General features: G+C 67.0%; 54 protein-coding genes and 1 riboswitch (1 of these 55 only partly in view). Of the genes, 38 read left to right on the top strand and 16 right to left on the bottom strand.

Translation table 11 applies throughout. The features are described from left to right. Both VXJ37_RS11995 and VXJ37_RS11990 read right to left on the bottom strand, forming a co-directional pair. Positions 1–123: the 5' end (the start) of a DUF1697 domain-containing protein gene (locus VXJ37_RS11995; protein WP_331323258.1), read on the bottom strand. 438 nt of this gene lie to the left of the window's left edge; 123 of the gene's 561 nt are visible here — the first part of the coding sequence; its start codon is at positions 121–123; the stop codon falls past the left edge of the window. Between the two features lie 75 nt (positions 124–198). After that, positions 199–918 carry an IclR family transcriptional regulator gene (locus tag VXJ37_RS11990; protein WP_066276894.1) on the bottom strand — a complete coding sequence of 240 codons (720 nt, stop codon included), beginning with the start codon at positions 916–918 and terminating at the stop codon, positions 199–201. Positions 919–1,031: 113 nt separating this feature from the next. Here VXJ37_RS11990 and leuC point away from each other — a divergent pair, with 113 nt between their 5' ends. The 6 genes from leuC to VXJ37_RS11960 all read left to right on the top strand — a co-directional run bounded on the left by leuC (position 1,032) and on the right by VXJ37_RS11960 (position 7,566). Then, positions 1,032–2,504 (top strand): 3-isopropylmalate dehydratase large subunit, encoded by a 1,473-nt coding sequence (gene leuC / locus VXJ37_RS11985; RefSeq protein ID WP_331323257.1) that lies wholly within the window; start codon positions 1,032–1,034, stop codon positions 2,502–2,504. Positions 2,505–2,513: 9 nt separating this feature from the next. Continuing rightward, positions 2,514–3,116 carry a 3-isopropylmalate dehydratase small subunit gene (gene leuD, locus VXJ37_RS11980; protein WP_331323256.1) on the top strand — a complete coding sequence of 201 codons (603 nt, stop codon included), beginning with the start codon at positions 2,514–2,516 and terminating at the stop codon, positions 3,114–3,116. A 147-nt stretch (positions 3,117–3,263) separates the two neighbouring features. Further along, a complete protein-coding gene (murA, locus tag VXJ37_RS11975; RefSeq protein ID WP_331323255.1) occupies positions 3,264–4,589 on the top strand; it encodes a UDP-N-acetylglucosamine 1-carboxyvinyltransferase in 1,326 nt (441 codons plus the stop codon). A gap of 9 nt (positions 4,590–4,598) precedes the next feature. Continuing rightward, positions 4,599–5,369 (top strand): lysophospholipid acyltransferase family protein, encoded by a 771-nt coding sequence (locus VXJ37_RS11970; RefSeq protein WP_331323254.1) that lies wholly within the window; start codon positions 4,599–4,601, stop codon positions 5,367–5,369. Beyond that, a complete protein-coding gene (locus VXJ37_RS11965) occupies positions 5,366–6,415 on the top strand; it encodes an NAD(P)H-dependent glycerol-3-phosphate dehydrogenase (RefSeq protein ID WP_331323253.1) in 1,050 nt (349 codons plus the stop codon). The genes VXJ37_RS11970 and VXJ37_RS11965 overlap by 4 nt, the downstream gene beginning before the upstream one ends. A 2-nt stretch (positions 6,416–6,417) precedes the next feature. Beyond that, on the top strand, positions 6,418–7,566 hold the full coding sequence (locus tag VXJ37_RS11960; protein ID WP_331323252.1) for a D-alanine--D-alanine ligase family protein: 1,149 nt from the start codon (positions 6,418–6,420) through the stop codon (positions 7,564–7,566). 52 nt (positions 7,567–7,618) lie between these two features. On the opposite strand, the gene VXJ37_RS11955 is transcribed toward VXJ37_RS11960, so the two are convergent. Further along, entirely contained in the window at positions 7,619–8,125 is a 507-nt protein-coding gene (locus tag VXJ37_RS11955) for a DUF3515 domain-containing protein (RefSeq protein WP_331323251.1), read from the bottom strand. A 69-nt stretch (positions 8,126–8,194) separates the two neighbouring features. Between VXJ37_RS11955 and thiL the strand changes: the two genes are divergently transcribed. The 4 genes from thiL to rsmD are packed head-to-tail and all read left to right on the top strand — an operon-like array spanning position 8,195 to position 13,200. After that, positions 8,195–9,241, top strand: a complete 1,047-nt coding sequence (gene thiL / locus VXJ37_RS11950; protein ID WP_331323250.1) for a thiamine-phosphate kinase — start codon at positions 8,195–8,197, stop codon at positions 9,239–9,241. A 22-nt stretch (positions 9,242–9,263) separates the two neighbouring features. Next, a complete protein-coding gene (locus VXJ37_RS11945; protein WP_331323391.1) occupies positions 9,264–10,250 on the top strand; it encodes a DAK2 domain-containing protein in 987 nt (328 codons plus the stop codon). Then, entirely contained in the window at positions 10,240–12,513 is a 2,274-nt protein-coding gene (locus VXJ37_RS11940) for an ATP-dependent DNA helicase RecG (protein WP_331323249.1), read from the top strand. The genes VXJ37_RS11945 and VXJ37_RS11940 overlap by 11 nt, the downstream gene beginning before the upstream one ends. Before the next feature lie 42 nt (positions 12,514–12,555). Next, positions 12,556–13,200 carry a 16S rRNA (guanine(966)-N(2))-methyltransferase RsmD gene (gene rsmD / locus VXJ37_RS11935; RefSeq protein WP_331323248.1) on the top strand — a complete coding sequence of 215 codons (645 nt, stop codon included), beginning with the start codon at positions 12,556–12,558 and terminating at the stop codon, positions 13,198–13,200. On the opposite strand, the gene VXJ37_RS11930 is transcribed toward rsmD, so the two are convergent. Next, positions 13,197–13,985 (bottom strand): spermidine synthase, encoded by a 789-nt coding sequence (locus tag VXJ37_RS11930; protein ID WP_331323390.1) that lies wholly within the window; start codon positions 13,983–13,985, stop codon positions 13,197–13,199. The two genes, rsmD and VXJ37_RS11930, sit on opposite strands and share 4 nt — an antisense overlap. After that, on the bottom strand, positions 13,985–15,214 hold the full coding sequence (locus VXJ37_RS11925) for an aminotransferase class I/II-fold pyridoxal phosphate-dependent enzyme (protein WP_331323247.1): 1,230 nt from the start codon (positions 15,212–15,214) through the stop codon (positions 13,985–13,987). The genes VXJ37_RS11930 and VXJ37_RS11925 overlap by 1 nt, the downstream gene beginning before the upstream one ends. Before the next feature lie 43 nt (positions 15,215–15,257). Between VXJ37_RS11925 and coaD the strand changes: the two genes are divergently transcribed. From coaD to mutM, 5 genes are all read left to right on the top strand, one after another. Continuing rightward, entirely contained in the window at positions 15,258–15,758 is a 501-nt protein-coding gene (gene coaD, locus VXJ37_RS11920) for a pantetheine-phosphate adenylyltransferase (protein ID WP_331323246.1), read from the top strand. A 164-nt stretch (positions 15,759–15,922) separates the two neighbouring features. Further along, the gene (locus tag VXJ37_RS11915) at positions 15,923–16,405 is read left to right on the top strand and encodes a YceD family protein (RefSeq protein ID WP_331323245.1); all 483 of its coding nucleotides are present in this window, start codon (positions 15,923–15,925) and stop codon (positions 16,403–16,405) included. Positions 16,406–16,441: 36 nt separating this feature from the next. Next, positions 16,442–16,645: a 50S ribosomal protein L32 gene (gene rpmF / locus VXJ37_RS11910; RefSeq protein WP_009356569.1), complete on the top strand. Its 204-nt coding sequence runs from the start codon at positions 16,442–16,444 to the stop codon at positions 16,643–16,645. 21 nt (positions 16,646–16,666) lie between these two features. After that, positions 16,667–17,395, top strand: a complete 729-nt coding sequence (rnc, locus tag VXJ37_RS11905; RefSeq protein WP_331323244.1) for a ribonuclease III — start codon at positions 16,667–16,669, stop codon at positions 17,393–17,395. A 6-nt stretch (positions 17,396–17,401) separates the two neighbouring features. Next, entirely contained in the window at positions 17,402–18,370 is a 969-nt protein-coding gene (gene mutM, locus VXJ37_RS11900; RefSeq protein ID WP_331323243.1) for a bifunctional DNA-formamidopyrimidine glycosylase/DNA-(apurinic or apyrimidinic site) lyase, read from the top strand. A 56-nt stretch (positions 18,371–18,426) separates the two neighbouring features. Here the strand turns inward: mutM and VXJ37_RS11895 are convergent, their stop codons facing one another. The 3 genes from VXJ37_RS11895 to VXJ37_RS11885 are packed head-to-tail and all read right to left on the bottom strand — an operon-like array spanning position 18,427 to position 23,083. Beyond that, positions 18,427–19,398, bottom strand: a complete 972-nt coding sequence (locus tag VXJ37_RS11895; protein WP_331323242.1) for an NAD-dependent epimerase/dehydratase family protein — start codon at positions 19,396–19,398, stop codon at positions 18,427–18,429. Continuing rightward, positions 19,395–22,067, bottom strand: a complete 2,673-nt coding sequence (locus VXJ37_RS11890) for an alpha/beta fold hydrolase (protein WP_331323241.1) — start codon at positions 22,065–22,067, stop codon at positions 19,395–19,397. Before VXJ37_RS11890 ends, VXJ37_RS11895 begins: the two co-directional genes overlap by 4 nt. Beyond that, entirely contained in the window at positions 22,061–23,083 is a 1,023-nt protein-coding gene (locus tag VXJ37_RS11885) for a 3-oxoacyl-ACP synthase III (RefSeq protein WP_331323240.1), read from the bottom strand. The genes VXJ37_RS11890 and VXJ37_RS11885 overlap by 7 nt, the downstream gene beginning before the upstream one ends. A 228-nt stretch (positions 23,084–23,311) precedes the next feature. Between VXJ37_RS11885 and smc the strand changes: the two genes are divergently transcribed. Beyond that, entirely contained in the window at positions 23,312–26,899 is a 3,588-nt protein-coding gene (gene smc / locus VXJ37_RS11880; RefSeq protein WP_331323239.1) for a chromosome segregation protein SMC, read from the top strand. 119 nt (positions 26,900–27,018) lie between these two features. Continuing rightward, entirely contained in the window at positions 27,019–28,221 is a 1,203-nt protein-coding gene (ftsY, locus tag VXJ37_RS11875; RefSeq protein ID WP_331323238.1) for a signal recognition particle-docking protein FtsY, read from the top strand. A 9-nt stretch (positions 28,222–28,230) separates the two neighbouring features. Here the strand turns inward: ftsY and VXJ37_RS11870 are convergent, their stop codons facing one another. Continuing rightward, positions 28,231–29,472 carry an MFS transporter gene (locus VXJ37_RS11870; RefSeq protein ID WP_331323237.1) on the bottom strand — a complete coding sequence of 414 codons (1,242 nt, stop codon included), beginning with the start codon at positions 29,470–29,472 and terminating at the stop codon, positions 28,231–28,233. A gap of 224 nt (positions 29,473–29,696) precedes the next feature. Between VXJ37_RS11870 and VXJ37_RS11865 the strand changes: the two genes are divergently transcribed. Next, the gene (locus VXJ37_RS11865) at positions 29,697–31,052 is read left to right on the top strand and encodes an ammonium transporter (protein WP_331323236.1); all 1,356 of its coding nucleotides are present in this window, start codon (positions 29,697–29,699) and stop codon (positions 31,050–31,052) included. After that, positions 31,049–31,387 (top strand): P-II family nitrogen regulator, encoded by a 339-nt coding sequence (locus tag VXJ37_RS11860; protein ID WP_331323235.1) that lies wholly within the window; start codon positions 31,049–31,051, stop codon positions 31,385–31,387. Before VXJ37_RS11865 ends, VXJ37_RS11860 begins: the two co-directional genes overlap by 4 nt. Before the next feature lie 169 nt (positions 31,388–31,556). On the opposite strand, the gene VXJ37_RS11855 is transcribed toward VXJ37_RS11860, so the two are convergent. Beyond that, entirely contained in the window at positions 31,557–32,960 is a 1,404-nt protein-coding gene (locus VXJ37_RS11855) for a glucose-6-phosphate dehydrogenase (protein ID WP_331323234.1), read from the bottom strand. Between the two features lie 84 nt (positions 32,961–33,044). Between VXJ37_RS11855 and ffh the strand changes: the two genes are divergently transcribed. Both ffh and VXJ37_RS11845 read left to right on the top strand, forming a co-directional pair. Next, positions 33,045–34,628, top strand: coding sequence for a signal recognition particle protein (ffh, locus tag VXJ37_RS11850; RefSeq protein ID WP_331323233.1), 1,584 nt, complete (start codon positions 33,045–33,047; stop codon positions 34,626–34,628). Positions 34,629–34,731: 103 nt separating this feature from the next. Continuing rightward, positions 34,732–35,466, top strand: a complete 735-nt coding sequence (locus VXJ37_RS11845; protein ID WP_331323232.1) for an alpha/beta hydrolase — start codon at positions 34,732–34,734, stop codon at positions 35,464–35,466. Here the strand turns inward: VXJ37_RS11845 and thiC are convergent. Further along, positions 35,463–37,289 carry a phosphomethylpyrimidine synthase ThiC gene (gene thiC, locus VXJ37_RS11840; protein ID WP_331323231.1) on the bottom strand — a complete coding sequence of 609 codons (1,827 nt, stop codon included), beginning with the start codon at positions 37,287–37,289 and terminating at the stop codon, positions 35,463–35,465. The genes VXJ37_RS11845 and thiC overlap by 4 nt on opposite strands. Next, a riboswitch (TPP riboswitch) is annotated at positions 37,285–37,392 on the bottom strand. (Overlaps the previous gene by 5 nt.) 77 nt (positions 37,393–37,469) lie before the next feature. Between thiC and VXJ37_RS11835 the strand changes: the two genes are divergently transcribed. From VXJ37_RS11835 to VXJ37_RS11755, 17 genes are all read left to right on the top strand, one after another. Then, positions 37,470–38,552: an amidohydrolase family protein gene (locus VXJ37_RS11835; protein WP_331323230.1), complete on the top strand. Its 1,083-nt coding sequence runs from the start codon at positions 37,470–37,472 to the stop codon at positions 38,550–38,552. Between the two features lie 149 nt (positions 38,553–38,701). Continuing rightward, positions 38,702–39,529, top strand: a complete 828-nt coding sequence (locus tag VXJ37_RS11830; RefSeq protein ID WP_440589804.1) for a VOC family protein — start codon at positions 38,702–38,704, stop codon at positions 39,527–39,529. A gap of 140 nt (positions 39,530–39,669) precedes the next feature. Continuing rightward, the gene (locus VXJ37_RS11825) at positions 39,670–40,122 is read left to right on the top strand and encodes a hypothetical protein (RefSeq protein ID WP_331323228.1); all 453 of its coding nucleotides are present in this window, start codon (positions 39,670–39,672) and stop codon (positions 40,120–40,122) included. A 182-nt stretch (positions 40,123–40,304) separates the two neighbouring features. After that, positions 40,305–40,727 (top strand): 30S ribosomal protein S16, encoded by a 423-nt coding sequence (rpsP, locus tag VXJ37_RS11820; protein ID WP_043453174.1) that lies wholly within the window; start codon positions 40,305–40,307, stop codon positions 40,725–40,727. A 1-nt stretch (position 40,728) separates the two neighbouring features. After that, entirely contained in the window at positions 40,729–40,971 is a 243-nt protein-coding gene (locus VXJ37_RS11815) for an RNA-binding protein (RefSeq protein ID WP_013601399.1), read from the top strand. A 118-nt stretch (positions 40,972–41,089) separates the two neighbouring features. After that, positions 41,090–41,635, top strand: coding sequence for a ribosome maturation factor RimM (gene rimM, locus VXJ37_RS11810; RefSeq protein ID WP_331323227.1), 546 nt, complete (start codon positions 41,090–41,092; stop codon positions 41,633–41,635). Beyond that, complete coding sequence (trmD, locus tag VXJ37_RS11805; RefSeq protein ID WP_331323226.1) at positions 41,636–42,448, top strand: tRNA (guanosine(37)-N1)-methyltransferase TrmD; 813 nt, start codon at positions 41,636–41,638, stop codon at positions 42,446–42,448. Between the two features lie 235 nt (positions 42,449–42,683). Continuing rightward, a complete protein-coding gene (gene rplS, locus VXJ37_RS11800; protein ID WP_018768283.1) occupies positions 42,684–43,043 on the top strand; it encodes a 50S ribosomal protein L19 in 360 nt (119 codons plus the stop codon). A gap of 84 nt (positions 43,044–43,127) precedes the next feature. Continuing rightward, a complete protein-coding gene (lepB, locus tag VXJ37_RS11795; protein WP_331323225.1) occupies positions 43,128–43,805 on the top strand; it encodes a signal peptidase I in 678 nt (225 codons plus the stop codon). Continuing rightward, positions 43,806–44,621, top strand: a complete 816-nt coding sequence (gene lepB, locus VXJ37_RS11790; RefSeq protein WP_331323224.1) for a signal peptidase I — start codon at positions 43,806–43,808, stop codon at positions 44,619–44,621. Between the two features lie 2 nt (positions 44,622–44,623). After that, entirely contained in the window at positions 44,624–45,409 is a 786-nt protein-coding gene (locus VXJ37_RS11785; RefSeq protein ID WP_331323223.1) for a ribonuclease HII, read from the top strand. 49 nt (positions 45,410–45,458) lie between these two features. Then, positions 45,459–45,785 carry a DUF2469 domain-containing protein gene (locus VXJ37_RS11780; protein ID WP_056335405.1) on the top strand — a complete coding sequence of 109 codons (327 nt, stop codon included), beginning with the start codon at positions 45,459–45,461 and terminating at the stop codon, positions 45,783–45,785. Between the two features lie 99 nt (positions 45,786–45,884). Then, positions 45,885–46,238, top strand: a complete 354-nt coding sequence (locus VXJ37_RS11775; RefSeq protein WP_331323222.1) for a YraN family protein — start codon at positions 45,885–45,887, stop codon at positions 46,236–46,238. Further along, positions 46,238–47,782, top strand: coding sequence for a YifB family Mg chelatase-like AAA ATPase (locus tag VXJ37_RS11770; protein WP_331323389.1), 1,545 nt, complete (start codon positions 46,238–46,240; stop codon positions 47,780–47,782). Before VXJ37_RS11775 ends, VXJ37_RS11770 begins: the two co-directional genes overlap by 1 nt. Positions 47,783–47,880: 98 nt before the next feature. Then, positions 47,881–49,017: a DNA-processing protein DprA gene (gene dprA, locus VXJ37_RS11765; protein WP_331323388.1), complete on the top strand. Its 1,137-nt coding sequence runs from the start codon at positions 47,881–47,883 to the stop codon at positions 49,015–49,017. Positions 49,018–49,063: 46 nt separating this feature from the next. After that, positions 49,064–49,990 (top strand): tyrosine recombinase XerC, encoded by a 927-nt coding sequence (locus tag VXJ37_RS11760; RefSeq protein WP_331323221.1) that lies wholly within the window; start codon positions 49,064–49,066, stop codon positions 49,988–49,990. 239 nt (positions 49,991–50,229) lie between these two features. Continuing rightward, positions 50,230–50,733, top strand: a complete 504-nt coding sequence (locus VXJ37_RS11755) for a DUF3145 domain-containing protein (protein ID WP_331323220.1) — start codon at positions 50,230–50,232, stop codon at positions 50,731–50,733. Between the two features lie 115 nt (positions 50,734–50,848). Here VXJ37_RS11755 and fabF read toward each other — a convergent pair whose 3' ends face one another. The 5 genes from fabF to VXJ37_RS11730 form a co-directional block, all read right to left on the bottom strand. Further along, the gene (fabF, locus tag VXJ37_RS11750; protein WP_331323219.1) at positions 50,849–52,084 is read right to left on the bottom strand and encodes a beta-ketoacyl-ACP synthase II; all 1,236 of its coding nucleotides are present in this window, start codon (positions 52,082–52,084) and stop codon (positions 50,849–50,851) included. 175 nt (positions 52,085–52,259) lie between these two features. Further along, a complete protein-coding gene (locus VXJ37_RS11745; RefSeq protein ID WP_009359314.1) occupies positions 52,260–52,505 on the bottom strand; it encodes an acyl carrier protein in 246 nt (81 codons plus the stop codon). Between the two features lie 78 nt (positions 52,506–52,583). Further along, positions 52,584–53,645 (bottom strand): beta-ketoacyl-ACP synthase III, encoded by a 1,062-nt coding sequence (locus VXJ37_RS11740; RefSeq protein ID WP_331323218.1) that lies wholly within the window; start codon positions 53,643–53,645, stop codon positions 52,584–52,586. After that, positions 53,642–54,571 carry an ACP S-malonyltransferase gene (locus VXJ37_RS11735; protein ID WP_331323217.1) on the bottom strand — a complete coding sequence of 310 codons (930 nt, stop codon included), beginning with the start codon at positions 54,569–54,571 and terminating at the stop codon, positions 53,642–53,644. The genes VXJ37_RS11740 and VXJ37_RS11735 overlap by 4 nt, the downstream gene beginning before the upstream one ends. 88 nt (positions 54,572–54,659) lie before the next feature. After that, positions 54,660–55,904 carry a PucR family transcriptional regulator gene (locus tag VXJ37_RS11730; RefSeq protein WP_331323216.1) on the bottom strand — a complete coding sequence of 415 codons (1,245 nt, stop codon included), beginning with the start codon at positions 55,902–55,904 and terminating at the stop codon, positions 54,660–54,662. Between the last annotated feature and the right edge of the window lie 346 nt (positions 55,905–56,250).

Genomic DNA, 56,250 nt, shown 5'->3' with positions numbered 1-56,250 from the left:
GCTGGCCAGCAGCGTGGCTGCGTCCGGGAAACCGGAGTCTTTCAACGCGTCCCTCAGGGCCGCCATCTTGATATTGATTCCGCCAACATTGATGCCGCGGAGGAATACCGCATAGCTGCCCATGGGCCCAGCCTAGCGCCCGGATGGCCCGGGGCGGACCGCCGTCGGCCGCGTTCATGTTCTGCCGGTGTCCGTGCGTCAGTCGTTGTTCTTACGCAGGGCCTCGGTAAGGAGGCGTCCGGCGTTGCAGACAACTTCCGCGTGCAGGCGGCCCGGCTGGCGGGTCAGGCGCTCAATGGGGCCGGAGATGGAGACCGCTGCAATCACCCTGCCCGACGGGCCCCGCACCGGCGCCGAGACAGAGGCGACCCCCGGCTCGCGTTCGCCAAGGCTCTGTCCCCAGCCCCGTCGTCGGACGCCCGCCAAAACGGTGGGCGTAAAGCGGGCCGACTGCAAGCCCTCGAGGAGCCGGTCGTGGTCTTCCCACGCAAGCAGGACCTGGGCGGCGGAACCGGCCTTCATGGACAATTGGGTGCCTACCGGGATGGTGTCGCGCAAGCCGATCGGGCGCTCTGCGGAGGCGACGCAGACGCGCCAGTCGCCCTGCCGCCGGAAGATCTGGGCGCTTTCACCCGTGGCATCGCGCAACTGCATCAGCACGGGGCCGGCGGAGGCGATCAGGCGGTCTTCGCCGGCGGCCGAGGCGAGCTCGACCAGCCGGCTGCCGAGGACGAACCGGCCCTGGATGTCGCGGCTGACCAGGCGGTGGTGGACAAGCGCCAATGCAAGGCGGTGCACGGTGGGCCGGGCCAGGCCGGTGGCCGCCACGAGCTGTGCCAGCGTGGTGGGGCCGGCCTCGAGTGCGTCGAGCACCTGGGCTGCTTTATCAATGACACCGACTCCACTAGAATTGTCCATGTAATGATATTGCCGTCTCAATATCTGAGATGCAAATCTTTCGGCTGGCGTATCGCGGAGCCGTCCTGATTCAGTTGGACTAATCAGCCAAACAGCAGTGAAGGGAGATGGCCATGGCAAAGACATTGGCCGAGAAAGTCTGGGATGCACATGTGGTGCGCAAAGGTGACGGCGAAGGTGCCAACGCCCAGCCCGACCTTCTCTACATCGACCTCCACCTGGTCCACGAAGTCACGTCCCCGCAGGCGTTCGAAGGCCTGCGCCTGGCTGGCCGCAAGCTGCGCCGGCCGGACCTGACCATTGCCACGGAGGACCACAACACCCCCACCCTGGACATCGACAAGCCTATTGCCGACCTCACCAGCCGCACCCAAATCCAGACCCTGCGCAACAACTGCGCCGAGTTCGGTGTCCGGCTGCACAGCCTGGGCGACGCCGAGCAGGGCATTGTCCATGTCGTTGGTCCGCAGCTGGGGCTCACCCAGCCGGGCATGACGGTTGTCTGCGGCGACTCGCACACCTCCACCCACGGCGCGTTCGGTGCCCTGGCCATGGGCATCGGCACCTCCGAGGTGGAGCACGTCATGGCCACCCAGACCCTGTCGCTCAAGCCGTTCAAGACCATGGCCATCAACGTCGAAGGAACCCTGCGCCCGGGCGTGACCGCCAAGGACATTATCCTCGCAGTAATTGCCAAGATCGGAACCGGCGGCGGCCAGGGCTACGTCCTGGAATACCGCGGCTCTGCCATCCGCGCGCTCTCCATGGACGCACGGATGACCATTTGCAACATGTCCATCGAGGCCGGTGCCCGTGCCGGCATGGTGGCCGCCGACGAAACCACGTACGCGTATATGAAGGGACGCCCCCACGCGCCTGAAGGCGCGGACTGGGACGCCGCCGTCGAGTACTGGAACACCCTGAAGACCGACGACGACGCCACGTTCGACGTCCAGGTGGACCTGGATGCCGGCACGCTGGAGCCGTTCGTCACCTGGGGCACCAACCCCGGGCAGGGCGTGTCCCTCTCCGAGGCCGTGCCAAATCCCTCAGACTTCGGCGACGAAAACGCCAAGGCCGCTGCCGAACGCGCACTGCAGTACATGGGGCTCGAGGCCGGTACACCCATGAAGGACATCCGGGTGGACACCGTCTTCCTGGGTTCGTGCACCAACTCGCGCATCGAGGACCTGCGGGCCGCTGCGGACATCATCCGCGGCCGCACCAAGGACCCGAACGTGCGGATGCTCGTGGTTCCCGGCTCGGCCCGCGTCCGGCTCGAAGCCGAAGCCGAGGGCCTGGACCGCGTGTTCAAGGACTTCGGGGCCGAATGGCGGTTCGCCGGCTGCTCCATGTGCCTGGGCATGAACCCGGACCAGCTGGAACCGGGGGAGCGCTGCGCCTCCACCTCCAACCGCAACTTCGAAGGCCGGCAGGGCAAGGGCGGCCGCACCCACCTGGTCTCGCCGGTAGTGGCAGCAGCCACGGCCGTGCGCGGCACGCTCAGCTCGCCGTCGGACCTCGAACCGGCACCAGAACCGGTGGTTGAGCCTGTCGAAACCCCATCCGCAAGCCACGCAGCCTAGGACAACACCATGGAAAAGTTCACCAAGCACACCGGCGTCGGCGTCCCGCTGCGCCAGAGCAACGTCGACACCGACCAGATCATCCCCGCGGTGTACCTCAAGCGCATCACCCGCACCGGCTTCGAGGACGCCCTGTTCTCCGCCTGGCGCAAGGACCCGTCCTTCATCCTGAACCAGGAGCCCTACAGCGCGGGCTCGGTGCTGGTGGCAGGCCCGGATTTCGGCACCGGCTCCTCGCGTGAGCACGCCGTCTGGGCGCTGAAGGATTACGGTTTCAAGGCCGTCCTGTCCTCGCGCTTCGCGGACATCTTCCGCGGCAACTCCGGCAAGCAGGGCCTGCTGGCCGCGCAGGTGGCCCAGGATGACATCGAGCTCATCTGGAAGGAACTCGAAAACGCTCCGGGCACCCAGGTCACCGTGGACCTTGAGTCCAAGACCGTGGTCTGCGGCAACATCGTGGCCCCCTTCGACATCGACGACTACACCCGCTGGCGCCTCCTCGAAGGCCTGGACGATATCGGGCTCACCCTGCAGCATGAAACCGACATCACCGCTTACGAGGAAACCCGCCCGGCGTTCAAGCCCAAAACGCTGCCGGCCAGGGTTTCCTAGCCACCGGGCGCTGTCCGGCGGCGGGAGCGCGTCCGCCACGCCCCGCCGCCGGCGCCCCCTTATTTCGGTTCGGTAACGCGACCTCCTATGCTTGGTTGGAGCCTTTGCAAGGTGTTTGGGGGCTAGTGATCGTGAGGAAACCGGTATATGAGTAGTGTTCTGACAATCCGCGGCGGTGTCCCGCTTACAGGCCGCGTCAGCGTCCGTGGGGCAAAGAACCTTGTCCCCAAGGCAATGGTGGCGGCACTGCTGGGCAACGAACCCTCGGTGTTGCGGAACGTGCCGGAGATCAAGGACGTGGAAGTGGTCACCTCGCTCCTGCAGCTGCACGGCGTGACAGTGGAGAAGGATCCCGTCAACGGCGACCTCACCCTGGACCCCAAGGCAGCCAAGACGGCGCCGAGCACCGCTATCGACGCCCACGCCGGGGACTCCCGGATTCCCATCCTGCTGTGCGGGCCGCTGATCCACGCCATCGGCGAAGCCTTCATCCCGGACCTGGGTGGGTGCAAGATCGGGGACCGGCCCATCGACTACCACCTGGACGTGCTGCGCCAGTTCGGCGCCGTCGTCGAGAAACGCCCCGGCGGCATCCACATTTCCGCTCCCAAGGGCCTGCACGGAGCCAAGATCTCGCTGCCCTACCCGTCCGTCGGTGCCACGGAGCAGGTCCTGCTGAGCGCCACCCGCGCGGAAGGGATTACCGAACTTTCCGGTGCCGCCACCGAGCCTGAGGTCGTTGACCTGATTGCCGTGCTGCAGAAGATGGGCGCCATCATCAGCGTCCAGACTGACCGCACCATCCGCATTGAGGGCGTCCGGGACCTGGGCGGCTACAACCACAGGGCGCTCTCGGACCGCAACGAATCCGCCTCCTGGGCATCGGCTGCGCTGGTGACCCGCGGCGACATCTTTGTCGAGGGCGCGTCCCAACGCGACATGATGACGTTCCTGAACACCTACCGGAAGGTGGGCGGGGGAATGGACATCGGCGAGGACGGCATCCGGTTCTACCACAAGGGCGGAAAGCTGAACCCGCTGGTCCTTGAGACGGACGTCCACCCGGGCTTCATGACCGACTGGCAGCAGCCGCTGGTGGTGGCCCTGACCCAGGCCGAGGGCGTGTCCATCGTCCACGAGACTGTCTATGAGAACCGCTTCGGCTTCACGGATGCCCTGATCCGCATGGGCGCCAGCATCCAGGTCCACCGCGAGTGCCTGGGGAGCGTTCCCTGCCGGTTCGGCCAGCGCAACTTCCTGCACTCCGCGGTGATTTCCGGCCCCACCCAGCTCAAGGGAACCGATATTGACGTTCCGGACCTGCGCGGCGGGTTCAGCCACCTGATCGCCGCACTGGCCGCCACGGGAACCTCACGGGTCACCGGCATCGACATCATCAACCGGGGCTACGAGCGCTTTACCGAGAAGCTGGCCGGCCTCGGTGCCGATTTCGACATCACCACCACGAAGTAGAGCGGGACTGTGAAGGAATCTGCCAAGAGCAGGGCCACGTTTGCGTTCATCGCGGGCATTGCCAGGCCGCTGCTGAACCTCATGATGGCCAAGTCGTGGGAGGGCACGGAAAAACTGCCCGCCGGCGGTTTCATTGCCGCTCCCAACCACTGCACCGAAATCGACCCTCTGGTGGTGGGCCACATGCTGTACAACCAGAAGCGGGCGCCGCACTTCCTGGCCAAGGCTGCGCTGTTCAAGGTTCCTGGCCTGGGCACGCTCCTGCGCGCCACCAAGCAGGTGCCGGTGGAACGTTCGACGGCGGGCGCGAACCGCTCGCTCCAGGTTGCCCAGGAGATCGTGGCTGAGGGTGGCGCCATCATCATCTACCCGGAGGGAACGCTGACCCGCGATCCCGACCTGTGGCCGATGAAGGGACACACCGGCGCCGCGAGGCTCGCCCTCGAAGGCGGTATCCCCGTGGTCCCCATCGCCCACTGGGGCGCGCATGAGGTCTTTCCCAGGTACGGGAAGACCTTCCATGTCTTTCCCCGCAAGCGTTCGCGCGTGGTGGTGGGAGACCCCGTGGACCTCAGCGCCTTTGCCGGCCGTCCCCTTGACAAAGCCACGTTGACGGAAGCTACCGACGTGATCATGGATGCCATCACCGCGCTGCTGGCAGGACTGCGCGGCGAGCAGCCGCCGTCGAAACGCTGGGACCCGGCCAAGCAGCAGCAGTCCAAGCATGGCCGGTTCGTGGATCGCGGACGTGAGCCCAGTGCAGGAACGGACGCTTCGTGACCGCTGACGCCAAGCCGGGAGCGGCCCGCACCGTGGCCGTCCTCGGCGCAGGGTCCTGGGGGACCACCTTCGCGAAGATCCTCGCAGATGCCGCCATCGCCACCGGAACGCCGCGTGCCATCAAGCTGTGGGGCAGGCGCGCCGAAGTGGTCGAAGAGATCAACACCAAGCACCGCAACAGTGACTACCTCAAGGACATCGTCCTGCCGGAGAACATCACGGCCTCCACCGATGTCCGTGAGGTACTGGCAGGAGCCGAGCTCGTGGTGTTGGCTGTGCCCGCCCAGTCCCTGCGCCCGCAGCTGCGGGAATGGAAGGACATGATCGCACCCGGAGCAGTTGTGGTCTCCCTGATGAAGGGCCTGGAGCTTGGGACCGACGCGCGGATGAGCGAGGTCATCAGCCAGGAACTGGATCTGCCGCGCGAACGCATCGCGGTGGTCTCCGGACCCAACCTCGCCATGGAAATCGCGCGTGAGGAACCCACGGCCTCGGTAGTGGCCTGCAGCGATTCCGCCACTGCGGGCTGGCTTGCCAGGAGCTGCACTGCCCCTTACTTCCGTCCCTACACCACGGCCGACGTCGTCGGCGTCGAAATTGGCGGGATCGTCAAGAACGTGATCGCACTGGCCGTCGGCATCTGTGAAGGCAAGCAGATGGGTGACAACACCAAAGCCTCCGTGATCACCCGGGGCCTCGCGGAGACGTCGCGGCTTGCGCTGGCGCTGGGCGGGGAGGCCAAGACCATGGCCGGACTCGCCGGGCTGGGCGACCTCGTGGCCACCTGTTCATCCGCGCTGTCACGGAACCACACCGCAGGACGGCTGCTGGGCGAGGGCCTGACATTGGAAGAGGTGGGCCGCAAGATGACCCAGACCGCCGAGGGCATCAAGTCCGGGCAGGCTGTCCATGAACTTGCCGGCAAGCTAGGCGTCGAAATGCCCATCACTGCCGCCGTTGTCGCGGTGCTGGCAGGCAAGCTGTCCGTTGACCAACTGGGGCCGGTTCTGCTGTCCCGGGAATTGAAACCTGAAGGCGATTACTGACCATGTCCCAAGACACACCTGCCACCGGAGAAACGCGCACCACCAGGAAGCCGCGCGTCGCCGTGCTTTTCGGCGGCCGCTCCAGCGAGCACTCCGTCAGCTGCGTTACTGCAGCAGGCGTGCTTGGCGCGATCAACCAGGACAAGTACGAGGTGATCCCCATCGGGATCGCCAAGACCGGCCAGTGGGTCCTGGCCCCCTCCGAAACGGCACAGTGGTCCCTCTCAGCGTCCGCCCTCCCCGAGGTTGTACCCTCCGCTGAAACCGTCACCCTCGCCGAGATCGGTGGCGAACACCAGCTGATCGTTGCCTCACCCAACCAGGTGCCGCAGGAACTTGGCGCCGTTGACGTGGTCTTCCCGCTGCTGCACGGCCCCTTCGGCGAGGACGGAACCATCCAGGGACTCCTTGAGCTTTCGGACACCCGCTATGTTGGCGCCGGGGTCCTGGCATCGGCCGTCGGCATGGACAAGCACTACATGAAGGTGGTCTTTGAAGCCGCCGGGCTCCGCGTTGGCCCGTACGTCACCGTCACTGACAGGCAGTGGCGCCGGGACCCCGAATCCGTCCGGAAACAGGTTGACCGGCTGGGGTTCCCTGTCTTCGTCAAACCGGCCCGGGCAGGTTCATCCATGGGCATCTCCAAGGTGGACGCGCTCGAGGACCTGGACGCCGCCATCGAAGAAGCGCGCCGCCACGACCTCAAACTCGTGATCGAAGCCGGAATCGTGGGCCGCGAGATCGAATGCGCCGTCCTGGAGGGCAGGGGGACCGATGCGCCCCGCACCTCGATGCCCGGTGAAATTTCCGTGGCCGGCGGGACCCACGAGTTCTACGACTTCAATGCCAAGTACGTCGAGGATGACGCCGCGGCCCTCAGCTGCCCGGCCGACATCCCGGCAGAGGCCATCTCCCGGGTCCGCGAACTGGCGGCCACGGCGTTCGACGCGGTGGGTGCCGAAGGCCTGAGCCGCGTGGACTTCTTCTATACGCCCGATGGCGAGCTGATCATCAACGAGATCAACACGATGCCCGGCTTCACGCCCAAGAGCATGTACCCGCAGATGTGGGCTGCCTCGGGCCTGGACTACGCGGACCTGATCGACGAACTCATCTACCTGGCCCTGAACCGCAGGACCGGCCTCCGCTAGCGGCGGCTCCAGCCACCGGCTGTGTCCGGTGGCTGGGCCTGCCTGCAGAAACCTACTGGCTTTTTGGCAGGTTCTGCAGGTCTTCCTGTCCCACGCAGTTCCGCACCGACGGGACTTTTGCCGCCGCTGCGGCAAGGTCAGCCAGGACGGTGGCGGAGCTGATCTTGTCCGGGTCCAGGAGGATTTCCGTGGCAGGTTCCCGGCCGTAGGTGGTCAGGGTCCACACGGGGTCCCCTTCCTTGATGACCCAGTCGACTCCGTTGACGGTGACGCAGCGGTCCGTCGTCGGCCCCGGCACGTTGACTCCACAGCGAAGGATCACCAGCGAAGGATCACCCCAGGCCGCGGTTGCCTGGCTGTTGGTCTTGCGCAGCTTCGAATCGCCGATGGCATCCGGGAGCGCCACCATCATGGGTGCGCATGCGGGATTGGCAGCGTCCTTTGCAGCGGTAACGTCAACGGCGGGGGAGCAGGCTGTCAACGACAGGACGGCGATTGCCCCGACCATCGCCATCCTGGCGGCGGCGCGGGCGGACAGGGGCAACTGGGGATGGTGCATGACTCCAGCCTATCGCCGCCGCACGGCCCGTCCGGACACGATGTCGGCCGGGCGCGGTAGCGTAGTGGCGTGCCTGAAGACCTCCGCAACCGCGTTGACCGCCAGCCCACCGTCGCCGGACTTTCCGAAGCCGACCTGCTGGCCCGGATCTTTCCGCGCCTTCGCATGGAGGACTCCCACACCATCAACACAGTGCTGGGGCCCGGGGATGACGCGGCAATCGTCGCAGCGCCGGACGGACAGACCGTCATCAGCATCGACACCCAGGTCCAGGACCAGGATTTCCGGCTCCTCTGGCCCAACGGCTACCGCACCACCGGGTTCGACGTCGGGTGGAAGGCCGCGGCACAGAATCTCAGCGACATCAACGCGATGGGGGCACGCGCCACGTCCATGGTGGTCAGCCTCACCCTTCCCGTTGACACGCCCGTCAGCTGGGTGGAGGACCTGGCGGACGGGCTGACGGCGGGCATCCGGGAGCTCGGTGCGACGCACTGTTCGGTAGCGGGCGGCGACCTGGGCCGTGGGCGTGAAATTTCGGTGACGGTAGCAGTCCTGGGAACGCTCGACGGCGGCCGGCCGGTCCTCAGGTCCGGCGCGCAGCCGGGGGATATCCTGGCGCTTGCAGGAACGGTGGGACATGCCGCAGCCGGCTTGGCCCTGCTTGAGTCGGGCGTGGCCGTGGACACGCTTGCGCCGGCGGAGCGTGTCTTCGTGGACCTGCAGAGCCGCCCCCGCCCGCCCCTCGACGCCGGGCCCGCGGCCCGGGCCGCAGGTGCCACCGCAATGCTGGACATTTCGGACGGACTGCTGCGTGACGGAGGGCGGCTGGCAACCGCCAGCAATGCCGCCGTCGCCCTCGATCCCGCGGCCCTGGCCCGCTTGGCGGGCCTCCTGGCGCCGGCAGCCAAACTGCTGGGGGCCGATGCCGAAGCCTGGGTGCTGGGCGGCGGTGAGGACCACGGCCTGCTGGCCACATTCCCTGCCGGCGTTCAGCTGCCACCCGGATTCACTGCGATAGGCTCGATACATGCACTCGGTACCGATGAAGGCCCGGGTGTCCTGACAGCGGGCCGGCCCGGGGACACCGGGGGATGGGATCACTTTGCACACTAAGGTTGCCGCCAACGCGCTGGCGATGAAGAGGTGGCTGGGCAAGGCTGAAACTGCCCTGGGAAACCACAGCGACCGGCTCAACGCCATCAACATCTTTCCGGTGGCAGACGGTGATACCGGCACCAACCTCTACCTCACCGTCCGCGCCGCCGCCCGTTCCCTGGTCCTCGCAGACGACCAGCCGGCACCGGTGGACGTCGGGGAAGTCCTAGCCATAGCAGGCCAGGCGGCCATGGAGGAGGCGCGGGGCAACTCGGGCACCCTTTTTTCGGTGTTCCTTTGTGCAGCTGCCGAGCCGCTGGCCGGACACACCCGGATGACGTCCACCCTTCTGTCCGCCGCCCTGAACCGGGCCCAGATCCGCGCCTGGTCCGCCTTGAGCGATCCTGTTCCGGGAACCATGCTTTCCGTGATGGAGGCTGCCGCCCGCGCGGCCGCCGCAGTGGACGCCGGACAGGACGGCGATGACAGCAACCATGCCCTGGGCCTCGCCCTGGACGCGGCCGTGGAGGGAGCCCTGGCGGCCGTGGTCCACACCGAAGAGCAGCTCGACGCACTGCAGTCCGCGCACGTCGTGGATGCAGGAGGTGTGGGAATGCTCCTCATCCTCGACTGCCTGCGCTCCGCAATCCTGGGCGAGGAACTGCAGGACGAGCTCCTTGACGGCCTGCACGGGTACGACGTCTCCGATCCCCACATCCACGCTTCCATGCCGGACGACGACGGCGTGGAGGTCATGTGCACCATCAGCCTTTCGCCTTTGAACGCCGCCACCCTCCGCCAGCGGCTGGATGAAATCGGCGAGTCCGTGATCATGAGCCAGGTGGGCAGCGGCCCGGACACCGAAGGCAACTACCGGTGGCGGGTACACGTGCACGTCCCGGAGCCAGACCCCGCCGTGGCCATCATCCGGTCCCTCGGTGAACCGTCCCAGATCAGCATCAGCGAACTTGCCCTTCCCCGGGACCCGGATGTCAATGCAGTGAACACCGGCGGGCATGAACGCTGAGCTGGACCTGGCCCTGGAGCGGAGGATCGGGAAACGCTCCGCTGCAGTCATCGAGAAACACCTTGCCATCACCACGGTCGAAGGCCTCCTGACCTATTTTCCCCGCCGGTACCTCACCCGTGGGGAGCTGACCCCCATCAGCGAGCTTCCGCTCGACGAGGAGGTCACCCTGATCGCCCGGGTGCTATCCAGCAGTACCCGGCACATGCAGGCCCGCCGCGGGACCATCACCGATGTGATCGTCTCCGACGACGACGGGCAGCAGGGGCTGCACCTGGTGGGTGGCCGCGACTTCCGCGGCAAGGTGCCCGGCACCCTCAAGATCAGCTTCTTCAACGGCTACAAGGCCAAAACCGAGCTCCTGCAGGGGCGGCGTGCCCTGTTCTCGGGAAAGGTCACCAGCTTCAAAGGGCAGCTGGGCCTCACCAACCCGGACTTCCTCATCCTGGACGACGACCCCTTCGTGCAGGGGGACGCCGACGCCGGAAAGCTCGCGGCCATGCCCATCCCCGTATACCCGGCCACGGCCAAGCTCCCCAGCTGGAAGATCCAGAAGGTCATCGCCACCCTGCTGGAAACCACCGACCTCGGTTCGATCGCCGATCCTGTCCCGGAGCCGGTTGCCATGCGCGAGGGCTTCCTGCCGGTTGCGGATGCGTACCGGCTGATCCATGCGCCGGAGACGGCTGCCGACTGGAAGCGCGCCCGCGAGCGTTTCCGCTTCCAGGAAGCACTGGTGCTGCAGTCCGCCTTGGCGCGGCGGCGGGCCCAGCTGGCCGCAGAGGAGGCCACGGCACGGCGGCCGCTCAGCGACGGTATCCTTGCCGCGTTCGACCGGAACCTGCCCTTCACCCTCACGGGGGGTCAGGCAGCCGTCGGCAGCACCCTCGCAGGCGAACTGGCGCAGGACACCCCCATGAACCGGCTGCTGCAGGGCGAAGTGGGGTCGGGCAAGACAGTCGTGGCCCTGCGTGCCATGCTGCAGGTGGTCGACGCCGGGGGTCAGGCCGCGCTCCTGGCGCCCACCGAAGTCCTCGCCGCCCAGCACTACGACTCCATCCGGCGCACCCTCGGCCCACTGTCCGGCGACGGTCTGCTGGGCGGCCTCGCCGCGGGCAGCGGGCCTTCCGTCCAGGTCACGCTGCTGACGGGTTCCATGCCCACGGCGGCACGGAAACAGGCCATGCTGGACGCCGCGTCCGGTACGGCAGGGATCATCATCGGCACCCATGCGCTGCTCAGCGACAATGTGTCCTTTTACGACCTGGGCCTGATTGTGGTTGACGAACAGCACCGCTTCGGCGTCGAACAGCGCGACGCACTGCGCGCCAAGGCCAGGAAGCCGCCGCACCTGCTGGTCATGACCGCCACCCCGATTCCGCGCACCGTTGCCATGACCGTGTTCGGCGACCTCGAAACCTCCACCCTGGAGGAACTGCCCAAGGGCCGGGCGCCCATCACCACGCATTTGGTCGGCCTGGCGGAAAACCCGGCATGGGCCGCGCGGATCTGGGCGCGGGCCCGGGAAGAGATCAATGCGGGCCACCAGGTGTATGTGGTCTGCCCCAAGATCGGCGGGGACGACGACGGCGACTTCAGTCCGGGCGAAGCCGGGCCGCCGGGCCTTGACGGCGAGGAAAGCCAGCGGGAACTGGCCTCGGTGACAGCCGTCGTCGAACATCTCCAGGCCGAGCCGTCGCTGGCCGGAGTTCCGCTGGCCCCCCTCCACGGGCGCCAGGACCCGGACCTGAAGACGGAAACCATGGCCGGGTTCACGGCCAACCGCATCAAGCTGCTGGTCTCCACCACCGTGATCGAGGTGGGGGTGGACGTACACAACGCCACCCTGATGGTCATCCTGGACGCCGACCGGTTTGGCATGTCCCAGCTGCATCAGCTCCGCGGCCGGGTGGGCCGCGGCGGCCTGCCCGGGACCTGCCTGCTCGTGACCGCCCTGGAACCGGGCCATCCGAGCCGCCGGCGGCTGGAAGCCGTGGCGGCCACCACGGACGGGTTCGTCCTTTCCCAGGAGGACCTTAAGCTCCGGCGTGAGGGCGACATCCTGGGCGCTTCCCAGTCGGGCGGACGTTCAACACTGAAGCTTCTCAGGGTCCTTGACCATGAGGACGTGATCGCCAGGGCAAGGGAAGACGCCCAGGCGATTGTCGGCGCCGATCCGCTGTTGTCCGGCCACCCTGAACTGGCCGATGCCATCGAAAAGTACCTCAACCCCGAGAAGGAGGCGTTCCTTGAACGCGGTTAGCAACGAGAGGGCACTGGGCCCGGACGCGTCGCGGTGCGCGCCGTGACCCGGATCATTGCAGGCGCCGCCGGCGGCACGCCGCTCACGGCCGTCCCGGGGTCCCTGACCAGGCCCACCACGGACCGCGTCAAGGAAGCCCTGTTCTCCCGCCTGGATGCCTTCGACGTCATAGCGGGGTCCCGGGTGCTTGACCTCTATGCAGGATCCGGCGCCCTGGGTGTGGAAAGCGGAAGCAGGGGAGCCCAGGCAGTGGACCTGGTGGAGTCCGATGCCAAGGCCAGCGGCGTATGCCAGCGCAACGCGGACCTCATCAACGGGGTGTTGGGGCGCAAAGCCGTGACTGTCCACCGCTCCAGGGTTGAGCCGTTCCTGGACCGCGCCGGGGAAAACGCAGCCTGGGACCTGGTGTTCCTGGATCCGCCCTACCCGCTGGAGGAAGCGGGATTGTCCGCGGTGCTGGAGAAAGTGGCTGACCACCTGGCTCCGGGCGCTGTTGTGGTGGTGGAACGGTCCTCCCGCTCCCCGGAACCTGGATGGCCGGACGGCCTGACGAGGTTTGCGGAAAAGAAGTACGGGGAAACACGCTTGTGGTTCGCCGAACCATTCGTACCCGATGCCATCGCCCCCGATGACCTTGCTGACACCGCTGCGGTTGACGCTGAAGAATCCGGCGTCCAGGGCACTTAGCCCGAGAATGGGTCCAGGTCCACTCCCGCCAGGACGCGGGCCGGGTGGGGCCCGCGGGCGGCAAGTTCCGCTGTCCATGGTTCCGGCCACGGTCCCTGGGTCCCCACGAGGATGATGTTGCCCGGATACCGTCCGTCGAACATCCCAGCCTCGCCGAACGCTGCCACGTCGCCCATTGCTTCCCGCATCGCCGCCACCTGGCTCCGGACCAGGGTGAGTGCCGCCTCGTCGCCCACGTTGACCAGCAGCAGCCCGTCCCGGCCCAGGCGTTCCCGGGCTTCCCGGTAGAAACCACTGGTGGCGATGTGGGCCGGCGCTTCGGGGCCGGAAAAAATGTCCAGGATGACGACGTCGAACGTCAGGCCGGGAGGAAGTGCGCCGAGCGCGCCGCGTGCGTCGCCGATGATGGTGGTGAGGTCCGTTCCTTCAGGCATGGGAAGGTGCCGGAGGACAAAGTCGAGCAGTTCGCGTTCCAGTTCCACTGCGTACTGCACGGAGCCCGGGCGGGTTGCCTGGACGTACCGGGCCAGGGTGAGGGCACCTGCTCCCAGGTGAAGCGCCCTGATGGGTTGTCCCTGCGGGGCTGCCAGGTCCACCACATGGCCGATCCTGCGGAGGTATTCGTAAAAGATCTCCTCCGGCCGGTCCAGGTTCACGTGCGACTGTTCCGCTCCGCCGATGCTCAGCACAAAACCGCCGTCGGTGAACGTATCAGGTTCGATCGTGGCGTGCTGGCCCGTCATCCGCAGGAACCTGTTGGCTGTCCGGCCGCTGCCCCCGCCCATCACAGCCGGTCGCGCAGGGTTGCCAGCCGCGAGGCGGCCTCCTCCAGGACTTCCACCCGCTTGCAGAAGGCAAAGCGAAGCAGGCTCCGTGTCCGTTCGGCTCCTTCCGGGTGGCAGAAGACCGGAACGGGGATGGCGGCTACGCCAACCAGTGAGGGCAGGCGCCGGGCGAGGTCCAGGGCGTCAGTGATGCCAAGCGGCGCAGTGTCCACGTTGACGAAGTACGTTCCCCTGGGCGTGAAGACATCAAAGCCGGCGGCGCGGAGCCCGGCACTGAGGATGTCCCGTTTCTGCGCCAATGCCGAGGCGATGCCCTGGTAGAACGCATCGGGCAGGGCCAGGCCTGCGGCGATCGCTGCCTGGAAAGGCGTCCCGGAACTGTAGGTGAGAAATTGTTTTACCGTGCGCACTGCTGAGACCAGGTCCTCCGGGCCGCTCAGCCAGCCGATCTTCCAGCCGGTCAGCGAAAACGTCTTTCCGGCCGATGAAATGGTGATGGTCCGGTTTGGAGCACCGGGCAGGGTGGCCACCGGGGTATGCGTGACGCCGAAAGTGAGGTGTTCATACACCTCGTCGGTGATGACGATGGCATCGTGCTTCTCCGCAAGCTCCACCACCCGCTGCAGGACCGCTGGTGGAAAGACGGCACCCGTGGGATTGTGCGGGTTGTTCAGCAGGACCACCCGTGTCCGCTCGTTAAAGGCCACCTCCAGCGCCGCCAGGTCGGGCATGAAGTCCGGGGCGGCCAGCGGTACGGTGGCGTGGGTGGCGCCCGAGAGTCCGATGATGGCGCCGTAGGAGTCGTAGAACGGCTCAAACGTCAGCACCTCGTCGCCTGGACCGGCGAAAGCGAGGAGGGCCGCGGCGATTCCTTCGGTGGCACCAGTGGTGATGATGACCTCGGTCGCGGGATCCGGGGCCAGCCCATAGAAGCGTTCCTGGTGCGCCGCAACGGCCTCCCGGAGTTCAGGCAGTCCCTTGCCCGGCGCGTACTGGTTGGCGCCTGCTGCGATGGCTGCCCGGGCCGCCTCCCGGATTTCGGCCGGCCCGTCCTCATCAGGGAAACCCTGCCCCAGGTTGACGGCGCCGGTCTGGACGGCCAGGGTGGTCATCTCCTCGAAGATGGTGACGCCCAGGCCGCCACCAGGCGCCAGGAGGTTGGCTCCGAGCGCGGCCCGCTGCCACGGAGCAGGTGCCAGGGGGGTGGAAAGTTCCCGTGGTGGATGCATCCAGTCATGGTATCCCGGGCTTCCCATGGGGTAGGTTCGGACCATGAGACGCGCTGTGTGCCCTGGATCCTTCGACCCCATCCACAACGGCCATCTCGAAGTCATTGCACGGGCGGCCGGCCTGTTCGACGAGGTCATTGTGGCCATCTCCACCAACTACGCAAAGAAGTACATGTTCAGCCTGGACGAGCGGCTGGAGATGGCGCGCGAAACTTTGGCTTCGCTCAAGGGCATCGTGGTGGAGCCGGTGGGCGCAGGCCTGCTGGCGGAGTACTGCCGCCATCGCGGCGTGTCCGCCATTGTCAAGGGACTCCGGTCCTCGTCGGACTTCGACTACGAACTGCCCATGGCCACCATGAACCGCCAGCTGAGCGGCGTGGAGACGGTGTTCCTTCCGGCTGAGGCGAGCTACGTCCACCTCTCCTCCACCCTCATAAAAGAGGTGGCAAGCCTGGGCGGCAGCGTTTCCGATTACGTTCCGCGGTCGGTGCACCGGCGCATGGTTTCCGGCGAGCCTTCGCCGGATCAGCGGTCAGGACGGTAGGCTGGATCGGTACTTCGGCGCTTCGTCCTGCCGGTTTGAGTCGCCATGGCTCTTCAGGCTAAGATGGTACGTCGGTCATATGTTCAACAGGAGTTCTCATTAACAGAGATGCTGGTTCGCCCCTGGCGTTCGACGTCAAGGACCTCGGGCGCAGCCCGGGAAGCATGCGGACGCTGAAGGAACATGTACCCGCACCGGGTGATCTTGGTGTGGCGCTCATTGGTGTTCAGGAGGGCTCGGATGTCGAGCTCGACCTGAGGCTTGAGGCCGTACACGAAGGAATTCTGGTATCAGGAACCGTTGTCGCCGAAGTAACCGGTGAATGCGGCCGATGCCTGGATCCCCTTGCGTATGACCTTGAGGTCAATGTGCAAGAACTTTTCTTCTACGAGGGCGCTGAGCTCTCGGACGGAGAAGAAGATGAAGAGCAACGTCGAGTCGAGCACGATGTAATCGATCTTGAACCGGTGTTGCGGGACGCGGTTGTCACCAACCTGCCGTTCCAGCCGGTGTGCCGGGAAGACTGCCAGGGCCTTTGCTCCGAATGCGGAGTTCGCCTGGAAGACGAGCCGGGGCACCACCACGAGGTCCTGGATCCTCGCTGGGCTGCCCTAGCTGATATGGCTAAGCCTGACCGGCAAAATTGATTTGTACGTGTTTGTCTAGAGAGAAATGAGTTAGCCGTGGCTGTTCCCAAGCGGAAAATGTCTCGCTCGAATACCCGCGCCCGCCGCTCGCAGTGGAAGGCGACCGCCCCCCACCTGGTGAAGACCGTTGAAAACGGCCAGGTCACCTACAGCCTGCCGCACCAGGCAAAGGTCGTTACCGACTCTGCCGGCACCGCGCTGTTCCTTGAGTACAAGGGCCGCAAGGTCGCTGACGTCTAATCGGCCCCAACAGGCTGAATGATGTCTTCAACTGAAGAGCTTCTGAAGCGTCTCGGTGTCTCTATTGACGCCGGGACGCTTCGTCTTGCGCTTACCCACCGCTCGTACGCGTACGAGAACGGCGGCATACCCACCAACGAGCGTCTCGAGTTCCTCGGCGACTCCATCCTGGGGTTTTCCGTCACCGACGCCCTCTACCGCGACAATCCGGACCTGCCCGAAGGCGAGCTCGCCAAGCGCCGGTCCGCCGTCGTCAGCACGCGTGCCCTCGCGGGCATCGGGCGCAGCCTGGGCATTGGCGAGTACATCTACCTGGGCCAGGGCGAAAAGCTCACCCACGGCAAGAACAAGGCCTCCATCCTTGCGGACACCATGGAAGCCCTGATCGGGGCAACCTACGTCTCCAATGACATTGAGACTGCCCGCCAGCTGGTCATGCGCCTCATCGGTCCCTTGCTGAAGGACGCGGCCGTGCTGGGTGCCGGAACGGACTGGAAGACCAGCATCCAGGAACTCGCTGCCAGCCGGCAGCTGGGCACCATCCATTACGCGGTGGAAGGCTCCGGCCCGGACCATGCCCGCACCTTCACCGCCGTCCTCAACATCGGTGGCACGGCCTACGGCAAGGGTTCCGGGCACTCCAAGAAGGAAGCCGAACAGGAAGCGGCAGCCGACGCATGGCGGGTGCTGTCAGGCAACGGGTCCCAGGCGGCGGCCGGAACCTCCACTGGTTCCGTGGCCGCCAAGTAGCCATCCGTGCCTGAACTGCCGGAGGTGGAGGTTGTCCGCCGTGGCCTGGTGAACTGGGTCCGCGGCAGGACCACCGATGCCGTTGAGGTGCTGGATCCACGCTCCATCCGCCGGCATGCGCTGGGAGCTGATGACTTCATCGGAAACCTTGAGGGTGCGCTGGTGTCCGACGTCGTTCGGCGCGGCAAATTCCTCTGGATGCCCCTGGCGGACAGCACCGCGGCCGTGGCCGGGGAGCCCGGTGCTGTTCCCGCGCCCAAGGTGGCGCTGATGGCGCACCTGGGCATGAGCGGGCAGCTGCTGATGCAGGACTCGTCCGTCCCCGACGAGAAGCACCTCAAGGTCCGGTTCCGGCTCAGCCATCGCGAAGGCATGCCCGGACAGTTGCGGTTCGTGGACCAGCGGATCTTCGGTGGCCTTTTTGTCACCGGCCTGGTCCCCACGGACGACGGCGGCCCCGGCGGCCTCGCGGAATCACCCCTGCCGCTGATTGCGGAGGAAGCGGCGCATATTGCCCGCGACCCCCTGGACCCGGCGTTCTCTTTCGACCTGTTTTACCAGCGCCTGCGAAAGCGCAGGACCGGGCTCAAACGTGCGCTGCTGGACCAGGGCCTGGTGTCCGGGATCGGCAACATCTACGCCGACGAAGCCCTGTGGCGCGCCCGGCTGCACTACGCCCGGCCCACTGACACGCTCCGCCGGATCGAGGCCCGGCGCGTTCTCGACAGTGCGCGCGAGGTCATGCTCGACGCGCTGGAAGCGGGCGGCACCAGCTTCGATTCCCTCTACGTCAACGTCAATGGGGCCTCGGGCTACTTCGACAGGTCACTCAACGCATACGGGCGCACAGGCGAACCCTGCAAGCGCTGCGCCGCAGCCGGCATCCACTCGATCATCCGCAGGGAACAGTTCATGAACCGGTCATCGCACACCTGTCCGGTGTGCCAGCCGCGGCCCCGCAACGGCCGCTGGTAGCAGGATCCGTCCTGCCCACGCCGCAGGAACGCAGGAACGCAGGAAACCGCGCAGGGTCAGCGCCGGCCGTAGTACTCCGCCAGCCGCTCCAGCCCTTCATCGAGTGATACGGCAGGCGTCCAGTCCAGGAGTGCCCTGGTGGCGCGCTGGTCGAACCAGTGGGCTGTGGACAGCTGTTCGGCAAGGAACTTGGTCATGGGCGGCTCGTCCCGCTTTCCCAGCCTCAGCCACGCCCTTTCCACCACCGAACCCGCCACGCGCGCCAGCCCTCCGGGCACGGACCAGGACGGGGCAGGTACGCCGCCGGCAGCGCAGATGCCGGCAATCAGTTCGCCTACGGGGCGGGGCTCACCGTTGCTGACCACCAATGCCCTGCCATGGATGTGCCTTATCCGCTCCAATGCCGCAACAATCGCTGCGGCTGCGTTGTCCACGTACGTCGTGTCGATCAGCGCCGCGCCGCCGTCCAGCAGGGGCAGCCGGTTGCGGGCCGCCCGGGCCAGGACACGTTCCACCAGCTGGGTGTCCCCCGGGCCCCACACCACGTGGGGCCGCACCGCAGCGACGCGGAACCCGGCTGAATCCGCCGCCAGCGCCAACAGCTCCGCCTGCGCCTTGGTGCGGGAGTAGTCACCGTGGGCACGCACCGGGTCAGCCGGCCCGGCATCCAGTCCTGCGATGGCCGCGCCCGAATTGGCCACAGACGGGGAGGACACAAAAACGAAGTCGCCGACCCCGGCCTCACGCGCAGCCAGGAGCAGCCGCCGCGTTCCCTCGACGTTCACCTCGTCAAACTCGTCTGCCCGGCCGGTGAAGGAGACTTTGGCTGCCAGGTGGACCACCGCTTCAGCACCCCTGACGGCCACCCGCACCGCCGCATCGTCGGTGAGTGACCCGCACTGGTCCGTGGCGCCGTCGACCCCTGACGGACGCCGCTGGAAGGTGGTTACGGCATGGCCCCTGTGCACCAGGAGTCCCGCAACCGCGCTGCCCAGCAGTCCGCTTGCTCCGGTGACGAGGACCCTCATGGCGTTCCCGGACGGCCGCCGGCCAGCACGGATGAAGCCCAGCGGGCCACGCGGGTCCTGTCGATCTTGGCGTTGTGGCGGATATCGGTAGGCTGCGCGGGGACAACCAGGACCGCCGCCACGGATACGCCTGCACTCCGTGCTGCTTCCCGCACCTGTCCGGCAAGTGCCGTTCCGGCAAGGCCTGCCTTGCGGGCCGGCGGGACCGTCTCAAGGACGGCCGCCACGGCCTGGGTCCCGGCCGGACCGACGCCCACGACGGCGGCCATCCCCACCCCATCCAGGCGCTCCAGCGCCTGTTCGGCGCCCACCGGGGTCACCGCCCCGCCGGGGGCTGTCACGACATGGGCCAGCCGGCCTTCCACCCACAGCCGTTCCTTGGCGTCCAGGTGGCCCACGTCGCCCGTCCGGTGCCAGCCCGGCAGGCCGGCGCTTACCTGCTGGGTCAGCCAGAGCCGGTCGTAGGCTTCCTTGACATGCGCGGCACTGACCAGGATCTCGCCCGTTGTCCCGGCGGTGGTGACCGGCGTGTTTCCGGGCGCGGTGCCGTCAGGCGCCAGGGGAATGACCGCTATGCGGGCGCCGTGGACGGGCGGGCCTACACAGACGCCGTTGCCGGCGCCCGGCGTCGTTCCGGCAGCAGCGTCTGCCGCAGCCGCCTGGATTTCTTCGAAGCTGATGTCCGTGACCGGCAGTGCCTCGGTCATTCCGTAGGGGGTGTGCAGCGACGCTGCCGGAAGGAGTTCCTGGACCTCCGCCAGGAGCGGTTCCGGAACGGGGGCTCCGGCGGAAAGGAGCAGGCCAACCCTTCCGAGCGCTGCCCTGGCTTCCTCAGTGAGGCCGCCGCGGGTGGCAACAACGTTCCGCAGGGCAGCCGGCGATGCGAAGACCACCGTGGCGCCGATGGCCGCCACGGCGTCGGCGAGGGCGCATGCCGTCAGGGTTCGCGGCGCGGTGACGTCCATGGCCGGCGTCACCGACACCGCTCCCAGGGCCGGCCCCAGCAAGGCGAACGGAGCGAACCCCGCCACCAGCCCCTGGCCGGGCCGGATTCCGAACGTCCCGGCCACGGTGTCGCGCATGGCGGCAAGCTGCCGGTGGGTGTACAGCACGCCCTTGGCCGGGCCGGTGGAGCCGGAGGTAAAAAGCACGGCGGCGGGGGAGTCGGGGGCAGGGATGGTGGCCCGCGCTTCCCCGGCAGCCTCAGTGGGGCGGGCGGCTCCCGCCCTGGCCAGTGCGGCGAGGGAGGTTTCCACCCCAAGGAGCTTGCGGCGCCCCGGCGGGAGGTCCTGCACGCTGATGCGCCTGGCGGCCCACCCCAGGGCACGGGCCGCCGCCAGTGCCCTGTCGATCCCGATCAACACGTCCGGGGTGGCGCCCTTCACCGCCCGGCTCAATCCCTTGACGCCCAGCCCGGCATCGGCAACCACCACCACGGCTCCCAGCCGCAGGCACGCGTAAAGGGCCACCGTGAGGTCCACCCCGGGCGGAACCATCAAGCTCACCCGGCTGCCCGGGCCAACGCCCGCCTCCCGCAGGCCTGCGGCGAGATTCCCAACGCTGTGTTCCAACTGCTTCCAGGTGAGTGAACGGGCCACGCTGCCGTCCGCTGCCATTTCGACGACGGCCCGTCCGCCCGGGGAGGGCCCTGCCGCGAGTTCCGCCAGGGGCGCCCAGAGGGGAACGAAACCGGGGCGCTCAGGCGCAACGGGAGCTTTGGCAACACTGTTCCTGTCCGTGCCAAAGCGCGCGGCAAGCCAGTCGAAAACCGCAGGGGTGATGTCCCGGTCCTCTGCCACCAGGTGTCCGGCGCCTTCGTAGCGGTGGACGTCCGCATGGGGGAGCCGGCCAAGGAGGTCCTTCAGATACCGGTCGGAGAAGATTGGGTCCCGGGGACCCCACAGCATCAGCGCCGGGACCTCCAGCCGGCGAACGCCCTCAGCGACATTGTTGAGCGCGGCGAAGCTCGGATGGGTGGCATCAACGGGGATGTCCGCGACGAAGTTTCCCACCCCGGCGCGGCGGGATGCGCCACGGTAGGGGGCCATGAAGGCGTTCCGCACCGCCGTGGGCAGCGGCGGGCCGGCAAGCGAATGCGTCACCCGCAGGAAAGCGTCGGTGGTGGTGGTTCCCCATTGGTGCACGGCCGGATGCAGGGCCAGGCGCAGTGCTGCCGGGATGGGCGAGCCGGCCGGCTGGTGGACGGCCGTGTTGGTCAGCACCACGCCCGCGAGCTGGTCCTGGTGCGCCAGTGCCCAGCCGAGGCTGATCACCCCGCCCCAGTCGTGGCCTACGGAGACCACAGGACCTTCCAGCGCCAGCGCGGCGGTGAGGTCGCCCAGGTCATTGATCCTGTCGGCAAGGCGCCGGAAAGCTCCCGTGCGCTCCGAGAACCCCATGTCCAGCTGATCCACGGCCACCACGCGCCACGGATGTGCCGGGTCGCAGCCGGCCGCCAGCAGCCTCCGCCACAGGTAGGACCAGGTGGGGTTGCCGTGGACACACAGCAGAGTTCCCTGCGGAGCCAGGCCGCGGGCGGAAAGCTCAGTGCCGTTGTCCAGCAGGTGCCAGCGGCGAACTGTGCCCGGCGCATCAGCGCCTGACGTGGAGGGGACATCGATTTCGCGCGACCATTGGGCGTCAACGCCCGGCCAGTCCACCGTCACCAAACGATTTCCAGCATGGCGGTGTTCAGGCCCGAACCCACGCCCATGCACAAAACGCGGTCCCCGGTACCCAGGGACTGCGACTCTGCGGCGAGCGTCATGGGAAGGGATGCGGGACCCACGTTGCCCCAGTGCGGGAAGGTGATGGGCACCTTGTCCGGATCCAGGTCGATCGCGTCGATGATGGCCTGTGTGTAGGCGTTGCTCACCTGGTGCGTGACATAACGGTCCATCGCAGCCCAGTCCCACTCGGGCTGTGCCTCGTGCCAGGCGTCGACCACCAGCTGGAGGCCGCCGTCCAGCAGACCCTTCGTGTCCGTGTGCATGCCGTCGATGCCGCCCACGCACAATTCGTGGTGCTCCGTGCCGGCGCGCATCACGCCGCCCACCACCCGGTGCGCTCCCGGGTGCTGGTCCGCAGGTCCCAGGACGGCCGCTGCCGCTCCCGAACCGAGCGTCAGCGTGGCAAATTCGCGGTTGAAGTCGTCGCGGGTGGTTTCCGGCCGCTGAAGCCTGGCCAGCGTGGCCTCCTGGGTCAGCTGGGCGTCCTCGCCGTTGACCACCACGGCGTACCTGATCTGTCCGGAGTCGATCATGTTCGCGGCCAGGGTCAGGGCGTTGACGAAACCGAGGCAGGCATTGGCAAGGTCGAAGTTCATGGCCGAGGACGGCAGGCCAAGGCCGTGGTGGATCTTCACTGCCACGGACGGTTCCAGGTTGCGCCGGGTCACCGAGGTATTGATCAGCAGGCCGACCTCCGAGGCTTCGATGCCGGCCTCCGCCAGCGCTTTTGCACCGGCCTCCACCGCAGCGTCGTCGAAGGATGTTCCGGGAGCCCACCACCGGCGGTGCGTGATGCCTGCAACGCGCTCCAGCAGCCGTGGCGGGAACTTCAACCGCTTCAGGGTTGACGCCAGGCGGCGGTCAAAGTCGGTGGAGCTCACAATCCTGGGAGCTTCAACGCTGCTGACCGAGAGCAGCGCGGTGTTGCTGTGGCGGAAGGTTGCATTACCTGCCAATTCAAGCCCCTCTTCGTTTCCGTCCCGCGTTCATGCGGTGACTGTACCCACATAAACGCAGGCTCAAGAGCTTAACTATGCCTTTGCCACGCCGGAACCTGCATATTCACCGAGGCGCGGGCGCCGGCTCCCGGGCGCTGCTGCGGGGAAAAGTCCGTCCTGCGCAGTAGATTGTAGTGAGCCTTTTCCAGCAATGTGCCCTACCCGCTCCAGGAGACCAGAAAAGCCTTGCACCTCAAAAGCCTCACCGTACGGGGGTTCAAGTCCTTTGCGTCTGCCACCACGTTCGACTTCGAACCCGGCGTCACCGCCGTCGTGGGTCCCAACGGGTCCGGCAAATCCAACGTGGTGGATGCCCTGGCCTGGGTCATGGGCGAGCAGGGAGCGAAAACCCTCCGCGGCGGCAAGATGGAGGATGTCATTTTTGCCGGGACGTCCGGGCGGCCGCCACTGGGCCGTGCCCACGTTTCCCTGACCATAGACAACGCCGACGGCGCACTGCCCATCGAATACAGCGAAGTGACCATTTCCCGGACCCTGTTCCGCACGGGCGGGTCCGAGTACGCCATCAATGGTGCCGGCTGCCGGCTGCTGGATATCCAGGAACTGCTCTCCGATTCCGGGCTCGGCCGGGAAATGCACGTCATCGTCGGCCAGGGGCAGCTGGACCGGGTACTCCACGCCACCCCGGAGGACCGCCGCGGATTCATCGAGGAAGCGGCAGGGATCCTCAAGCACCGGCGCCGCAAGGAAAGGACGGTCCGCAAGCTGGAGGCCATGCAGGCGAACCTCCAGCGGCTCACGGACCTCACCGGGGAGATCCGCCGCCAGCTCACGCCCCTGGGCAAGCAGGCGGAGGTGGCGCGCCGGGCCCAGCGGGTGCAGTTCGACGTCCGGGATGCGCGTGCCCGCCTGCTGGCCGACGACCTCGTCCAGCTGCAGCTCGCCCTGGAGCAGGACGTGGCGGATGAGGCCGCGCTGAAAGCCCGGCGCACCGCCGTCGAACAGGAACTTGAGTCCGGGCGCAGGGAGCAGGCAGGGCTGGAACAACTGGCAGCCGAGGCCACGCCCCGGCTGAACGCGGCCCGGGACACCTGGTACCGGCTGTCCACCGCACGTGAACGGCTGCGGTCGCTCGGCTCGCTTGCCACCGAGCGCAGCCGCCTTTTGGGGTCCGACGACGCTGCCCCGCCCTCCGGCCGCGACCCCGACCAGCTTGAGCGCCAGGCCGCGCGGGTACGCCAGGAAGTGGCCGAACTCGAACAGGACATCGAAGCACGGCGGAGTGCCCTGGAAGCGGCCAGCGCGGCAAAGGCGGAAGCGGAGGAGGCGGCCCGCGCCGAGGACCAGCGGCTTACGGCGCAGCTCCGCGCCGCGGCTGACCGGAGGGAGGGCCTGGCCCGGCTGGCCGGACAGGTTGCTGCCGCACGGTCCCGCGTGGAGTCGGCACAGGCGGAACTGGGGCGGCTGCGCGACTCGCTTGCCGCGGGGACCGAGCGCCGCGCCCGGGCCCAGGCGGAGTTCACCGAGCTGGAAAACCAAGTGGCCGGGGTGGAGGAAGGGGAGGAATCCCTGGACGCCGACTATGAGGCCGCCAGCGGGGTTTTGGACGCGGTGCTCCAGGAAATCGCGGATCTCAAGGCCTCTGTCAACGAGGGTGTTCGCAAGCGGGACGCCCTGGCGGCGCGGCTCGACGCCCTGAAGCTGGGCCTTGACCGCAAGGACGGCGCCCGGCACGTGCTGGAATCAGGTCTGGCGGGAGTGCAGGGGAGCCTCGCAGCGGCGATCACGGTCCGGAGCGGGTACGAAGCAGCTGTAGCCGCAGCCCTGGGCGAGGCGTCCGAGGCAGTCCTCGTCCAGGACGGGGCCACGGCCGCCGGAGTGCTCCAGCGGCTGAAGGATGACGACGCCGGCAGGGCGTCGCTGCTCCTCGCCTCCGCCGCCGCGAAACACCAGGAGGACAAGGGCAACGTGGCATTGCCCGGGGGAGCGGTGTGGGCCGCCGACCTGGTGGACGGACCTGCCGGCCACCTTGCCCTGGTCCGGCACCTGCTCAGCGGAACCGCCGTCGTCACCGGGATCGACGCCGCGGCCGCGCTCGTCGCATCGCTGCCTGGTATCACGGCCGTCACCGGCGAGGGTGACATCTTCACCGCCGTCTCGGCTGCCGGCGGCTCGGCCAAGGCCCCGTCACTCCTCGAGGTACAGGCAGCAGTGGACGACGCCGGCCGCGGCCTGTCCGCGGTCACCGCGGACCTGGAGCGGAACAGGTTTGCCCTGGCCGCCGCCGATGCCCGCCGCGCCGGAGCGCAGGAGGAGGCGGACGCGGCCCTGGACAGGCTGCACGAATCGGATGCCCGGCTGGCCGCCGTGGCAGAACGCCTGGGCCACCTGAACTCGGTGCTGCGCAGCGCCGTGGGCGAAAGCGACCGGTTGGCGGCCTCCCTGGCCAGGGCCGGGGACAATGTTGCTGCCGAAGAAGAAGCGCTCGCGGCCATCACCGCCCGGCTGGCCGCGGCCCAGGAAGCGCCCGTTGAAGAGGAGCCCTCCACCGAACAGCGGGACGCCCTGGCACAGGCCGCATCAGCCGCCCGCGCGGCGGAAGTGGAAGCGCGGCTGTCCCTGCGCAGCGCCGAGGAACAGCTGGTGGCCACCCGCAACAGGGTGTCCTCCCTGGAACGTGCTGCCGCCACGGAACGCCGTGCCCGGGAAGAAGCCGCACAGCGCGCCCGGCGGCGCCGCATCCAGGCGAAACGCGCGGCCGCCGTGTCCGCAGGGGTGGACCTGGCGCTGCGCTACGTTGACGTCTCGGTGGACCTGGCCCGGCATGAACGCGACCTTGCCGAGGAGACCCGTGAACTGCGTGACCGTGCCCTGCGGGACATGCGGGACGCCAATGAAACCCTGGCCCGGGAACTGGCAGACCTCACAGACAACGTTCACCGGGACGAGCTGGCGCGGGCGCAGCAGCGGGCCAGGATAGAAGCTGTGGAAACCCGGTCCGTGGACGAACTGGGCATCACCCCGGAGGCCTTGGTGGCGGAATTCGGCCCACACGTGCCGGTCCCCGTGCCCGCGGAGGAATCGGGCGACAAGTGGGCGGCCCTGCGCGCCCCTGTGGACGGCAACGGCGAAGAGATCAGGGCCGGCAAACCCTACGTCCGGCAGGAACAGGAGAAACGGCTGCGGAAGGCTGAGCGCGACCTCGCCAGCCTGGGCAAGGTGAACCCCCTGGCGCTGGAGGAATTCGCGGCGCTGGAGGAGCGGCACCAGTTCCTCAGCACCCAGCTTGAGGACCTGAAGGCCAGCCGCCGCGATCTGCTGGACATCATCAAGGAAGTGGACGACCGGGTCCAGCGCGTCTTCGCCGAAGCGTTCCAGGACACCCAGACCCAGTTCGTGCGGGTCTTCGAGCGGCTCTTCCCGGGCGGCGAGGGCCGCCTGGTCCTGACGGATCCCGATGACATGCTGACTACCGGGATCGAGGTGGAGGCACGTCCGGCCGGAAAGAAGATCAAACGGCTGTCCCTGCTCTCCGGCGGGGAGCGGTCCCTGACCGCCGTGGCGCTGCTGGTGGCCATCTTCAAGGCGCGGCCGTCGCCGTTCTACGTCATGGACGAGGTGGAGGCTGCCCTGGACGATACCAACCTCGGCCGCCTGATCACCATCTTCGAGGAACTACGGGAATCCAGCCAGCTCATCGTCATCACCCACCAGAAGCGGACCATGGAAGTGGCGGATGCGCTGTACGGCGTCACCATGCGCGGCGACGGCGTCTCAACCGTCATCAGCCAACGCCTCGGTGCCGAGGTATAGCGGAGGTCCGCAGGGACACTGGCAGCGCCCGGTACCCAGGCGGCAGGCGGCGCAAACGGGCAGGTCAGGTGCGTGCCGGACGCCGGATCCGGGCGGACCGTTTGTGAGAAGCTAGGGGAGTGAATGACATCCTTCCCATTGTCCTGTCCATTCTTGCTGCGCTGGTGGTCATCGGCGGCCTGATTCCGGTCCTGCTCAAGACACGGAGGAACATCACCCGCTACCCCGGAACCCGGGATGCCAACGACCCCGAGATCCGCTCAGGCGGCAGCACGGCGGTGGCGGACCGCGACGGGACCATCGAACGCAAGGCGCCGGAGGGTGTGGACCTCGAAGGGCTGGACACCACGGTCCCGGATACGGCCGCGGGGCTGGAAACCATCCCCGTGGAAACTCCGCTCCCCGTCGCGGGGCGCCTTACCCGGCTGCGGGAGCGCCTGGTCCGCTCCAACAACATCATGGGCAAGGGCCTGCTGGCGCTGCTCTCCAGCGACCGCATCGATGAGAGCGTCTGGGACGAGGTGGAGGAAACGCTCCTGCTCGCCGACCTGGGTACCGAACCCACCATGCAGCTGGTTGATGCCCTCCGGGAGCGCGTCAAGGTGCTGGGCACCCGTACCCCGGAGCACGTTAAGGCCATGCTGCGTGAAGAACTCATCAAGCTTGTGGACCCCACCATGGACCGCAGCCTCAACGTGCAGCGGCATGCCGACAAGCCCGCCGTGATGATGGTGGTGGGAGTGAACGGGGTGGGCAAGACCACCACCGTGGGCAAGCTGGCCCGGGTGCTTGTGGCCGAGGACAAGGACGTCCTGCTGGGCGCCGCTGACACCTTCCGCGCCGCTGCCGCTGAGCAGTTGGCCACGTGGGGCCAGCGCGTGGGGGTTCCCACCGTGAAGTCGGATATCGACGGCGCCGACCCCGCCTCGGTTGCCTATGAAGCCGTAAAAGCCGGCATCGAGCAGGAAGTCGATGTGGTCATGATCGACACCGCCGGGCGCCTGCAGAACAAGGTGGGCCTCATGGACGAACTTGGCAAGGTCAAGCGCGTCGTGGAGAAGCTGGCCGAGGTGGACGAGGTCCTGCTGGTGCTGGATGCCACCACCGGCCAGAACGGCCTGAACCAGGCGAGGGTCTTCTCCGAGGTGGTCAACATCACCGGCATTGTCCTGACCAAGCTGGACGGAACCGCCAAGGGCGGCATCGTCGTCGCCATCCAGAACACCCTGGGCGTGCCCGTCAAGCTCATCGGACTGGGCGAAGGCGCGGACGACCTGGCTCCGTTCGACACCGAAGGCTTTGTTGACGCCCTGCTGAACTGAGCTGTTGGGCTAGCTGCCTGCCCTGCGGAGCGACTCGCGGGTGGGCAGCCATCCGACGGCGGCCAGGAGCAGGATGGCGCCGGTCACCCCGAAAGCCCAGCCGAAGCCAAGCCGGTCCGCCAGCAGGCCTGCCACCACCGGCCCTACGATCGCGCCGACGTCGGACGTCATCTGGTAAACGGCCAGGACCTTGCCGCCGGAGCGGCCGTTGCCAATGACATCGGCCACGGCCGCCTGCTGGGCAGGGCCGAACAGTCCCGACCCGACGCCGGCGAGCATTGAGGCCGCAAGGAACCAAGGCAGATTGGAGGTAATCCCGATCCCCGCGGTTGCCAGGGCCGCTACCAGCAGTCCCGAAATCATCATGGGCTTTCGCCCCAGGGAGTCCGCCAGGCGCCCCGAGAAAGTCAGGGCGGCCGCGTTGCCCGCGGCGAAGACTGCCAACGCCAGTCCTGCCGCCTGCGGGCCTGCTCCGAAGGCGGCCGCTGCGAACAGCGGCACCGTTGCCATCCGCACGCCAAAGGTGGCCCACCCGTTGGCGAAGCTGGAGGCCAGGGCCGACCGGTACGTCCCGGCGGTCAGGGCGTCACCGAACCGCATGTCCGGCGCCCGCCGCTGCGTCTCGCTCTGATCCCTGCGCTGGTGGCTGAGCTGGGTCTGCACCACGAAGGCGGCAACGAGCAGCGCGGCTGCGTAGGCGAGGAACGGTACCCGCAGGCCGAGCCCGGCCAGCAAACCACCCACTATCGGCCCGCACACGTTCCCGATCAGGAACGCCGACGCGTAGGCGCCCGAGACCCGGCCCCTGCTCTGGGGCGGCGCCAGCCGAATCACCAGGGCCATCGAGGCCACCGTGAACATCACTGACCCCGCCCCGCCCAGGCCGCGGAACAGCAGCAGCTGCCAGTAATCCTGGGCAAAGGCGCACGCTGCCGTGGACAATGCCACGATCAGGAGCCCGGCAACATAGACCGGGCGCTCGCCGCGCTTTCCGATCAGGGCACCGCCGGCGGGAGCAAACGCCAGGCGCATGAACGCGAAGATCGCCACGATGACCGCCGCCTCGGTGTTGCCCACCCCAAAGGTTGTTGCGAACTGCGGCAATACCGGTGCAACAAGCCCGAATCCAAGCGCAATGAGGAACGCTGCGGCCAGCATCACCTTGATGTCCCTGGGAAGTTTCTCCCGCTGCGGCCTCAGCCGGGCCAAAAACCTCGAAGTGGCGCCGCTTGCGCGGGGTGGTGCCGTCATGGTGCGGGAGTCCTTGCTGGAGTGGGAGCCGGGTGGCCGGGCGGGTGCGGAAACATAACCGTAACAAGGCAGATATCCACCATTTACTTCCTAGAGGTTGTTGTAACAGGCCCGCAATCTAAATCCTCCGCGGGCGAAACACGCCGACGCCACACTCATTACAGGACGCAAAAGGCGTTGGCAGGCGGACAAGTCCGCACCGAAAGCAAGAGAGGACGTAGGCCATGGAACTCACCGCAGGTCTCGTTTGGCTCCTGGTGGCCGCAGCACTCGTGCTGTTCATGACCCCGGGCCTGGCATTCTTTTATGGCGGCATGACGCGCGCCAAGTCGGCACTGAACATGATGATGATGAGCTTCGTCGCCATTGGAACGGTCGGCATCACCTGGGTGTTGTGGGGCGCCTCGATGTCCACGAGTAACGAGGACAACTTCTACCAGATCTTTGCGAACCCGTTCAGCCACTTCGGCCTGCACAACTTCACGGACCCGGCAGACCTGCTGAAGGTGGGCTACGCGGCAACCTTCGCCATCATCACCGTCGCCCTGATCTCCGGTGCCGTCGCGGACCGCGCAAAGTTCTCCGCTTGGGTCATCTTCACGCCGATCTGGGCCACACTGGTCTACGCGCCGCTTGCCTTCATGGTGTGGGGTGGCGGCCTGTTCTCCAAGGACGGCTGGTTCGGCCAGACCTTCGCCCCGGTCATCGACTTCGCCGGTGGCACCGTGGTGCACATCAACGCCGGTGTTGCCGGTCTGGTGCTGGTACTGATCATCGGCAACAGGAAGGGCTTCGGCAAGGACCCGAACCACCGCCCGCACAACATTCCGTTCGTCATGCTGGGCGCAGCCATCCTCTGGTTCGGCTGGTTCGGCTTCAACGCCGGCGCCGCTGCCACGGTCGAGCAGGCCGGCCTCATCTGGATCAACACCCTGGCTGCCCCTGCCGCCGCCATGCTGGGCTGGCTCGCCGTTGAACGTATCCGGGATGGCCACCCTACGTCGCTGGGCGCCGCGTCCGGTGTGGTCGCAGGCCTGGTCGCCATCACGCCGGCCTGTGCCAACGTATCCCCGCTCGGTGCGATTGCCCTGGGCATCGTCGCCGGCATCGCCTCAGCCCTGGCTGTCGGCCTGAAGTTCAAGCTCGGCTATGACGACTCACTGGATGTTGTGGGTGTCCACCTCGTAGCCGGTGTCATCGGAACCGTTGCCATCGGTTTCCTCGCCACCCCCGACCAGGGAGCTGCCGGCCTGTTCTACGGCGGCGGTGCCACCCAGCTGGTGGCCCAGGTCCTGGCGGCACTGTTCTCCGTGGCCTTCACCGCCGTGATGACCCTGATCATCGCCTACCCCATCCACAAGACCATGGGCTTCCGCATCTCCGAACACCAGGAAATCGCCGGCGCAGACCTCAGCCTGCACGCCGAGACCGCCTACGAGTTCGGTGTCGGCGGCCACGGCGGCAGCTTCCAGCCGCTGCACGACATGGTGACCGGCAAGACCCAGGCGGAAGCCCGGGAATCGGCAGCCGGTGCACAGAAGACACAGTCAGCAACAGGTAAGGAAAGCGTGGGGGCATGAAACTGATCACTGCAATCGTCAGGCCGGAAAAGCTCGAGACCATCAGGGAAGGGCTGGAAGCCTACGGCGTGCAGGGCCTCACCGTCAGCGCCGCCAGCGGGTACGGCAGGCAGCGAGGCTACACCGAGGTTTACCGCGGAGCGGAATACAACGTGGACCTGCTCCCCAAGATCCGGGTGGAAGTGCTGGCTACGGACGAGCAGGCCGACGACATCCTGGACGTGATCATCGCCAGCTCCAATACCGGCAGGGCCGGGGACGGCAAGGTCTGGACCATCGACGTCCATGAAGCAGTGCGGGTCAGGACTGGCGAACGCGGAGTGGCCGCGATTTAGCCAAGCCACCCAAAGCGGCAGTTGAAACAGGGCGGGCGGGAACCAAAAGGTTCCCGCCCGCCCTGTTTGCCGTTGCCGCTTAGTCCTTGTGCCGGTTGGTGGGCCAGGACGCCGGACCCGCCGNGGGGTAAACAACCCGGCCCCCCCCCGCCCTGTTTGCCGTTGCCGCTTAGTCCTTGTGCCGGTTGGTGGGCCAGGACGCCGGACCCGCCGAACCGGCGTCGTACTCCTCAAGGGGCACCTCGCCCTGCGCCCATGCCTTCAGTACCGGCTCGACGATCCGCCAGCAGTCCTCCGCCGTGTCGCTCCGGACGGACAGCAGGGGATCGCCTGTCAGCACGCCTTCCAGCACTTCGCCGTAGGGCAGGAGGTCGGAGGCACTCAGTTCCGCTTCCAGGGTGACCCGGCCCAGGCTGAAGATGTTCCCAGGCCCGTTGACGTCGACGTCGAACTCCAGCGTGTCCGGGCCAAAACCGATCCGCAGCTTGTTGGGGGAGTCCACGCCCGTGAAGCCTTTGGGCAGGTGGGGAACCGGAAGGAAGGTGACCACCGCTTCCTTGCGCTTGTCGCCCAAAGCCTTGCCGGAGCGCAGGATGAAGGGCACGCCCCGCCAGCGCCAGTTGTCAATAAACACCTGGATTTCGGCAAGGGTTTCCGTTTCCCTGCCGGTGTCCACGCCCTCCTCCCTGGCGTAGTCGGGCACCTCCTTGCCCGCCGTCGTGCCGGCCGTGTAGCGCGCCCTGCGTGTCGATCGGGTGAAGGGTGCCTTCACACTGCCGGCACGAAGGACCGTGGAGACCGCGTCGCGGAGGTCGCGCTCGCCGATGGTGGCCGGCGGCTCAATGGCCATGATTGCCATGACCTGCAGGAGATGGCTTTGGATCATGTCGCGAAGGGCGCCGGCGTTGTCGTAATAGCGTGCGCGTCCTTCGAGGGCCAGGTCCTCGTCAAAGAAGATTTCAACCTTCTCCACATGCTGCCGGTTCCACACCGGCTCCAGGAAGTTGTTGGCAAAGCGCAGGCCCAGGATGTTCAGCACGGTGGCCTTGCCCAGGAAATGGTCCACCCGGTGGATGTGGTCCTCCGGGACCAGCCGGGCCAGCGTCTGGTTAAGTGAGCGCGCCGATTCCTCGCTGGAACCAAACGGCTTCTCCATCACCAGGCGGGTGCCCTCCGGCACTTCCTGCGGCTGGAGGATCTCGCAGGCACGCTGGCTGATCCGGGGCGGAAGCGCAAAATACACCGCCACCGGGCCTTCCAGGGTCTTCAGCAACGCCGCCAGGGCGCCTGCGGCTGTGACGTCCACCTGGTGGTAGACCGTCTCCTTCTGCAGCAGCGCAAGCGAGTCCTTCCCCGCTGCGTCCGCAGTGTCCGCCGCCGCGGCAAAGGAGGATTCCACCCGGTCCCGCCACTGCTCCGGCGTCCAGGAATCCGAACCGGCCCCCACGAGGGCGAGGCCCTCCGCCCGTCCGGCGGCAACAAGCCGCGCCAGGCCCGGCAGCAGGAGCCTGCCGGTAAGGTCGCCCGAGGCACCGAGGATGAGCAAGGTCTTGACAGTTGTTTGGCTCGTCATTTGGCCAGCATGCCACCTAAGGTGTCTGACTTGATACCCTAGGTAGTCGAGTCCCGCTCATCTCCTGAAAGAAGTTCACGGCGCGTGTTCAATTCACTCTCTGACCGGTTGACAGCAACCTTCAAGAATCTCCGCGGCAAGGGCCGCCTCACGGAGGCCGACGTTGATGCCACCGTCCGCGAGATCCGCCGTGCCCTTCTGGATGCCGACGTCGCCGTTCCGGTGGTGCGCGAATTCACCGGGCGGGTCCGCGAACGTGCGCTGGGGGCCGAGGTTTCTGCAGCGCTGAACCCCAGCCAGCAGATCGTCAAGATCGTCAACGAGGAACTCCAGGAGATCCTCGGCGGCGAAACGCGGCGGATCCGGCTGGCCAAGAACGGTCCCACCATCATCATGCTGGCCGGCCTCCAGGGTGCGGGCAAGACCACTCTTGCCGGCAAGCTGTCCAAGTGGCTGAAGGCCCAGGGCCACAGCCCCATGCTGGTGGCCTGCGACCTCCAGCGCCCCAATGCCGTCACCCAGCTGCAGGTGGTGGGCCAGCGCGCCAACGTGCCCGTTTTCGCCCCGCACCCGGGCGCCACCTCCCAGGAGCTGGACCAGCCCGCCGGTGACCCGGTCGCCGTCGCCCGCGCCGGCGTCGAGGAAGCACGCCAGAAGCTGCACGACGTCGTCATCGTCGACACCGCCGGCCGCCTGGGCGTGGACGCCGACATGATGGAACAGGCCCGCCAGATCCGCCGGGCCATCGTCCCCAATGAAGTCCTCTTCGTGATCGACTCCATGATTGGCCAGGACGCCGTCAACACGGCCCTCGCCTTCGATGAAGGCGTGAACTTCACGGGCATCGTGCTCTCCAAGCTCGACGGCGACGCGCGCGGCGGTGCCGCGCTTTCCGTTGCGTCGGTCACCGGCAAGCCGGTCATGTTCGCCTCCACCGGCGAAGGCCTGGACGACTTTGAACTCTTCCACCCTGACCGGATGGCCTCGCGCATCCTGGACATGGGCGACATCCTCACGCTCATCGAACAGGCCGAAAAGGCCTGGGACAAGGATGAAGCTGCCCGGATGGCGAAGAAGTTCGCCGACCAGGAAGACTTCACCCTCGAGGACTTCCTCGCCCAGATGCAGCAGATCCGCAACATGGGCTCCATGAAGAAAATGCTCATGATGATGCCCGGTGCGCAGAACATCCGGCAGCAGTTGGAGCAGTTCGATGAACGCGAGATCGACCGCGTCGAAGCAATCGTCCGGTCCATGACGCCGCATGAGCGGCTGGCGCCCAAGATCATCAACGGCTCGCGCCGCGCCCGCATCGCCAAGGGTTCCGGCGTCCACGTCTCCGAGGTCAATGGCCTGCTGGAGCGCTTCGCCCAGGCCCAGAAGATGATGAAGAAGATGGCCCAGGGCGGCATGCCCGGGATGCCGGGTATGCCCGGGCTGCCCGGTGCCGGCGGCGGGGCCCGGAAGAACGCCAAGAACGCGCCCAAGAAGAAGGCCAAGTCGGGTAACCCTGCCAAGGCGGCGCAGGAGCGCAAGGAGGCGGAAGCCCGCCGGGCCAACGCTGCCAAGGCGATGCCCACTGGTGCCGCCTTCGGGCAGCAGGGCGGCGACTTCGATCCCTCCCAGCTGAACCTGCCCAAGGGCTTCGACAAGTTCCTGGGCAAGTAGCAGTTTCACGCAATCAGGAAGCGCCAGGTGTCGTCTTGACCGTTCAAGACGACACCTGGCGCTTCTTCGTTGGGATGCCGGCACCGTGGAATAGGGTTGGGACATGTTCAAGCAGAGGGTAGTGTTCGTGCACGGCGCCGGGACCTTTGGCGCCGCCGCATGGCCCCGCCAGCACGGCATGGCATTGGCCTACGACGCCCTGTTCCTCCGCCGGCATGGATATGACCCCGTCGCGGAGCCCCTGGAGTCCTCCTTTGCGGAAGATGCCGCCATCATCCTGCGGTCGCTGGCCGACGATGGGCGCGGCGCCGCCGGGGGACACGTGGTGGCACACTCCCAGGGGGCGATCCCGGCCATGATGGCGGCGGTGGAACGTCCGGACCTGGTCTTCTCGTTGACGCTGGTTGAGCCGGCCTGCCTGTCTCTGACGGCGGAACTGCCGGCCACGGCAGCGCACATCAGCCTGATGCAGCCCCTCTTCGACGTCCGCCACCAGCTCAGCGATGACGACTTCCAGCGCGAATTCGTCCGCCGGATCTATGCCACCGACCTCCAGCAGCCGGCCACCGTTGAGGAAAAACGCTCCGCCCGCAGGCTTCGGCTCCAGGCGCCGTCCTGGGAGGCACCGCTGCACATTGTTCCCGGTGTGCCCACCCTCGTCCTGACCGGTGGCTGGGAACCGTTGTATGAGGAAATCGCCGGTTACCTGCGTGAGACCGGCGCCCTGCACCGCGTTGCCGCGGGAGGGCACCGGCCCCATGACTCCCCGGACGGAGACCGGGCCATCCGGCAGTTCATCAGCCAGGTCAGCCGGAGCCAGCCGGCCCGGGCGTCCTAGCTGTCTGCGGGAACCCGCAACTCCGGCAGGTACACCTTGCCGCCGGCCGCCAGGAATTCCTGGCTCTTCTCCCGCATGCCGGAGGCCATTTCGGCCAGGGCGGCCTGCGAGTCGGCCGACCCGTATTCGTCCCGGATGTCCTGGCTGATCCGCATGGAGCAGAACTTCGGCCCGCACATGGAGCAGAAATGCGCGGTCTTGGCGGGTTCGGCGGGAAGGGTTTCGTCGTGGAAGGCCTCCGCCGTCACCGGGTCCAGGGACAGGGCGAACTGGTCACGCCACCGGAATTCGAACCTTGCCTTGGACAGGGCATCATCACGTTCGTGCGCCCCCGGGTGCCCCTTGGCGAGGTCTGCGGCGTGGGCGGCGATCTTGTAGGTGATGACGCCTGTCTTGACGTCGTCCTTGTTGGGCAGCCCCAGGTGTTCCTTGGGCGTGACGTAGCAGAGCATCGCGGTGCCGTAGCGGGCGATCTCGGTGGCGCCGATTGCCGAGGTGATGTGGTCGTATCCGGGGGCGACGTCGGTCACCAGCGGGCCCAGGGTGTAGAAGGGCGCACCCTTGCACAGCTCCTGCTGGCGCTCCACGTTTTCCCGTACCAGGTGGAACGGAACGTGGCCGGGGCCTTCCACCATCACCTGCACGTCGTACTCCCAGGCGCGCTGGGTCAGCTCGGCAAGCGTGTCCAGTTCGGCGAACTGGGCGGCGTCGTTGGCGTCTGCCGTGGAACCGGGGCGCAGGCCGTCCCCGAGGGAGAAGGCGACGTCGTACTTGGCGAAGATTTCGCACAGTTCGTCGAAGTGTGTGTACAGGAAGTTTTCCTGGTGGTGGGCAAGGCACCAGCCCGCCATGATCGATCCGCCGCGGGAGACGATGCCAGTCACCCGGTTTGCCGTCAGCGGGACGTACCGGAGAAGCACGCCGGCGTGGATGGTCATGTAGTCCACGCCTTGCTCGCACTGTTCAATGACGGTGTCGCGGAAGATCTCCCAGGTCAGCGCGTTGGCTTCGCCGTTGACCTTTTCCAGGGCCTGGTAGATCGGCACGGTGCCGATCGGCACGGGGGAGTTGCGGATGATCCACTCCCGGGTCGTATGGATGTCGTCGCCCGTGGACAGGTCCATGACGGTGTCGGCGCCCCACTGGGTGGCCCACTGCAGCTTGTCCACTTCCTCCGCGATGGAGCTGGTCACGGCCGAGTTGCCGATGTTGGCGTTGATCTTCACCAGGAAGGCCTTGCCGATGATCATCGGCTCGGATTCAGGGTGGTTGATGTTGTTGGGGATGATGGCGCGGCCTGCGGCCACCTCGCTCCTGACCAGTTCAACGTCGCAGTTTTCGCGCAGCGCCACGAAGCGCATCTCCTGCGTGATGATGCCCTGCCGGGCATAGTGCATCTGCGTCACTGTCCTGCCGTCGACGGCGCGGCGGGGCTCCGGCTGTCCGCCCTTCCACTCCGCGGAGGCGGCACCGCGGCGCACGGCGGAGCGGCCGTCGTCGAGCAGGTTGCGCTCCCGGCCGCTGTAGGGCTCGGTGTCCCCGCGCGCCGCGATCCACTCTGCACGGAAGGGCTGCAGACCGCGCACGGGGTCGCTGCCCGGCCCCGCGGTCCGGTAGGTCCGGAACGGCGGGTTTTCCTGGCCGTTGGGTGATGGCTCCAGCGCAATTTCCGTCACCGGCACCCGGATTCCCGCCGTTTCGTCCTCGACGTAGGCGAGTGAATGGGACTTTAGGGACTGGGTCACGGGCTGTTCCGATGCGTCCCCGGGACCACCGGCGGACTGCAGGAGGTCAGGGTTCAGCTGGGTGTTTTGTGTACTCAAGGGAATACTCACTTCCTTCGCCGGCATTATCCGGACAGGTTCAACGGTCGCAGGCTGCAACAGCCCGATCTCAGCCCCTGCAAGGGCACCCGTGTGGTCAGCAACGAAGCTACCACAGGCTCCTGGACGAGGCTTGTCACAATTGCGGTGCTAGCCTGACCGGGCATCGAAAGGAGCCCCATGGCAGACATCATCCACTTCCGCGGGCCCGTCCTGGCCGCCGCGGACCAGGTACGGCACGGGCTGTGGTCCGTGGACGGAAGGCTCACGTTCAACAAACCGGCAACCCATCCCGGCCGGGTGCTCGACGGATGGGTGCTGCCGGGCTTCGTGGACGCGCACTGCCATATCGGGCTGGGTCCCGCCGGCCCGGTCGATCCCCCTGTCGCCAGGGAACAGGCGCTGGCCGACCTCACCGCCGGAACCCTGCTGGTCCGTGACGCGGGGTCCCCTGCGGATACCCGATGGATGCAGGGCGGAACGGAGTTCCCGATGGTGGTCCGCGCCGGGCGGCACATCGCCCGCACGCGCCGCTATCTGCGGGGCTTCGCGGAGGAGGTGGAGCCCGAGGGCCTCGTGGAAGCCGTGCGCAAGCAGGCCCGCGACGGCGACGGATGGGTCAAGCTGGTGGGGGACTGGATCGACCGCAGCGGCGGTGACCTGGCGCCTTCCTTTCCTGCCGCCGTCGTACGTGATGCCGTCCAGGCCGCCCACGACGAAGGTGCCCGGGTGACCGCCCACTGCTTCGCCGAAGACACCCTGGACCAGATGCTGGACGCAGGAATCGACTGCATCGAGCACGCCACCGGACTCCTGCCCCGGCACCTGCCCCGGTTCGCCGAACAGGGCGTCCCGATCGTTCCCACGCTGATCAACATCGCCACCTTCCCGGACATTGCTGCGCAGGCCGACGCCAAGTTCCCCCGCTACGCAGCCCATATGCGTGCCCTGTGGGAACGGAGGCTGGCGCGGGTGGCGGAGGCCCATGCCGCCGGCGTGCGTATTTTTGCCGGCACGGATGCGGGCAGCGTGATCCGGCACGGCCGGATTGCCGACGAGATCCTTGCCCTGCACAGCGCCGGGCTCCCCATGGCTGCAGCCCTTGACGCGGCCTGCTGGGCAGCGCGTGCCTGGCTGGGGGCGGACGGCCTGGCGGAAGGGGCGCGCGCCGACGTCGTGGTGTGCCGGGAAGACCCACGGGCGGTGCCTGGGACAATCAAGGCCCTGGAACACGTGGTGCTGGGCGGACGCATCATCCGCTGAAGCCACCGCGCTCCGGGGACTTGGAATAAATTGAAGCTTCAAGTAATTTTAATGTGTGACAGGCCGCCAATGGGACGGCCTCCAACGCAAGGAGCCTTCACGTGACTACAGCAGCCAGCACCCGGGATCTTCTTCCCGCCGACCTCGCCATGGGCACGGTGATGCTCAAGGTGGGTGACATGAAGGTTATGACCGACTACTACCAGCGGGCGCTCGGCCTTGAGGTGGTGGCCGAGCAGGACGGCGGTCTTTATTTCGGCAGGCTTGGCCGGCCGCTGGTCCACCTGGCGCCCGCGCCGGGGCTGCACCTTCCCGGCAGGGGGGAGGCGGGCCTGTTCCACACTGCCCTGCTCTTCGAGGACCAGGCGTCCCTTGCCGCCACCGTCGCAACGGCCGCGCAGTACGAGCCCCGGTCCTTCACCGGGAGCGCTGACCACCTGGTGAGCGAGGCCTTCTACTTCACCGATCCCGAAGGAAACGGCATTGAGCTCTACTGGGACCGGCCGCGCAGCAACTGGTCCTGGAACGGGACGGACGTGGTCATGGACAGCCTGGCCCTGCCGCCCCAGCGCTACCTTGAGCAGTACCTGACCGAGGAATCCCTGGAAGGCCAGCGGCAAACGTCCGCAGGGGTGGGCCACGTGCACCTCCAGGTGGGCGACGTCCAGACCGCCGGGGACTTCTACGTGGGAACCCTGGGCTTCGAGAAGACGGCGGGCTGGCACGGGCAGGCGCTGTTCGTTTCCGCGGGCCGCTACCACCACCACATGGCCATGAACGTCTGGAACAGCCGCGGCGCCGGACCCCGCAAAGACACCCTTGGGCTCGGTGAGGTGCTCATCGAAGTTCCTTCGGGTGACGACGTCGGCGCGCTGGCTGACCGGCTCAAGGTCGCCGGGGTGCCCTCGCACCACACGGGAGCCGAGCTCCGCTTCGAAGACCCGTGGCGCAACCGGATCCGGGTGGCGGTCCGTTGAGCCGCCGCACTGCCGGCGGCTGGCGGCCGGAGGGCCGCTGCGTGCGCCGGCAGCTTCGCAGCTACTAGGCTGATCCCGTATGACCGGGCAGTGCGCAGAGCCCGGCACGCAGTTCCGCCAACGGAAGAAGGGCACACGCCATGGGCTTCACCGAAATTTTTGTTGCCACCCATGACGCCGCGCTTAAACGCGCCGGCATCCTCGACGAAGGACGCGGTTCCGCGGAAGGTGCCCCCGCCGGCCAGGCGGTGCGCATCCAGGGAATCAGTGACTTCGAGGTGGAGCAGCTCGGCGACCTTGCCGGCACTGCCGTTCACGCCGCCGGGGCCGATTATGAGCTGACCATGGTGGACGTGGCCAGCGATTCCCTCCTTGCCGTGCCGCCGGCAATGGTCCGCGCCCTCGCTGACCTGCTCTCCTACCAGACCGAAGGCGAAGGCAACGTCCTGGATGACGTCGCCGTCCAGTGGGCCGCCCAGGAAGACATGCCGTTCGATGCCGGACAGGCCAGGACCTACGTGCAGCAACTGGCGCAGCTTGCGGCCGGAATCGATGATTCGGAGCGGACGGGACTGTACGTCTGGTCGGCCTGAACCGCCTGACGCCGCCAAAGTCGAAATAACGCCACTCATCTGGCACAATGGACAGGTACTCGATCTGCGTGGCCCCTCTCTCCGCGTCCGGATCCTGTCCTTCGAACCCGCAAGTACGGCCCGCCCCACGGGTGCAGAAAGCCGGGTTCACCCCTTTTTCTGAAACAGGAGTGACCACAAAAGTGGCCGTAAAGATTCGCCTTAAGCGCTTCGGCAAGATGCGCGCCCCGTACTACCGCATCGTCGTTGCGGACTCACGCACCAAGCGTGATGGCCGCGCCATCGAGGAAATCGGCAAGTACCACCCCACCGAAGAGCCCTCGTTCATCGAGGTCAACTCCGAGCGTGCACAGTACTGGCTCTCCGTCGGCGCCCAGCCGTCCGAGCAGGTCGCCGCGATCCTGAAGATCACCGGTGACTGGCAGAAGTTCAAGGGCCTGCCGGGCCAGGAAGGCACCCTCAAGACCAAGGTCGAGAAGGAAGCCTTCGTTGCCCCGGAGAAGGGCTCCGTCATCATCCCGGAAGCCATCACCAAGAAGGCATCCAAGTCTGACGCTGCCGAGGCCCCGGCCGACGCCGAAGCTGAGACCACCGAGGCTGAGTAGATTGCTGGCAGAAGCGCTGGAGCACCTGGTCCGCGGAATCGTTGATTCCCCGGATGACGTCAAGGTCAGTTCCAAGAGCAACCGCCGCGGGGACACCCTCGAGGTGCGCGTTCACCAGGACGACCTGGGACGGGTGATCGGCCGCCAGGGCCGCACGGCGCGCGCATTGCGCACCGTGGTGGCAGCACTGGCCGGCGGCGAACCGGTGAGGGTCGACGTCGTCGACACCGACCGCCGCCGCTGAGCGCTCGGCAACACTTAGTTTTGCTCCGGCCCCTCCACCATCTGGTGGAGGGGCCGGACTGCTTTGATCAACACAGTGCTTTCACCACAAACCACCACAACCCGGAACAGAGGAACAGATGCAGCTTCAGGTGGCACGGATTGGCAAGCCGCACGGCATTCGCGGGGAAGTTACGGTCCAGGTGCTGACCGACGCCCCGGAGGACAGGTTTGTCCCCGGCACGGAGTTCGTGGTTGAACCTGCCGCGTCCGGACCCCTGACCGTCAGCAGTGCCCGCTGGAACAAGGACATCCTGCTGCTGGGCTTCGAGGAAGTGGCGGACCGCAACACGGCCGAGACCCTCCGTGGTGCCAAGCTCTTCATCGAAACCGAAGAACTTGACGAGGACGACGACGAGGGCTGGTACGAGCACGAGCTCGTCGGACTGGAGGCCAGGATCGGCTCGCAGGTGGTGGGCAAGGTGACGGCGCTGAACACCATGCCCGTCCAGGACCTGCTCATGGTCACCACCTCCGGCGGCGAAGAGATCCTCATTCCGTTCGTGGAACAGATTGTGCCCGAGGTCAACATCGAGGGCGGCTTCATCCTCCTCACCCCGCCGGACGGACTCTTCGAACTCAACGCCGACGACGCCGGCGCCCCGGAAGAGGAAGGCACCGACTAGATGCGGATCGACGTCGTCAGCATCTTTCCCGAATACCTTGCCCCCCTGGAGCTTTCGCTGATCGGCAAGGCACGCCAGGACGGAATCCTGGACCTGCACGTCCACGACCTGCGCGGTTTCACCACGGACAAGCACCGTTCCGTGGATGACACCCCGTACGGCGGCGGCGCCGGCATGGTCATGAAGCCCGAACCCTGGGCCCAGGCACTCACCGCCGTGGCCGAAGGACGCCCGGACCGGGAGCGCAAACCCGTGCTGATCGTTCCGTCACCGGCAGGGGAGCGGTTCACCCAGGCCCTTGCCTACGAGCTGGCAGAAGAGCAGCACCTCGCGTTCGCCTGCGGGCGGTACGAGGGCATCGATGAACGCGTCATCGAATGGGCGCAGGAACACTTCACAGTCCGTCCCGTAAGCCTGGGGGACTATGTTCTCAACGGCGGGGAAGTGGCCGTCCTGGCCATGGTGGAGGCCATTGGACGCCTGCTTCCCGGCGTTGTGGGCAACCCTGAGTCGCTCGTGGAGGAATCCCACTCCGACGGGCTCCTGGAGTATCCGGTGTACACCAAGCCGTCCGTGTGGCGGGACCGCGATGTGCCGCCAGTGCTCCTCAGCGGCAACCACGGCAGGATTGCCCAGTGGCGCCGGCACGAACAGTACCGCCGGACCGCGGAGCGCCGCCCGGACCTCCTGGAGGGGTTCGACGCCGGCAGCCTGCCCCGCGCCGACCGCACCGAACTGCACAACCTGGGGTACGACGTCGTGGACGGCCGCCTGGTACGCCGGCCGGAAGCAGACACCGCGCAACGGGATTAGTCCCGCGGAATTGGCGTAACCCTGCTGCTGTGGCAAAATTAACCCTTGTGTCTGCTGGGTCCGCACCTGCCACAGGGGGTAGCGCGGCCAACAGCCGGACAACCGGCCCCATCAATCCATGAAGCGGCCGGACCACTTTTACTTCGGCGGTAATACCCGGCCTGCCCTCCAGCAGCCGGACTTGCCTGCCGTGACCCAAAGTGAATGACCTGTGGCGTTCACCAGGAGTGCAATCATGCATATTCTCGATTCCGTCGATGCAGCCTCGCTGCGCAACGATGTTCCCGAATTCCGCGCGGGTGACACCCTCAAGGTGCACGTGAACATCATCGAAGGCAAGAACACCCGTGTCCAGGTCTTCCAGGGCTTTGTCCTTGGCCGCCAGGGCGATGGCGTGCGCGAGACCTTCACCGTCCGCAAGGTTTCCTTCGGTGTCGGCGTGGAGCGTACCTTCCCGGTGCACTCCCCGATCATCGAAAAGATCGAGGTTGTCACCAAGGGTGACGTCCGCCGCGCCAAGCTCTACTACATGCGCGCACTGCGTGGTAAGGCTGCGAAGATCAAGGAAAAGCGCGACTTCAGCTCCGCCAAGTAATTCCTGCCCGGACTTACTGCCAGGCCGGAGCGCGGCCGTAGCCGGCAAGCGCCGGAGCAATGCACCAGCGCCAGGATACGGACCATGCACCAGACAAGACGCCAGCCCCGCAAAATGGGCTGGCGTTTTGTCTTTCTGGCCCTGCTCCTTGCCGTAGCCATCAGCGGACTGGTCCGGTCATTGTGGCTGGACGTCTATTTCATCCCCTCGGAGTCCATGGAGCCGCTCCTGGACGGCGGGGACCGGATCCTGGTATCGAGGACTGATTTCCAGTCCGATCCCATCCGGCATGGGGACGTTGTGGTTTTCGACGGCCGCGGCAGCTTTGCCCCGCTGAACAGCGGCAAGGGCCCGCTGGTGGACGGCGCAGCCTCCGCCCTGCAGTGGCTCGGCCTCACCGGCAGCGACACAACCTACGTCAAGCGGGTCATCGGCCTTCCCGGCGATACAGTCGCCTGCTGCGACTCCAGCGGGAAGGTGACGGTCAACGGGTCAGCCCTGGACGAGCCATACATCTTCCCCGGCGACGCGCCCAGCACCCAAAAGTTCAGCACCGTTGTGCCGGACGGCAGGCTATGGCTGATGGGCGACCACCGCTCGGTGTCCGCCGATTCCCGCAGCCTGCTCGGCGCACCAGGCGGTGGGCTGGTGCCGGTGGACCGGGTGATCGGCAGGCCGGTCCAGATCCTCTGGCCGCTTGATAGATTTGCTCCAGTAGCACGGCCGCCCGCAGCGGGGCCACCAACACAGAACGGACGGTAAATGCCCGAGAACAACGCGGGGAACCCTGAACCGCGCCACGACGGCGCATCCGAGCGGCCGGCCGTTCCAGCTTCATCCGCGCCCGGTGAGGGCGTGCAGGAAGCGGCGCCCGCCAAGCGGCGCAAGCGGACAGCGGCCAAGGCGCCAGGCAATCCCTTGCTGGGATGGCTGAGGGAGATCGCCACCGTTGTGGTGATCGCCGTGGTGCTGTCCTTCCTCATCAAGACATTCCTGTTCCGCGCCTTCTTCATTCCCTCGGAATCCATGGTGAACACCTTGGACGTGGATGACCGGATCTTCGTCAACCTCCTGGTGCCCGAGCCCTTTGCGCTCAGCCGGGGAGACGTTGTGGTGTTCCGCGACACCAAGGGCTGGCTGCCTCCGGCCCCGGCCAAGACGCAGGGGCCGTTCACCTGGGTCCAGGACGGGCTGACGTTTGTTGGGCTCCTGCCGGACAACTCGGAGCAGCACCTGGTGAAGAGGGTCATCGGGCTGCCCGGGGACCATGTGGTCTGCTGCGACGCCGGCGGTAAACTGACCATCAACGGGACCGCCATCGACGAGACGTACATCAACCCTGCTGAAGTTCCGCAGGTCCGCAACTTTGACGTCACCGTCCCGGAAGGCAAGGTGTGGGTGATGGGTGACAACCGGAACCACTCGGCAGACTCCCGCGCGCACATGGAGACGGACGGCGGATTCATCGACCTCAAGGACCTCGAAGGCAAGGCTGCCGTTATCGCGTGGCCGCTGAACAGGATCAAGACCCTGGACAACTACCCGGACGTGTTCAAGAACGTCCCTGCGGCCCGCTGACCATGTCCTCCGCAGTGCAGGCGTCTCCCGCGGCGAAGGCCCGGGCAGGGTCCAAGCCGGTGTCGCGTGGTGGCAAGGCGCCCACCCTGCGGCATGAGCGCACTTTCAAGTCCCAGGGTGTCCGGTTCCTCGCAGGCGTGGATGAAGTAGGCCGCGGTGCCCTGGCCGGACCCGTCAGCGTGGGAATCGCCGTCGTTGATCTGGAACGCCAGAAGCCGCTGGCCGGCGTCCGGGACAGCAAACTCCTCACCCCGGCGGAACGGGAACGGCTTGATCCGCTGGTGCGGCGGTGGAGCGTCGCCTCGGCAGTGGGACACGCCACCGCAGGGGAGATCGATTCACTCGGTATCATCGCCGCGCTGCGCCTGGCGGGTACCAGGGCCTGGGGCAGCATCCTTGGTGCGGGTGTCGCCCCCGACGCCGTGCTGCTCGACGGAAGCCACAACTGGCTTTCGCCCGCAGAGCAACTGTCCCTGTTCGACCAGCCCCTGCTGGAGACCGCGTGCGAAGCCCCGGTCCATACGAAGGTCAAGGCGGACATGCAGTGCCTCAGCGTGGCGGCGGCAAGTGTCATCGCCAAGGTGGAGCGGGACATGATGATGCGGGAACTGCACCTTGAGTATCCCGATTACGGGTGGGACATCAACAAGGGATACGCCACGGTGGCCCACCGCAATGTCCTTCGTGCTGCCGGCCCCACCCCCCACCACCGCGTCAGCTGGCGGCTGCTCGGCGGCGAACTGCAGGGCGTTGAAGCAGCAGGCGACGACGAGGCGTGCGAAGACTGACTCCTGCCGCCCGGCGCAAGCCGTGCCGCACATGGTGCAAGATGGAAGCATGAGTGCTGAAGATCTTGAGAACTATGAAACCGACATGGAGCTTCAGCTCTATCGTGAGTACCGCGACGTCGTCGGCCTGTTCAGCTACGTTGTCGAGACCGAGCGGCGCTTCTACCTCGCCAACCATGTGGACCTCCAGGCCCGCAGCGCCGATGGCGAGGTTTACTTCGACCTGACCCTCCAGGATGCCTGGGTCTGGGACGTCTACCGGTCGGCCCGGTTTGTTAAGAGTGTGCGGGTGCTGACCTTCAAGGACGTCAACGTCGAAGAACTGCCCCGCAACGAGGAACTGGCCCTGCCCAAGGACGTGGACCTGGGCAACTAGGAGTCCCCACTTCCCCTCCACACCGGGCCCTGTCCACATACGGCAGGGCCTTCCTGTCCTCCGTTCCCTGCCGCCGCCAGGCTGGAAGCGGAGGTAGAAATGAAACGCAAAGACCTGTTGGGCAGGCACGGCGAGGACCTCGCCGCGGGCTATCTTGAAGCACTCGGCATGCTGGTCGTGGAGCGCAATTGGCGGTGCGCCGAGGGCGAGATCGACATTGTGGCCCTGGACGGCGACGCGCTGGTCATCGCCGAGGTCAAGACCCGCCGTTCCCTTGACTACGGCCACCCTTTCGAAGCAGTGGGGCCGGACAAACTGGCAAGGCTGCACCGCCTGGGCGGCGCGTGGTGCCGGGACAGGGAACTGAGGATGCCGCTGCGGCGGGTGGACGTCATTGCCGTCGTGGACGACGGCGGCGACCCCGTGGTGGAGCACCTCAAGGGGGTGGGGTGATGCCGCTCGGCCGCACCTACTCCATCGCCCTGGTGGGACTGAACGGCTACATGGTCGAGGTCGAAGCGGACATCGGCCAGACACTTCCGGCGTTCATCCTTCTGGGCCTGCCGGATGCATCCCTGAACGAGGCAAAGGAGCGGATCCGGTCGGCGGCAAAGAACTCCGGCATCCCCCTCAGCCGCAGGAAGATCACCGCCAACCTGATCCCGGCGTCGCTGCCCAAGCGGGGTTCCGGGTTCGACCTCGCTGTGACCATGGCCGTGCTGCGGGCCGCGAATGACATCAAGCCCACCGGGCGCACCGTCTTCATCGCCGAGTTGGGGCTGGACGGCAGGCTGCGGCCTGTGCGGGGCATCCTGCCTGCCGTCATGGCGGCGGTGCAGGCTGGCTACCCTGAGATCGTGGTGGCGCAGGCCAATTTTGCCGAGGCATCACTTGTTCCCGGTGCCAGCGTCCGCGGATACCGCACGCTTGCCAGGCTTGCCCTCGACTTTGGCGCTGACCCCCAGGAGCTTGTCCTGGACTTCGAACCCGACGATGCCGATGACGGAGGGGACGGGCCGCCAATGCCCGGCCCGTGCCCGGACATGGCAGACGTCGCCGGCCAGGCCGATGCACGGCGGGCGCTGGAAGTGGCAGCTGCAGGTGCGCACCACCTGCTTCTCACCGGACCACCCGGTGCCGGCAAGACCATGCTGGCGGAACGCCTGCCTGGCCTTTTACCGGATCTTGGTGACCATGAATCCATGGAGGTCACGGCCATCCATTCGCTGTGCGGCCTGCCGTCCTCCTCGGTGCAGCTCCTGCGAAGGCCGCCCTTTGAAAACCCCCATCATTCAGCCACCGCCGCGGCCATCATCGGCGGCGGGTCGGGCCTGCCGCGTCCGGGCGCGGCATCCCGGGCCCACCGCGGCGTCCTCTTCCTGGACGAGGCACCCGAATATGAACGGCGTGTCCTGGATGCGCTGCGGCAGCCGCTGGAGAGCGGAGAGCTGGTGATCCATCGCTCAGCCGGGACGGCTGCCTACCCGGCCCGGTTCCAACTGGTGCTTGCGGCCAACCCCTGCCCGTGCGGGAAGGCGTCGGGCAAGGGTCTGGACTGCACCTGTACGCCGATGATGCGCCGCCGGTACCTTGCCAGGATGTCCGGGCCCCTGCTGGACAGGGTGGACATCCAGCTGCAGGTGGAACGGGTTTCCCTGGCCGAGTTCGGACAGGCAGGAGCGGAAGAAGGCAGCGCAACGGTGGCACGCCGGGTACTGGACGCCCGCGCCAGGCAAGCCGGACGCCTCCAGCGCTTCGGCCTGGAGACCAACTCGCAGGTACCGGGACGCGTCCTGCGCGGGGACCTGCGGCTTCCGCCCGCGGCCACCCGGATCCTGGACCAGTCACTGGAGCGCGGCGTCCTGACCGCGCGGGGCTACGACCGCGTCCTTCGGCTCGCCTGGACCCTCGCTGACCTCGGGCACCGGGATAAACCGGATACAAACGACATCGGACAGGCCCTGGGCCTGCGCCAGGCTGCGGCGGCCATGGCATGACCAATCCAGCGGAATGCAGTGAAGCGAAGGACCTGGCTGTGGAGAAGGAACCTGGCAAGGACACCGAACGGCTGGCCCGGGCTGCCCTTTCACGATTGATGGAACCACAGGACGCCGCCGGCCTCGCCCTGGTGCAGGCTGCCGGGGCAACGGATGCCCTGCGCATCGCCACCGGCGCCGTAGCTGCGGGGCCACGCCTGGAATACGAAATCACCACACTCCTCGCAGACAACGCAGCGGGGAGCAGCTGGGCCGGACTGGCCGCCGCACTCAGGCGCTGGCAACCGAGGCTCCCGGACCTGGCACCCGAACGGGACCTTGCCACTATGGCCCGGTTGGGCGGACGGCTCATCATTCCCGGTGACGAACTGTGGCCCGCCCAGCTTGCAGACCTCGGAATCCAGGAACCCATCTGTCTTTGGTGGCGCGGCCACGAGCAGCCACTTCCCTCGGTTGATAAATGCATCGCCCTGGTCGGATCCAGGGACAGCACCAGCTATGGCGCGGCAGTCACGGGCGATCTTGCGTACTCCCTTGCGCAGCGGGGCTTTACCGTTGTGTCGGACGGAGCCTATGGGATCGACGCCCATGCCCACCGGGCAGCCCTTGCGGGCGGATCCTCCGCTGTACCCACCATCGCCGTCATGGCCGGAGGTGTGGACCGGTTCTATCCGTCAGGAAATGACGACCTGCTTCGCACCGTTGCCAATCAGGGCGCAGTACTGGCTGAGGTACCGCCGGGCTCCGCGCCAACCCGCTACCGTTTCCTGCAACGGAACCGCCTCATTGCGGCGCTCGCCGCCGTCACGGTGGTAGTGGAGGCGCGCTGGCGCTCGGGGGCCCTGAACACGGCCCACCACGCCGAGACCTTGGGCCGTACCGTCGGAGCGGTCCCCGGGTCAATCCACAGCGCCAACTCCGCCGGCTGCCACCGGCTCCTTCGGGACGGGGGAGCGATCTGTGTTACGGACGCTGCAGAAGTGGCCGAGTTGGCCTCACCCAGCGGAACAGCCCTGCCGGAGCAGCACGCTGTGCAGGCTTCGGTGCAGGATGGGCTGACCCTGGAAGACCTGATCCTGCTGGACGCGCTGCCGTTGAGGTCCACCACTTCGGTGGAGAAGCTTTCCGTTGTGGCCGGCCTGGGCCAGGAGTCGGTCCGGGCAGGGCTCGGGAGGCTGGGACTGCTGGGACTTGCCGTGTCGGAGCGGGGAGGCTGGAAACGCGGCAGGGCATGACCGTGTCCACCGCCGCTGCAGGCCATGCAACTGCGACAGTAGGAGGGTGGAAAATGAAGAACTGCCTGCGGAACTCGGCAAGGCCCTGAACGCATTCGCAGGGTACCTGTCAGGCGAGCGGGCGGTGTCGGCACATACCAAGCGGGCCTACCTGGGCGACCTCCGCAGCTTCCTTGCCCATGCGGCATCGGAAGGGGCAGTTGAACTGAAGGACCTTGAACTCGGCTCTTTCCGGCGCTGGCTCGGCAGCCAAAGTGCCGGGGGGGCCTCGCGGTCCACCCTTGCCCGCCGCTCCGCCACGGCACGGACATTCACTGCGTGGGCCGTCCGGGAGGAACTTATCGACGCAGACCCCGCCCTGCGGCTGAAGGCACCGAAACGCGAGGGATCACTGCCCGGGGTCCTGCAGTCGTCCCAGCTCACGCGCATTCTGGAGGGACTGGAAACGGCAGCCGTGGCGGGCGAACCCCTGGCTGTGCGGAACCGTGCCATTGTGGAACTTCTCTATGCCACAGGCATCCGTGTGGGCGAACTTACGGCGCTCGACATCGATGATTTGGACCCCGACCGCCGGACCCTGCGGGTCATCGGCAAGGGAAACAAGGAACGGACCGTTCCGTACGGCGTACCAGCTGCCCTGGCCATCGATGACTGGCTCCGGCGCGGACGGCCGGCCCTGGTGAAGGAGAACAGCGGGCCTGCGCTGTTCCTCGGAGCCCGCGGGGGACGGGTTGACCAACGCCAGGTGCGTGCCCTGGTCGGTGCCCTGTTCGAGGCACTTGGCGATACCTCGGCGTCAGGACCCCACGCGCTGCGCCACTCGGCCGCCACCCATCTTCTCGACGGCGGCGCAGACCTTCGCGCAGTACAGGAAATCCTGGGCCACAGCAGCCTGGCCACCACCCAGATCTACACGCATGTCTCGGTGGACCGCCTGCGGAAGAGCTACCAGCAGGCCCATCCCAGGGCCTGACCACTGTGGCTAATCGCACTGGCGTAATTCCACGGGGTACGGCACAATAAGAGTCACGTCCGGCAACTTTCAAGTGCCGCTTGAAGCCCAAGGGGTTTCGTGCGGCGGAGCAAGTCCGGACACAGCTTCATCTGATACATCTGAATACAGCAAGGAACTACCGCCGCAGTGCAGGCACTGGCAGTTCCATCCAGGCAGAGGTCGTTGGGGAAGACGTACCTAGAGCTATGGAGGATGGAATGTCTGTTGCAATGACCCGCGGTGTGCTGTTCGTTCACTCGGCCCCTACGGCGCTGTGCCCCCACGTGGAGTGGGCGGTCGGCGCGGTGGTGGACAAGCGGACGGACCTCGAGTGGACCCCGCAGCCTGCCGCGCCCGGAATGTTCCGGGCCGAACTTTCCTGGACCGGGGCCCCGGGTACGGGATCGAAGCTCGCGTCGTGCCTTCGCGGCTGGGCGCACCTTCGTTATGAGGTGACGGAGGAACCCAGCCAGGGCGTGGACGGCGGCCGTTGGTCGCATACCCCCGAGTTGGGCATTTTTCATGCCGTCACGGATGTGCACGGGAACATCATGGTCTCCGAGGATCGTATCCGTTACGCGTACGAGTCAGGAGCCGGGGACCCCTCCGCTGTTTACCACGAGCTGTCCCTCGCCCTGGGCGAAGCATGGGACGAGGAACTGGAACCGTTCCGTCACGCTGCCGAGGGCGCCCCGGTCCGCTGGCTCCACCAGGTGGGCTGACCGCCGTCGCCCGTTTCCACAACGGGACCCAGCACTATCTTCCATAGCAAAGAGGAGGCCCCGCCAGCCGGCGGGGCCTCCTCTTGTGTCCGGGGCAGCTGCCCCGCGATGGTGCCTAGACGCTGCGGATGGCCACGACGGCGTTGTGGCCACCAAAACCGAACGAGTTGCTCAGTGCAACGATGCTCCCGGCCGGCAGGTCACGCGCGGAGGTGACAACGTCGAGCGGGATTTCCGGGTCCTGGTTCTCCAGGTTGATGGTCACCGGCGCCTTGCGTTCGTGAACGGCAAGCACCGTGAGGACAGCCTCCACAGCGCCGGAAGCGCCCAGGAGGTGGCCCATCTGCGACTTGGTGGCGGAAACGGCCACGTCGTCCACATGCTTGCCCAGGGCTGCGCGAAGGGCCGTGTACTCCGGCTTGTCGCCAACCGGGGTAGAGGTGGCGTGAGCGTTGACGTGCACCACATCTTCAGCCTGGATCCGGCCGTCGAACATTGCTGCCTTCAGGGCGCGCGTGGCGCCGAGGCCCTCGGGGTCCGGGGCGGTGATGTGGTAGGCGTCCGCGGTGACGGACGTTCCGGCGAGCTCAGCGTAGATGCGGGCTCCGCGTGCCAGGGCGTGTTCCTCGGCTTCGAGGACCAGGGCGCCCGCCCCTTCACCCATGACAAAGCCGTCACGGGCAGTGTCGTACGGGCGGGAGGCCCGCTGTGGGTCGTCGTTCCGGCGGGAGAGGGCCTGCATCGAAGCGAATGCTGCGAGCGGCATGGGGTGGATGGCGGCTTCAGCGCCGCCGCACATCACCACGTCCGCTTTGCCGGAGCGGATGAGTTCGAGGCCAAGGTGCATGGCCTCGGTGCCGGAAGCGCAGGCGGAGACAGGAGTGTGGGCGCCGGCACGGGCGCCGAGGTCCAGGCTGACCGCAGCGGCCACGCCGTTGGGCATCAGCATGGGGACGGTCATGGGGAGGACCCGGCGGGGGCCCTTTTCCTTGAGGGTGTCCCAGGCGTCCAGCAGCGTCCACACGCCGCCGATGCCAGTGGCAAAGGCCACGGCCAGCCGGTCCTGGTCGATTTCGGTGATGCCGGAATCGGCCCAGGCTTCGCGCGCGGCGATGACACCGAACTGGGTGGACGGGTCCATCCGCTTGGCTTCGACGCGGCTGAGCACTTCGAGTGCCGGTGTGCTGCACCGGGCGGCGAAGTGGACGGGGAGCTCGTACTTGGCTACCCAGTCGTCCTCCAGGGTGCGGGCACCGGAGACCCCTTTGAGGGCGTTGTTCCACATGGTGGGTACATCGCCGCCGATGGGCGTGGTGGCGCCCAGACCGGTAATGACTACTTTGCGTGTCATGGGATCACTCTTTCGTCGGTGGGGAATCCGCCTGCGCGTGCCGCAGGGTCCCGCACATGATGATGGCCGGCCAGTCCCGGTCCGGGATCTGTGCCGAATAAATGCGGCGGGCTGCCAGTCCGGTCAGTCCGGACCGGCAGCCCCGCCAAGCCGTGGGACGGCGAAAAGGCTCAGACTAAGCCTGCGCTCCGGCGATGAAGCTGACAGCGTCGCCAACGGTCTTGAGGTTCTTGACCTCTTCGTCCGGGATGCGTACGCCGAACTTTTCCTCGGCGTTGACCACGATGGTCATCATGGAGATGGAGTCGATGTCCAGGTCCTCGGTGAAGGACTTGTCCAGCTCGACAGCCTCGGGGGCCAGGCCGGTCTCCTCGTTGACGATTTCAGCCAGGCCGGCCAGGATCTCTTCGTTGCTAGCCATTGATGGCTCCTTTTCTTGTATTGCCGGCAGGGGCTGCCGGAAACGGTCCGGGCCGCGGATGCGGACCCTTGGGCGTACTTAGGGAAGGACTATTACCTGCGCACCGAACACCAGCCCGGCCCCAAAGCCGATCTGCAGGGCCAGCCCACCGCTCAGCGCGGGATTCTCCTGCAGGAGCCGGTGCGTTGCCAGCGGGATCGAGGCAGCGGATGTGTTGCCGGCGTCGGCAATGTCCCGTGCCACTGTAACCGTCTCCGGCAGCTTCAGCTTCTTCACCATCTCGTCGATGATGCGCATGTTCGCCTGGTGGGGGATGAACGCCACCAGGTCTTCGGCCTCGATGCCTGCGGCGTCAAGTGCCTGCTGCGCAACCTTGGCCATCTCCCACACGGCCCAGCGGAAGACCGTCTGGCCGTCCTGGCGGAGTGTGGGATAGAGCTCCTGGGCCTCCTCGAGGAGGGCAAGGTCGCCGGTGGAGTCGGACTGGCGCGCCGCCAGGCCCAGGTCCCGGACGTCCAGCAGGGACCGGGTCATGCCGATCGCGTTCCATTTGCTGCCGTCAGAACCCCAGACGGAGGGGGCAATGCCCGGGGTGTCCGAGGGACCCACGACGACGGCGCCGGCGCCGTCACCGAGCAGGAAGGAAATGGTGCGTTCCCGGTTGTCGATGACGTCGGAAAGTTTCTCCGCACCAACCACCAGGACGTACTTTGCGGCACCGGAGCGCACCAGCGCGTCAGCCTGGGCAATGCCGTAGCAGTAGCCAGCGCACGCAGCGGAGATATCAAAGGCCGGAGCCGGGGTGGCGCCCAGCCGGTCAGCCAGGCTGGCTGCGGCGGAGGGGGTGGCGTACGGGTGGGTCACCGTGGACACGATGACGGCGCCAAGCTCGGAGGCCTCGATACCGGCCTTCTCCATTGCTTCGCGGGCGGCGCCTTCGGCCATGTCAATGACGCTGACGCCGGCAGCCGCGCGGTGGCGGGTCACGATGCCGGTGCGCTGGCGGATCCACTCGTCCGAGGAGTCAATCCACTGGCACACGTCCTCATTGGTGACGATGACGTCCGGCCGGTAAGCGCCGAGGCCGACGATCCGGGTGTGCTCCTGGATGGGAGCCTGTTTCAGCGTGGGCACGCTCATGCGTTGCCCTCCAGTTCAGCAAAGAGCGCCAGGGCGGCGGAGAGGTCGTCGGGGGTTTTCACGGCAACGGTCTTGACGCCGGGCATCCCGCGCTTGGCGAGCCCGGCAAGCGTGCCGGCGGGGGCGAGTTCGATGACTCCGGTGACACCGCGCTTCACCATGGTTTCCATGCACAGGTCCCAGCGCACCGGCCGGGACACCTGGGCGATCAGGCTTTCGACGGCGGCACCTCCGTCGGTGACTTCACCGCCGTCGTAATTGGAGAGCAGGGGCACCTTGGGCGCCACCGGGTTCAGCTGCGGCTCCAGCGCCTTCAGCGCGTCGACGGCAGGTGCCATGTGGCTGGTGTGGAAGGCGCCGGCCACCTTGAGGGGGATGACGCGCGCCTTGGCGGGCGGGTTCGCGGCCAGGGCCTTCAGCTGGTCAAAAGTACCTGCGGCTACGGTTTGCCCGGCTCCGTTGACGTTGGCCGGCGTGGCGCCGGATGCCTCAATCGCTGCGAGCACCTCGGCGGGGTCACCGCCGACGACGGCGCTCATGCCCGTGGGGGTGACTGCGGCCGCGGCAGCCATGCTGTTGGCCCGTTCCCGGACGAACGTCATGGCTTCCTGCTCCGTCAGGACACCGGCGAGGGCGGCTGCGGTGATCTCACCCACAGAGTGGCCGGCCAGGATCACCGGTAGAGAGTTGAGTTCCACGTCGAAGAGGGAGGCGGCGGTGACCAGCCCTGCGGCGACAATCAGGGGCTGCGCCACGGCAGTGTCCTTGATGGTCTCCTCGTTGGAGGTTGTCCCGTGGGCTATCAGGTCGATGCCTGCGATGTCACTCAGGGCGGCCAGCTGGCCTGCCACCGAGGGAAGTTCCAGCCAGGGGGCCAGAAAACCCGGGGTCTGCGAGCCCTGTCCAGGGCAGACTATTGCAAGCACGTAACCAGCTTTCCAAATTACTGTGAGATCCAGCGGTGTTTCTCTGCACCAAGCTCACGGGGTCAGGTTGTAGGAAGTCTACAAGGTGTCACGCCTGGTTTCGGGACGCCTGCCGCTCCGTGGCGGCCTTCGGCGGGGTCGAAAGCCGGCCCACCACCAGTGCCGCCTGCAGTACGAAAGCTTCGCGGGGCAGCAGCGGGTCCCAGCCAGTGACGTCACAGACCCGCTTCAACCGGTAGCGCACGGTGTTCGCGTGGACGAAGAGTTCGCGGGCGGTGGCTTCCAGGGAATGGCCCAGTTCCAGGTAGGTGCCCAGTGTTTCCACCAGGCCATTGGAGGCCGCCAGGAGCGGGCGGTAGATGTTCTTCACCAGGGAGCGGCGGGCAGCGTCATCGCCGGAAATCACCCGCTCCGGCAGCAGATCATCCGCGGCCACCGGTCGGGGCGCCGAGGGCCAGGCGCGGGCTGCGGTCAGCCCCGCGAAGGCTGATTGGGCTGACCCGCTGGCCTCCAGCAGCGAGCTGGCTTCAGGGCCGTACACCACAGGCCCGGGCGCAAACATCTCGCTCAGCTTGACGTAGGCGGTTTCGCGGTCCTGCACGCCGCCAAGAATCAGGATCAGCCGGTCGCCCTGGATTCCCACCAGTGCGTCCTCCGCAAAGCGGCCGGCCATCCGGCGCAGTTCGCTGACGTAGCTGGCGCTGGGTTCGGACGGGGAGTTGCCCACCATGACCGTGAAGCGCTCCTGCGCCTTCCAGCCCAGGGCGGCGATGCGGGAACGCAGCGCATCGGTGTTTTCGCCACGCAGGATGGCATCCACGATCAGGGCTTCCAGCCGGGTGTCCCAGGAGCCGCGGGACTCGGCGGCACGGGCGTAGACGTCGGCGGCGGCGAATGCGACTTCACGCGAATAGCGCAGCACTGCCTCGCGCAGGGAGGGCTGGTCAGCCTCGGGGGCTATGACCGGCACCTGGTCCTCGACCACCTCCACCACGATCCTGATCAGCTGCAACGCCTTCTGCAGGCTGATGGACCGGGTCAGTTCGGTGGGGGCCGTTCCGAAAACGTCAGTGAGGATCCACGACGGCGAGCTGGGCCGTTCATACCAGGTGACGAAAGCCGCGATCCCGTTCTGCGCCACCATGCCAAGTGCGGAACGTTCATCCGCGCTGAGCCGGCTGTACCAGGGCAACGACTGCTCAAGCTTGCGCATGGTGGAGGTGGAGAGCTGGCCGACGTTGGCGCGGAGCTGCTTGAGGGTCTCGGACTTCTCCGGCGTCACCTTCGGCGGGGAGGGTTTCCGCTTCGAGGACGGGCTGGTTGGTGCTGGCATTCTTTGAGCATACGGCCACTGCCACCCAAGCTCCATTTGTGCGAAGGCTACAATCCGCATTGTCGCGGATCACAGTGCGTCCGGCCGGCAGGCTGCCCTGTCCGTACAGTACGACGGCGGCCCCCACCGTGCAGGTGAGGGCCGCCGTCGTTCTTGGCTGCAGAAGGGCTGAGGCTAGGCCTCGCCGCCTGCGTTGCCGGTGGTGCCGGCGTTGACGTTCAGCAGCTTGTACTTCTCAATCGCCTTGACCGGGGCGTCAACATCCACCTCGCCGCGGCGCGCCAGCATTTCCAGGGCACGGACCACGATGGAGTGGGTGTCGTTTTTGAAGTAGCGGCGGGCTGCT

It is taken from the genome of Pseudarthrobacter phenanthrenivorans (assembly GCF_036455295.1).
GTDB lineage: Bacteria > Actinomycetota > Actinomycetes > Actinomycetales > Micrococcaceae > Arthrobacter > Arthrobacter phenanthrenivorans_C.
This window is presented reverse-complemented; position numbering and strand designations above follow the sequence as displayed.

What these genes read in the sequence shown, in the direction of transcription:
- leuD (WP_331323256.1), top strand. Translation starts at nt 2,514, where the DNA reads ATGGAAAAGTTCACCAAGCACACCGGCGTCGGCGTCCCGCTGCGCCAG.
- VXJ37_RS11865 (WP_331323236.1), top strand. Translation starts at nt 29,697, where the DNA reads ATGGAACTCACCGCAGGTCTCGTTTGGCTCCTGGTGGCCGCAGCACTC.
- VXJ37_RS11870 (WP_331323237.1), bottom strand. Translation starts at nt 29,472, where the DNA reads ATGACGGCACCACCCCGCGCAAGCGGCGCCACTTCGAGGTTTTTGGCC.
- VXJ37_RS11860 (WP_331323235.1), top strand. Translation starts at nt 31,049, where the DNA reads ATGAAACTGATCACTGCAATCGTCAGGCCGGAAAAGCTCGAGACCATC.
- VXJ37_RS11845 (WP_331323232.1), top strand. Translation starts at nt 34,732, where the DNA reads ATGTTCAAGCAGAGGGTAGTGTTCGTGCACGGCGCCGGGACCTTTGGC.
- VXJ37_RS11930 (WP_331323390.1), bottom strand. Translation starts at nt 13,985, where the DNA reads ATGGGCGGGGGCAGCGGCCGGACAGCCAACAGGTTCCTGCGGATGACG.
- VXJ37_RS11855 (WP_331323234.1), bottom strand. Translation starts at nt 32,960, where the DNA reads ATGACGAGCCAAACAACTGTCAAGACCTTGCTCATCCTCGGTGCCTCG.
- leuC (WP_331323257.1), top strand. Translation starts at nt 1,032, where the DNA reads ATGGCAAAGACATTGGCCGAGAAAGTCTGGGATGCACATGTGGTGCGC.
- rimM (WP_331323227.1), top strand. Translation starts at nt 41,090, where the DNA reads ATGCAGCTTCAGGTGGCACGGATTGGCAAGCCGCACGGCATTCGCGGG.
- VXJ37_RS11895 (WP_331323242.1), bottom strand. Translation starts at nt 19,398, where the DNA reads ATGAGGGTCCTCGTCACCGGAGCAAGCGGACTGCTGGGCAGCGCGGTT.
- murA (WP_331323255.1), top strand. Translation starts at nt 3,264, where the DNA reads ATGAGTAGTGTTCTGACAATCCGCGGCGGTGTCCCGCTTACAGGCCGC.
- VXJ37_RS11775 (WP_331323222.1), top strand. Translation starts at nt 45,885, where the DNA reads ATGAAACGCAAAGACCTGTTGGGCAGGCACGGCGAGGACCTCGCCGCG.
- lepB (WP_331323224.1), top strand. Translation starts at nt 43,806, where the DNA reads ATGCCCGAGAACAACGCGGGGAACCCTGAACCGCGCCACGACGGCGCA.
- lepB (WP_331323225.1), top strand. Translation starts at nt 43,128, where the DNA reads ATGCACCAGACAAGACGCCAGCCCCGCAAAATGGGCTGGCGTTTTGTC.
- VXJ37_RS11830 (WP_440589804.1), top strand. Translation starts at nt 38,702, where the DNA reads ATGGGCACGGTGATGCTCAAGGTGGGTGACATGAAGGTTATGACCGAC.
- VXJ37_RS11745 (WP_009359314.1), bottom strand. Translation starts at nt 52,505, where the DNA reads ATGGCTAGCAACGAAGAGATCCTGGCCGGCCTGGCTGAAATCGTCAAC.
- VXJ37_RS11945 (WP_331323391.1), top strand. Translation starts at nt 9,264, where the DNA reads ATGAAGAGGTGGCTGGGCAAGGCTGAAACTGCCCTGGGAAACCACAGC.
- fabF (WP_331323219.1), bottom strand. Translation starts at nt 52,084, where the DNA reads ATGACACGCAAAGTAGTCATTACCGGTCTGGGCGCCACCACGCCCATC.
- VXJ37_RS11755 (WP_331323220.1), top strand. Translation starts at nt 50,230, where the DNA reads ATGTCTGTTGCAATGACCCGCGGTGTGCTGTTCGTTCACTCGGCCCCT.
- VXJ37_RS11925 (WP_331323247.1), bottom strand. Translation starts at nt 15,214, where the DNA reads ATGCATCCACCACGGGAACTTTCCACCCCCCTGGCACCTGCTCCGTGG.
- VXJ37_RS11915 (WP_331323245.1), top strand. Translation starts at nt 15,923, where the DNA reads ATGCGGACGCTGAAGGAACATGTACCCGCACCGGGTGATCTTGGTGTG.
- rnc (WP_331323244.1), top strand. Translation starts at nt 16,667, where the DNA reads ATGTCTTCAACTGAAGAGCTTCTGAAGCGTCTCGGTGTCTCTATTGAC.
- VXJ37_RS11940 (WP_331323249.1), top strand. Translation starts at nt 10,240, where the DNA reads ATGAACGCTGAGCTGGACCTGGCCCTGGAGCGGAGGATCGGGAAACGC.
- VXJ37_RS11955 (WP_331323251.1), bottom strand. Translation starts at nt 8,125, where the DNA reads ATGCACCATCCCCAGTTGCCCCTGTCCGCCCGCGCCGCCGCCAGGATG.
- VXJ37_RS11785 (WP_331323223.1), top strand. Translation starts at nt 44,624, where the DNA reads ATGTCCTCCGCAGTGCAGGCGTCTCCCGCGGCGAAGGCCCGGGCAGGG.
- VXJ37_RS11960 (WP_331323252.1), top strand. Translation starts at nt 6,418, where the DNA reads ATGTCCCAAGACACACCTGCCACCGGAGAAACGCGCACCACCAGGAAG.
- VXJ37_RS11825 (WP_331323228.1), top strand. Translation starts at nt 39,670, where the DNA reads ATGGGCTTCACCGAAATTTTTGTTGCCACCCATGACGCCGCGCTTAAA.
- VXJ37_RS11770 (WP_331323389.1), top strand. Translation starts at nt 46,238, where the DNA reads ATGCCGCTCGGCCGCACCTACTCCATCGCCCTGGTGGGACTGAACGGC.
- rplS (WP_018768283.1), top strand. Translation starts at nt 42,684, where the DNA reads ATGCATATTCTCGATTCCGTCGATGCAGCCTCGCTGCGCAACGATGTT.
- trmD (WP_331323226.1), top strand. Translation starts at nt 41,636, where the DNA reads ATGCGGATCGACGTCGTCAGCATCTTTCCCGAATACCTTGCCCCCCTG.
- VXJ37_RS11835 (WP_331323230.1), top strand. Translation starts at nt 37,470, where the DNA reads ATGGCAGACATCATCCACTTCCGCGGGCCCGTCCTGGCCGCCGCGGAC.
- VXJ37_RS11990 (WP_066276894.1), bottom strand. Translation starts at nt 918, where the DNA reads ATGGACAATTCTAGTGGAGTCGGTGTCATTGATAAAGCAGCCCAGGTG.
- coaD (WP_331323246.1), top strand. Translation starts at nt 15,258, where the DNA reads ATGAGACGCGCTGTGTGCCCTGGATCCTTCGACCCCATCCACAACGGC.
- VXJ37_RS11730 (WP_331323216.1), bottom strand. Translation starts at nt 55,904, where the DNA reads ATGCCAGCACCAACCAGCCCGTCCTCGAAGCGGAAACCCTCCCCGCCG.
- VXJ37_RS11740 (WP_331323218.1), bottom strand. Translation starts at nt 53,645, where the DNA reads ATGAGCGTGCCCACGCTGAAACAGGCTCCCATCCAGGAGCACACCCGG.
- dprA (WP_331323388.1), top strand. Translation starts at nt 47,881, where the DNA reads ATGGAACCACAGGACGCCGCCGGCCTCGCCCTGGTGCAGGCTGCCGGG.
- VXJ37_RS11780 (WP_056335405.1), top strand. Translation starts at nt 45,459, where the DNA reads ATGAGTGCTGAAGATCTTGAGAACTATGAAACCGACATGGAGCTTCAG.